General features: G+C 68.2%; 58 protein-coding genes, 4 tRNA genes and 1 pseudogene (2 of these 63 running past the window's edge). 30 read left to right on the top strand and 33 right to left on the bottom strand.

Annotated elements, in window-relative coordinates:
* Together P3H15_RS08275 and P3H15_RS08280 are read left to right on the top strand one after the other, a co-directional pair.
* Positions 1 to 357: the 3' portion of a MarR family winged helix-turn-helix transcriptional regulator gene (locus P3H15_RS08275; protein ID WP_072938420.1), read on the top strand. 126 nt of this gene lie to the left of the window's left edge; only the last 357 of its 483 coding nucleotides appear in the window; the start codon falls outside the window, past its left edge; its stop codon occupies positions 355 to 357.
* Between the two features lie 42 nt (positions 358 to 399).
* Positions 400 to 487 (top strand) — tRNA-Ser (locus tag P3H15_RS08280).
* A 52-nt stretch (positions 488 to 539) separates the two neighbouring features.
* Here the strand turns inward: P3H15_RS08280 and P3H15_RS08285 are convergent.
* The 3 genes and pseudogenes from P3H15_RS08285 to P3H15_RS08295 form a co-directional block, all read right to left on the bottom strand.
* On the bottom strand, positions 540 to 902 hold the full coding sequence (locus P3H15_RS08285) for a TfoX/Sxy family protein (protein ID WP_346348761.1): 363 nt from the start codon (positions 900 to 902) through the stop codon (positions 540 to 542).
* 3 nt (positions 903 to 905) lie between these two features.
* Complete coding sequence (locus P3H15_RS08290) at positions 906 to 1697, bottom strand: VOC family protein (protein ID WP_276136767.1); 792 nt, start codon at positions 1695 to 1697, stop codon at positions 906 to 908.
* Positions 1698 to 1724: 27 nt separating this feature from the next.
* Positions 1725 to 3022, bottom strand: a pseudogene (locus P3H15_RS08295) (TIGR03086 family metal-binding protein).
* A 95-nt stretch (positions 3023 to 3117) separates the two neighbouring features.
* Between P3H15_RS08295 and P3H15_RS08305 the strand changes: the two are divergent.
* Both P3H15_RS08305 and P3H15_RS08310 read left to right on the top strand, forming a co-directional pair.
* Positions 3118 to 3750: a maleylpyruvate isomerase family mycothiol-dependent enzyme gene (locus P3H15_RS08305; protein WP_276136770.1), complete on the top strand. Its 633-nt coding sequence runs from the start codon at positions 3118 to 3120 to the stop codon at positions 3748 to 3750.
* A gap of 154 nt (positions 3751 to 3904) precedes the next feature.
* Positions 3905 to 4906 carry an alpha/beta hydrolase family protein gene (locus P3H15_RS08310; protein WP_276136771.1) on the top strand — a complete coding sequence of 334 codons (1002 nt, stop codon included), beginning with the start codon at positions 3905 to 3907 and terminating at the stop codon, positions 4904 to 4906.
* 10 nt (positions 4907 to 4916) lie between these two features.
* On the opposite strand, the gene P3H15_RS08315 is transcribed toward P3H15_RS08310, so the two are convergent.
* Together P3H15_RS08315 and hisC are read right to left on the bottom strand one after the other, a co-directional pair.
* Positions 4917 to 6614 carry a bifunctional UDP-sugar hydrolase/5'-nucleotidase gene (locus P3H15_RS08315; protein WP_276136772.1) on the bottom strand — a complete coding sequence of 566 codons (1698 nt, stop codon included), beginning with the start codon at positions 6612 to 6614 and terminating at the stop codon, positions 4917 to 4919.
* An 89-nt stretch (positions 6615 to 6703) separates the two neighbouring features.
* Entirely contained in the window at positions 6704 to 7780 is a 1077-nt protein-coding gene (gene hisC / locus P3H15_RS08320) for a histidinol-phosphate transaminase (protein ID WP_276136773.1), read from the bottom strand.
* A gap of 61 nt (positions 7781 to 7841) precedes the next feature.
* Here hisC and P3H15_RS08325 point away from each other — a divergent pair, with 61 nt between their 5' ends.
* From P3H15_RS08325 to P3H15_RS08335, 3 genes are all read left to right on the top strand, one after another.
* A complete protein-coding gene (locus P3H15_RS08325; RefSeq protein WP_276136774.1) occupies positions 7842 to 8567 on the top strand; it encodes a dienelactone hydrolase family protein in 726 nt (241 codons plus the stop codon).
* A gap of 99 nt (positions 8568 to 8666) precedes the next feature.
* A tRNA-Ser gene (locus tag P3H15_RS08330) sits at positions 8667 to 8758 on the top strand.
* 45 nt (positions 8759 to 8803) lie between these two features.
* A tRNA-Arg gene (locus tag P3H15_RS08335) sits at positions 8804 to 8876 on the top strand.
* 54 nt (positions 8877 to 8930) lie between these two features.
* On the opposite strand, the gene P3H15_RS08340 is transcribed toward P3H15_RS08335, so the two are convergent.
* The gene (locus P3H15_RS08340) at positions 8931 to 9356 is read right to left on the bottom strand and encodes an ArsI/CadI family heavy metal resistance metalloenzyme (protein WP_276136775.1); all 426 of its coding nucleotides are present in this window, start codon (positions 9354 to 9356) and stop codon (positions 8931 to 8933) included.
* A gap of 93 nt (positions 9357 to 9449) precedes the next feature.
* On the opposite strand from P3H15_RS08340, the gene P3H15_RS08345 reads away from it, so the two are divergent.
* Entirely contained in the window at positions 9450 to 9809 is a 360-nt protein-coding gene (locus tag P3H15_RS08345; RefSeq protein WP_276136776.1) for an Rv2640c family ArsR-like transcriptional regulator, read from the top strand.
* A gap of 3 nt (positions 9810 to 9812) precedes the next feature.
* Here P3H15_RS08345 and P3H15_RS08350 read toward each other — a convergent pair whose 3' ends face one another.
* Entirely contained in the window at positions 9813 to 10286 is a 474-nt protein-coding gene (locus tag P3H15_RS08350) for a hypothetical protein (protein ID WP_276136777.1), read from the bottom strand.
* Between the two features lie 86 nt (positions 10287 to 10372).
* Entirely contained in the window at positions 10373 to 10738 is a 366-nt protein-coding gene (locus P3H15_RS08355; RefSeq protein WP_087561567.1) for a nuclear transport factor 2 family protein, read from the bottom strand.
* A gap of 101 nt (positions 10739 to 10839) precedes the next feature.
* Here P3H15_RS08355 and P3H15_RS08360 point away from each other — a divergent pair, with 101 nt between their 5' ends.
* A complete protein-coding gene (locus P3H15_RS08360) occupies positions 10840 to 11748 on the top strand; it encodes a LysR family transcriptional regulator (RefSeq protein WP_276136778.1) in 909 nt (302 codons plus the stop codon).
* A gap of 4 nt (positions 11749 to 11752) precedes the next feature.
* On the opposite strand, the gene P3H15_RS08365 is transcribed toward P3H15_RS08360, so the two are convergent.
* From P3H15_RS08365 to P3H15_RS08375, 3 genes are read right to left on the bottom strand one after another with little or no spacing between them, the layout of a single operon-like run.
* Positions 11753 to 12520, bottom strand: coding sequence for an SDR family oxidoreductase (locus P3H15_RS08365; protein WP_276136779.1), 768 nt, complete (start codon positions 12518 to 12520; stop codon positions 11753 to 11755).
* The gene (locus P3H15_RS08370) at positions 12517 to 13257 is read right to left on the bottom strand and encodes a fumarylacetoacetate hydrolase family protein (protein WP_276136780.1); all 741 of its coding nucleotides are present in this window, start codon (positions 13255 to 13257) and stop codon (positions 12517 to 12519) included. The genes P3H15_RS08365 and P3H15_RS08370 overlap by 4 nt, the downstream gene beginning before the upstream one ends.
* A complete protein-coding gene (locus P3H15_RS08375) occupies positions 13254 to 14699 on the bottom strand; it encodes an MFS transporter (RefSeq protein ID WP_276136781.1) in 1446 nt (481 codons plus the stop codon). Before P3H15_RS08375 ends, P3H15_RS08370 begins: the two co-directional genes overlap by 4 nt.
* Before the next feature lie 208 nt (positions 14700 to 14907).
* Between P3H15_RS08375 and P3H15_RS08380 the strand changes: the two genes are divergently transcribed.
* Positions 14908 to 15981 (top strand): D-2-hydroxyacid dehydrogenase, encoded by a 1074-nt coding sequence (locus tag P3H15_RS08380; protein WP_276136782.1) that lies wholly within the window; start codon positions 14908 to 14910, stop codon positions 15979 to 15981.
* A 50-nt stretch (positions 15982 to 16031) separates the two neighbouring features.
* Here the strand turns inward: P3H15_RS08380 and P3H15_RS08385 are convergent, their stop codons facing one another.
* Positions 16032 to 16382, bottom strand: a complete 351-nt coding sequence (locus tag P3H15_RS08385) for an SHOCT domain-containing protein (RefSeq protein ID WP_276136783.1) — start codon at positions 16380 to 16382, stop codon at positions 16032 to 16034.
* 28 nt (positions 16383 to 16410) lie between these two features.
* A complete protein-coding gene (locus P3H15_RS08390; RefSeq protein ID WP_072938371.1) occupies positions 16411 to 16839 on the bottom strand; it encodes a DUF6325 family protein in 429 nt (142 codons plus the stop codon).
* Positions 16840 to 17022: 183 nt separating this feature from the next.
* Between P3H15_RS08390 and P3H15_RS08395 the strand changes: the two genes are divergently transcribed.
* The 4 genes from P3H15_RS08395 (at position 17023) to P3H15_RS08410 (ending at position 22141) form a co-directional block, all read left to right on the top strand.
* Complete coding sequence (locus P3H15_RS08395; protein WP_276136784.1) at positions 17023 to 18267, top strand: cation:proton antiporter; 1245 nt, start codon at positions 17023 to 17025, stop codon at positions 18265 to 18267.
* The gene (locus tag P3H15_RS08400) at positions 18264 to 19832 is read left to right on the top strand and encodes an MFS transporter (protein WP_276136785.1); all 1569 of its coding nucleotides are present in this window, start codon (positions 18264 to 18266) and stop codon (positions 19830 to 19832) included. The genes P3H15_RS08395 and P3H15_RS08400 overlap by 4 nt, the downstream gene beginning before the upstream one ends.
* A 103-nt stretch (positions 19833 to 19935) precedes the next feature.
* On the top strand, positions 19936 to 21252 hold the full coding sequence (locus P3H15_RS08405; RefSeq protein ID WP_276136786.1) for a serine hydrolase: 1317 nt from the start codon (positions 19936 to 19938) through the stop codon (positions 21250 to 21252).
* 76 nt (positions 21253 to 21328) lie between these two features.
* Entirely contained in the window at positions 21329 to 22141 is an 813-nt protein-coding gene (locus P3H15_RS08410; protein WP_276136787.1) for an NAD(P)H-binding protein, read from the top strand.
* Here the strand turns inward: P3H15_RS08410 and P3H15_RS08415 are convergent.
* From P3H15_RS08415 to P3H15_RS08435, 5 genes are all read right to left on the bottom strand, one after another.
* Complete coding sequence (locus P3H15_RS08415) at positions 22125 to 22556, bottom strand: nitroreductase family deazaflavin-dependent oxidoreductase (protein WP_276136788.1); 432 nt, start codon at positions 22554 to 22556, stop codon at positions 22125 to 22127. The genes P3H15_RS08410 and P3H15_RS08415 overlap by 17 nt on opposite strands.
* A gap of 53 nt (positions 22557 to 22609) precedes the next feature.
* A complete protein-coding gene (locus tag P3H15_RS08420; RefSeq protein ID WP_276136789.1) occupies positions 22610 to 23266 on the bottom strand; it encodes a bifunctional 2-polyprenyl-6-hydroxyphenol methylase/3-demethylubiquinol 3-O-methyltransferase UbiG in 657 nt (218 codons plus the stop codon).
* Between the two features lie 61 nt (positions 23267 to 23327).
* Complete coding sequence (locus P3H15_RS08425) at positions 23328 to 23597, bottom strand: hypothetical protein (protein WP_072938482.1); 270 nt, start codon at positions 23595 to 23597, stop codon at positions 23328 to 23330.
* Positions 23598 to 23701: 104 nt separating this feature from the next.
* A complete protein-coding gene (locus P3H15_RS08430; RefSeq protein WP_276136790.1) occupies positions 23702 to 24103 on the bottom strand; it encodes a very short patch repair endonuclease in 402 nt (133 codons plus the stop codon).
* A gap of 16 nt (positions 24104 to 24119) precedes the next feature.
* Positions 24120 to 25265, bottom strand: a complete 1146-nt coding sequence (locus P3H15_RS08435; protein WP_124394273.1) for a DNA cytosine methyltransferase — start codon at positions 25263 to 25265, stop codon at positions 24120 to 24122.
* Between the two features lie 175 nt (positions 25266 to 25440).
* On the opposite strand from P3H15_RS08435, the gene P3H15_RS08440 reads away from it, so the two are divergent.
* The 3 genes from P3H15_RS08440 to P3H15_RS08450 are packed head-to-tail and all read left to right on the top strand — an operon-like array spanning position 25441 to position 28744.
* Complete coding sequence (locus P3H15_RS08440) at positions 25441 to 27021, top strand: sodium:proton antiporter (RefSeq protein ID WP_206014413.1); 1581 nt, start codon at positions 25441 to 25443, stop codon at positions 27019 to 27021.
* 41 nt (positions 27022 to 27062) lie between these two features.
* Positions 27063 to 28160, top strand: a complete 1098-nt coding sequence (locus tag P3H15_RS08445; RefSeq protein ID WP_276136833.1) for a hypothetical protein — start codon at positions 27063 to 27065, stop codon at positions 28158 to 28160.
* Positions 28157 to 28744: a putative glycolipid-binding domain-containing protein gene (locus P3H15_RS08450; protein ID WP_276136791.1), complete on the top strand. Its 588-nt coding sequence runs from the start codon at positions 28157 to 28159 to the stop codon at positions 28742 to 28744. The genes P3H15_RS08445 and P3H15_RS08450 overlap by 4 nt, the downstream gene beginning before the upstream one ends.
* 51 nt (positions 28745 to 28795) lie before the next feature.
* Here the strand turns inward: P3H15_RS08450 and P3H15_RS08455 are convergent, their stop codons facing one another.
* Positions 28796 to 29764 carry a prephenate dehydrogenase gene (locus P3H15_RS08455; RefSeq protein WP_276136792.1) on the bottom strand — a complete coding sequence of 323 codons (969 nt, stop codon included), beginning with the start codon at positions 29762 to 29764 and terminating at the stop codon, positions 28796 to 28798.
* Positions 29765 to 29813: 49 nt separating this feature from the next.
* Here P3H15_RS08455 and P3H15_RS08460 point away from each other — a divergent pair, with 49 nt between their 5' ends.
* The 5 genes from P3H15_RS08460 to P3H15_RS08480 all read left to right on the top strand — a co-directional run bounded on the left by P3H15_RS08460 (position 29814) and on the right by P3H15_RS08480 (position 32109).
* Entirely contained in the window at positions 29814 to 30353 is a 540-nt protein-coding gene (locus tag P3H15_RS08460) for a tRNA adenosine deaminase-associated protein (RefSeq protein WP_072938335.1), read from the top strand.
* Between the two features lie 11 nt (positions 30354 to 30364).
* A complete protein-coding gene (locus tag P3H15_RS08465; RefSeq protein WP_005561213.1) occupies positions 30365 to 30823 on the top strand; it encodes a nucleoside deaminase in 459 nt (152 codons plus the stop codon).
* 138 nt (positions 30824 to 30961) lie between these two features.
* Positions 30962 to 31153, top strand: a complete 192-nt coding sequence (locus tag P3H15_RS08470) for a CsbD family protein (RefSeq protein ID WP_276136793.1) — start codon at positions 30962 to 30964, stop codon at positions 31151 to 31153.
* Positions 31154 to 31209: 56 nt separating this feature from the next.
* Positions 31210 to 31300, top strand: a tRNA-Ser gene (locus P3H15_RS08475).
* A 125-nt stretch (positions 31301 to 31425) separates the two neighbouring features.
* Positions 31426 to 32109 carry a YceI family protein gene (locus P3H15_RS08480; RefSeq protein WP_276136794.1) on the top strand — a complete coding sequence of 228 codons (684 nt, stop codon included), beginning with the start codon at positions 31426 to 31428 and terminating at the stop codon, positions 32107 to 32109.
* Here the strand turns inward: P3H15_RS08480 and P3H15_RS08485 are convergent.
* Positions 32041 to 33009, bottom strand: a complete 969-nt coding sequence (locus tag P3H15_RS08485; RefSeq protein WP_276136834.1) for a sterol desaturase family protein — start codon at positions 33007 to 33009, stop codon at positions 32041 to 32043. The genes P3H15_RS08480 and P3H15_RS08485 overlap by 69 nt on opposite strands.
* 108 nt (positions 33010 to 33117) lie before the next feature.
* Here P3H15_RS08485 and P3H15_RS08490 point away from each other — a divergent pair, with 108 nt between their 5' ends.
* A complete protein-coding gene (locus tag P3H15_RS08490; RefSeq protein WP_160096231.1) occupies positions 33118 to 33615 on the top strand; it encodes an Rrf2 family transcriptional regulator in 498 nt (165 codons plus the stop codon).
* Here P3H15_RS08490 and P3H15_RS08495 read toward each other — a convergent pair.
* The 5 genes from P3H15_RS08495 to P3H15_RS08515 form a co-directional block, all read right to left on the bottom strand.
* On the bottom strand, positions 33581 to 34333 hold the full coding sequence (locus P3H15_RS08495) for an IclR family transcriptional regulator (RefSeq protein WP_072938327.1): 753 nt from the start codon (positions 34331 to 34333) through the stop codon (positions 33581 to 33583). The genes P3H15_RS08490 and P3H15_RS08495 overlap by 35 nt on opposite strands.
* A 15-nt stretch (positions 34334 to 34348) precedes the next feature.
* Positions 34349 to 35308, bottom strand: coding sequence for a PDR/VanB family oxidoreductase (locus P3H15_RS08500; RefSeq protein WP_276136795.1), 960 nt, complete (start codon positions 35306 to 35308; stop codon positions 34349 to 34351).
* A 19-nt stretch (positions 35309 to 35327) separates the two neighbouring features.
* Positions 35328 to 35543 (bottom strand): hypothetical protein, encoded by a 216-nt coding sequence (locus tag P3H15_RS08505; RefSeq protein WP_276136796.1) that lies wholly within the window; start codon positions 35541 to 35543, stop codon positions 35328 to 35330.
* 18 nt (positions 35544 to 35561) lie between these two features.
* On the bottom strand, positions 35562 to 36632 hold the full coding sequence (locus P3H15_RS08510; protein ID WP_276136797.1) for an aromatic ring-hydroxylating dioxygenase subunit alpha: 1071 nt from the start codon (positions 36630 to 36632) through the stop codon (positions 35562 to 35564).
* A gap of 136 nt (positions 36633 to 36768) precedes the next feature.
* Positions 36769 to 37584 (bottom strand): class I SAM-dependent methyltransferase, encoded by an 816-nt coding sequence (locus P3H15_RS08515; RefSeq protein ID WP_276136798.1) that lies wholly within the window; start codon positions 37582 to 37584, stop codon positions 36769 to 36771.
* Positions 37585 to 37705: 121 nt separating this feature from the next.
* Here P3H15_RS08515 and P3H15_RS08520 point away from each other — a divergent pair, with 121 nt between their 5' ends.
* The 4 genes from P3H15_RS08520 (at position 37706) to P3H15_RS08535 (ending at position 44509) form a co-directional block, all read left to right on the top strand.
* Complete coding sequence (locus tag P3H15_RS08520) at positions 37706 to 38308, top strand: TetR/AcrR family transcriptional regulator (protein WP_276136799.1); 603 nt, start codon at positions 37706 to 37708, stop codon at positions 38306 to 38308.
* 50 nt (positions 38309 to 38358) lie between these two features.
* On the top strand, positions 38359 to 40710 hold the full coding sequence (locus tag P3H15_RS08525) for an MMPL family transporter (protein ID WP_276136800.1): 2352 nt from the start codon (positions 38359 to 38361) through the stop codon (positions 40708 to 40710).
* Positions 40711 to 40829: 119 nt separating this feature from the next.
* Positions 40830 to 42563 carry an ABC transporter ATP-binding protein gene (locus P3H15_RS08530; RefSeq protein ID WP_276136801.1) on the top strand — a complete coding sequence of 578 codons (1734 nt, stop codon included), beginning with the start codon at positions 40830 to 40832 and terminating at the stop codon, positions 42561 to 42563.
* Positions 42560 to 44509 carry an ABC transporter ATP-binding protein gene (locus tag P3H15_RS08535; protein WP_276136802.1) on the top strand — a complete coding sequence of 650 codons (1950 nt, stop codon included), beginning with the start codon at positions 42560 to 42562 and terminating at the stop codon, positions 44507 to 44509. The genes P3H15_RS08530 and P3H15_RS08535 overlap by 4 nt, the downstream gene beginning before the upstream one ends.
* Before the next feature lie 42 nt (positions 44510 to 44551).
* Here P3H15_RS08535 and P3H15_RS08540 read toward each other — a convergent pair whose 3' ends face one another.
* Together P3H15_RS08540 and P3H15_RS08545 are read right to left on the bottom strand one after the other, a co-directional pair.
* Entirely contained in the window at positions 44552 to 45793 is a 1242-nt protein-coding gene (locus P3H15_RS08540; RefSeq protein WP_276136803.1) for a hypothetical protein, read from the bottom strand.
* Between the two features lie 5 nt (positions 45794 to 45798).
* Complete coding sequence (locus P3H15_RS08545; protein WP_276136804.1) at positions 45799 to 47682, bottom strand: sulfatase-like hydrolase/transferase; 1884 nt, start codon at positions 47680 to 47682, stop codon at positions 45799 to 45801.
* 106 nt (positions 47683 to 47788) lie between these two features.
* Here P3H15_RS08545 and tgt point away from each other — a divergent pair, with 106 nt between their 5' ends.
* Entirely contained in the window at positions 47789 to 49033 is a 1245-nt protein-coding gene (gene tgt / locus P3H15_RS08550; protein WP_276136805.1) for a tRNA guanosine(34) transglycosylase Tgt, read from the top strand.
* A 43-nt stretch (positions 49034 to 49076) separates the two neighbouring features.
* Here the strand turns inward: tgt and P3H15_RS08555 are convergent, their stop codons facing one another.
* The 3 genes from P3H15_RS08555 to P3H15_RS08565 form a co-directional block, all read right to left on the bottom strand.
* Positions 49077 to 49805, bottom strand: a complete 729-nt coding sequence (locus P3H15_RS08555; protein WP_276136806.1) for a queuosine precursor transporter — start codon at positions 49803 to 49805, stop codon at positions 49077 to 49079.
* A 116-nt stretch (positions 49806 to 49921) separates the two neighbouring features.
* Complete coding sequence (locus P3H15_RS08560; RefSeq protein WP_276136807.1) at positions 49922 to 50572, bottom strand: RDD family protein; 651 nt, start codon at positions 50570 to 50572, stop codon at positions 49922 to 49924.
* A 144-nt stretch (positions 50573 to 50716) separates the two neighbouring features.
* A complete protein-coding gene (locus P3H15_RS08565) occupies positions 50717 to 51721 on the bottom strand; it encodes a hypothetical protein (RefSeq protein WP_276136808.1) in 1005 nt (334 codons plus the stop codon).
* Between the two features lie 207 nt (positions 51722 to 51928).
* On the opposite strand from P3H15_RS08565, the gene P3H15_RS08570 reads away from it, so the two are divergent.
* On the top strand, positions 51929 to 52492 hold the full coding sequence (locus P3H15_RS08570; RefSeq protein WP_276136835.1) for a DUF4190 domain-containing protein: 564 nt from the start codon (positions 51929 to 51931) through the stop codon (positions 52490 to 52492).
* On the opposite strand, the gene gluQRS is transcribed toward P3H15_RS08570, so the two are convergent.
* From gluQRS to P3H15_RS08585, 3 genes are all read right to left on the bottom strand, one after another.
* Positions 52461 to 53417, bottom strand: coding sequence for a tRNA glutamyl-Q(34) synthetase GluQRS (gluQRS, locus tag P3H15_RS08575; RefSeq protein ID WP_276136809.1), 957 nt, complete (start codon positions 53415 to 53417; stop codon positions 52461 to 52463). The two genes, P3H15_RS08570 and gluQRS, sit on opposite strands and share 32 nt — an antisense overlap.
* Positions 53418 to 53429: 12 nt before the next feature.
* Complete coding sequence (locus P3H15_RS08580) at positions 53430 to 54041, bottom strand: TetR/AcrR family transcriptional regulator (RefSeq protein ID WP_276136810.1); 612 nt, start codon at positions 54039 to 54041, stop codon at positions 53430 to 53432.
* A gap of 79 nt (positions 54042 to 54120) precedes the next feature.
* Positions 54121 to 54699 carry a dihydrofolate reductase family protein gene (locus P3H15_RS08585; RefSeq protein ID WP_276136811.1) on the bottom strand — a complete coding sequence of 193 codons (579 nt, stop codon included), beginning with the start codon at positions 54697 to 54699 and terminating at the stop codon, positions 54121 to 54123.
* 83 nt (positions 54700 to 54782) lie between these two features.
* Here P3H15_RS08585 and P3H15_RS08590 point away from each other — a divergent pair, with 83 nt between their 5' ends.
* A protein-coding gene (locus P3H15_RS08590) for a TetR/AcrR family transcriptional regulator (RefSeq protein ID WP_276136812.1) crosses the window boundary here: on the top strand, positions 54783 to 54854 show its 5' portion. Its footprint extends 588 nt past the window's final position; 72 of the gene's 660 nt are visible here — the first part of the coding sequence; the start codon lies at positions 54783 to 54785; its stop codon lies beyond the right edge, outside the window.

Consider the following 54854-nt stretch of genomic DNA (forward strand, 5'->3'; position numbering starts at 1 on the left):
GAGAAGCACGACCTCTCCCTCGCGGACTACCGGATTCTGGTGCTGTTGTCCGAGTCGCCGGACGGCTCGCTGCGCATGAGCGATCTCGCGGACGGCGTCCTCTCCTCCCGCAGCCGCCTCACTCACCAGATCCGGCGGATGGAATCGCAGGGCATGGTCACCCGCGACACCTGCCTCGAGGACGGCCGCGGGGTGCTCGCCGTCATCACCGACGAAGGTCGCGCCCGGCTCGCCGACGCGGCCCCCACCCATGTGGCCGGGGTGCGCAGCAACCTCGTCGATCTGCTCACCAAGTCTCAGCTCAAGGTTCTCGCCGAGGTGTTCGAACGCGTCGACAAGGCCATCGGCGACCGCTGACCGGTTGCCCGATGCCGCCTCCGTACCGATAAGATCGCCCACGGAAGCGTGGCAGAGCGGCCGAATGCACTCGCCTTGAAAGCGAGCGTCGTGAAAGCGACCGGGGGTTCAAATCCCTCCGCTTCCGCCAATGACCGGCAGCCCCGACCTGGTTTCGCTCCAGGTCGGGGCTGCAGTCGTTTCTACTTCTTCCGCGGCTTCGGCTGCTTCGGCGGCAGTTCGGCGATCTCGGCGAGCGCGCGTTCGATCCACGGCGTGGCGAGGTCCGGAGTGTCCCGCCACCGGTCGGGCAGGGCCAGGTACTCGCGCATCGGCTTCTCACCCGGACCGAAACCGCCGACGCCGTCGGTGGACGCCAGTTCGTTCTTTGCCTGCTCGGTGAGGAGCCGCACCCCGACGCTCGGCCCGAGCAACCCGGCGAACATGTTGCCGTTGACGAACGCGCCCAGGTTGCCGAACATCGGCTTCACCTCGACGCCGGGGGTGTCGGGGATCAGTGAGCGGAAGAACTGCTTGTCCTCCTCGGAGGGTGTGGGCATCTTCACGGTCTACTGATCCTGCCGTTCCTCCGGCGTCATGATGCTGAACGTCGCGCCCTGCGGGTCGGCGACACCGGCGATGCGGCCGACTGTGGGGATGTCCATCGCTTCTTCGACGATCGTGCCGCCGAGTTCGACGACCTTGGCGGCGCTCGCGTCGACGTTCTCGACGGCGAAATACACGCGCCAGTGATTCGGTGTGCCGGGCGTCATCGGCTGACCGCAGCCACCGACCTGATCCTCGCCCACCTCCAGCAGGTGGTACGTGTACTCCGGCCCCATCGACATCGTCGAGGAGGTGATCCCGAAGACGGTGTCGTAGAACGCGAGCGCCTTGTCGACGTCGCCGGTGTTGAGTTCGTTCCACAGGCACGCGCCCGGGTCGCCGACGAGCGAGGCGCCGATGTGCCTCTTCGCCTGCCACAATCCGACGGCCGCCCCGGTGGGGTCGGTGACGAAGGACATGCGGCCTGCGTCCGAGATGTCGAACGCCGGCATCAGCACCTGGCCGCCGGCGCCGGGGACCTTCGCGACCGTCGCGTCGACGTCGTCGACCGCGATGTACGTGTTCCAGTTCGCCGGCGCCCCAGCCTTCGCCGCGTCGGGCGGCAGCGGCGCGATGGCGGCGACGTTCTCGCCGCGCACGGTGGCCATCGAGTAGACGGGGCCCTCGGGCATCGGCCGGTCGTCGTACTCCCACCCGAGCAGTTCCGAGTAGAACTTCTTGGCCGCGTCCTGATCGCTGGTTTGCAGGTCTACCCAGCTCGGTGTTCCCTGGGCGTATTCCGACTTGATGGGCATGACTGGACCTTTCCGTGTGTAGGGGTGTCAGGCCGCCGGGACGGGGTGGCGGCCGGTGTAGGCGATGAGCCGGGTCACCGCGTTGCTGGTGTGCGGGGCGGGTACGGGGTCGTCGAACCCGACGGCCTTCCTGCCTTCGGGCGAGATGATCTTGTGTGCCAACGCCAGCACATATTCGGCGAGTGGCTCGGAAACGGCCACGTCGCCATCGGTCGCGGCCGCGAAATCCCAGGCGTGGACCAGGAATTCGATCGACAGGATCCCCGCCGCGACGGTTGCGGGAGCGTTGTTCGGCCCGAGCGTCACGGTGCCGTCGAGGCCGCGATTGCGCCACGCCTCCAGCGCGGGCTGGGCGAGGTCGGCGATTCTGGCCTCGACGGGTTTGCCGGGGTCGTCGTCGAATGTCGCGCCCGCCGCGCCGCCGAGGGCGGTGATCGAACCGGCCAGATGATCGGCGAGTTGCGCGACGGTGAACTCGGTGCACGGCGTCTGCCTGGACATGTCCTCGGCCGTGACGCCACGCAGGACGCGTTGCACGACAGCCAATGTCGCCTCGGCGCTGGACAGTTCGTCGAGTGGGTCCGGTGCGGCCGCCCAGTCGTCGGGCCCGGCGTCGTTCGTCTGCGCGGCGGCGACGAGCCGGTCGAGGTAATGGTTCCAGCCTTCCGCGTGGCGGGCGGCCTGTTCGTCGTTCAGCCCGTCGTGCACGAGGCGCACCTCGGTGCCGCCGGCGGTCGGGGTGAGAGTGACCGTCACGGTGGACGATCCCGGTGGGAGTTCGTCGTCGCCTTCCCAGCCCCACCCGAACACCACCCGCCTGCCGGGCACGACCTCCCGGAACGTGCCCGCCGCCGAGTGCCCGGGAACGACGGTCCACCGGTACTCGCCGCCGGCCTGCAGGTCGACGCGGGCCGCGACGGTCTGCCACCGCCGCAAGCGGTCCGGTCTGGTGACGAGATCGAACGTGGCGTCGGGGTCCAGCGGGACGACGACGGTTTTGTCGAATGGCATCAGCTGTCTCCTTTGGGTCCTGCTTCGTCGGTGGCGTCCGCGACGAGGCGGTCGAGTTCGTCGATCCAGAAGGAGTCGAACAACATGCGGAGCTGTGCGAGTCCCTGAGGATCGAGCCGGTAGTACCTGAAGCGTCCGTCCTTGCGCGCGGTGACCAGCCCGGCCTCGGTGAGCACCCGGAGATGTTGCGAGATCGCAGACCGGCTCGCGGGGAAGTGTGCGGCGAGGTTGTTGACGGTCTGCTCACCTGCGGTCAGCAGTTGCATGAGGCGTCTCCGGGTGGGCTCAGCTGCGACTTCCAACTGATCGAGCACGATTAATACGTTAGTCGTGACTAACGCGTTGTGCAATGGGTCTCGCCGCCGACGTCCCGAGGTGGGAGAATTCTTGGCGACGAGGGAGTGAAAAAATGACAACGTCAAGCCCCTGGCCCACGATTCACCAAGAACGCCGCGCCCTGGTGGACGACCTCGAACCGCTGACCGACACTCAGTGGTCGACGCCGTCGCTCTGCGAGCGGTGGACAGTGCGGGACGTGTTCGCGCACATGACGGCGACGGAGAAGATGACGCCGCCGAAGTTCGTCGGAAAGCTCGTCGGGTCGGGATTCCGGATCAACACCATGTTCGAGAAGGACATCGCGCACGAAGAGGAAGGAACACCGGCGGAGGCGCTCGACGAGTTCCGGGCGCACATGGCCGACTCCACCCACCCACCGGGCCCGATCGACGCCATGCTGGGCGAGATGATCGTCCACGGCGAGGACATCCGCCGGCCGCTCGGCATCGCGCACGAGTACCCGATGGACGCCGTCGTCCGCGTCGCCGACTTCTACAAGAATTCGAACCTGCTGATCGGGTCGAAATCGCGGGTCGCCGGGTTGACGCTGCGGGCCACCGACACCGACTGGACCACCGGATCGGGACCCGAGGTCTCCGGCCCGATGCTGGCGCTCGTGCTGGCGATGACGGGTCGGCGCGCCGCGCTCGACGAACTCAGCGGAGACGGTCTGGACCAGTTGAAGTCGGCCTTGCCCAAGTAACGGCGCGCAATCCGCAGCCGTGTGAACCGTGGTGACTACAACGTGATCACGGCGGAGCACACAGCTGTCGCAAACCCTCTAAGCTCTTGTTGACCGGACGCATTTTGTACTGTGCAATCGGGGTCCACACAGTCCGGGGAAGAGGGTTTACTTTATGCGTCGCGAAGCAATGGCTGCTGTCGGTCTGGCAGTGTCACTGACCCTTCTGGGGCCGGCGTTCACTGCTGTGGCCGATCCGGCGCCCGCTCCGGTCGCGCCCCCGGGCAACGGTGTCGCGAGCGTCGACAAGATCGTCCCGCTCACCGATACCCGCAGCGCCGTCTTCGTCAATTCCCCCGCCATGGGCCGCGTCGTGCAGGTCCAGGTCCTGCACCCGGCCGGTGGCGGCTCGCGGCCGTCGTTGTATCTGCTCGACGGCGTCAGCGCCGGCGCCGAGTCGGACTTCCGGGAAAGCACGTGGACGCAGAAGACGGACGTCGTCCAGTTCTTCGCCGACAAGAAGGTCAACGTGGTGCTCCCGGTGGGCGGCACCGCCAGTTACTACACCGACTGGCTGCAGCCCGACCCCACGCTGGGAATCAACAAGTGGGAGACGTTCCTGGCCAACGAACTCCCGCCCATCATCGACAAGAACTTCAGCGGCAACGGCGTCAACGCCGTCGCGGGTGTGTCGATGGGTGCGATGGGCGCCGCCAACCTCGTCACCAGGCACCCGCAGCTCTACCGCGGTCTGGCGGCCTACAGCGGATGCCTCGACAACTCGAACCCCAGCTCGCGTGACTCGGTCCGCGGCACGGTGGCGTTCAAGGGCGGAAACCCGGCCAACATGTGGGGCCCCGACACCGATCCCGCCTGGACCGCTCACGATCCGTCGGTGAACGCCGAAGCGCTGCGCGGCAAGCAGATCTACATCTCCACCGGCAACGGGCTTCCCGGACCGTACGAGATCACCGGAGACATCGCATCGACCATCGCGGTGGGCGGTCCCCTCGAGGCGGCGGCGAATCTCTGCACGCAGACGTTCCAGCAGCGCCTGACCCAGCTCGCGATCCCGGCGACGTTCACCTACCGCAACTTCGGAACGCATTCGTGGCCGTACTGGCAGGACGAACTGCGCACGTCGTGGCCGGTCCTGAAGAGCGCGCTCGGCGTCTGACCGGGCGTTCCTAACCGACCACGGTGATCCGGTCGGTGTTCGGCGGCGTGACCGGTGAATTCGTTCCCAGATACGTCGTGAAGGCGTCGAGGTCGCAGCCCGCGTGCACCGCCTCGGTGCGGGTGCGGAAGGCGTCGAAGCCGTCGCCGCCGTCGGCGAGGAACTTGTTGACCGCCACCCGGTAGGAGACGGCGGGGTCGACCGCCTCGCCGTTCACCCGGAGGTCCGAGATGCGTTCGCCGGCGATCGCCGAGCGATTCAGGGTGTACGTCAGCGAACGAGACGGCGCCAGGATCCGTTCCGTGACCGTGCCGTCGCCGCGGGGCTGGAACTGCTGCTCCAGGGCGGCCTTCAGCACCGCGCCGGTGACGGTCAGGACCTCGAGGGTGTTGCCGAACGGTTGAGCGGCGTACGTCTGCCCGTAGGTGACGGCGCCGTCGGCGCCCCGCAGCAGGTCTTCGCGAAGCCCGCCGGGGTTGGTGAGCGCCACCTGGGCGCCGTGCCCGGACCCGGCGGACAGCTGAGCGTCGGCGACGGCGTTCCCGAGGGTCGATTCACCGCTGCGGGTCGCGTCGCGGGTGAGATCGCCGGACAGCGACGCCACCCGCGCCGCACCGACCCGGGAGGCCTGGGCGGCAGCGCTGTCGGCGAGCGCCTGGATGTCGGGGTCGGGCGGGATGTCGTGGGTGACCACCTGATTGAACGCGGACGCGCGGTCGCGCAGGACGTCGCGGGTGGTGCGGTCGATCGACACGTCGACCACGGAGATGATGCGGCCGTGGGACGCGCCCTGCATCATCACGCGCGGGTTCCCCATCGGGTCGGGAAACGAGCAGTTGTACTGCTGGTGGCTGTCGGCCGTGAAGATGACGTCGACCTTCGGGGACGCCCGCATTGCGAGGTCGCGTGCCGGTCCCGGCGTCACCTCGCACGAGTTGGGGCCGTTGTCGGCGACGGGTTCGGCTCCCCTGTGCATCAGCAGCACGATGGCCCGCACGCCGAAGAAGTCGAGGAGATCCGCGGTCCGGTCGATCGCCGCGAGCTCGTCCGTGAAGCGCAGTCCGCCCACGCCCTCCGGTGTCACCATCGTGGCGGTGTCGGCGGGCATGGTCGCGATGACCCCGACCGGGATGCCTTCCACGTAGTCGACGGTGAACGGCAGTGTCGCGGGCGCGCCGTCGTCGAACTCCATGTTCGCGGCGAGGAGTGGGAAGTCCGCGCCCGCGAACGTGTTTCCGAACCGGCAGCCGTCGACGGGATGGCAGCCGCCGGTCTGCATCCGCCGGAACTCCGCGTACCCCTCGTCGAGCTCGTGATTGCCGATCGCGGACGCGTCGACGCCCATTCGGTCGAGCAGCTGCACGGTCGGTTCGTCGTGGAACATCGCGGATTCGAGCGCCGACGACCCCCAGTTGTCGCCCACCGAATACAGCAGCGAACGGGTGGCCTGCCCGCGCAGCTGGGCGACGTAGGCGGCCAGGTAGGCGGCGCCGCCGGCCGGGACCAGCGAACCGTCGGCGTGCTTGACCTGGCTGCGGACGCCGGGCGGCGGTTGGAGACTGCCGTGGAGGTCGTTGAAGGCGAGGAGCCGGACGGAGACCGCCGAATCCTGGGCCTGCGCCGTCGGCCCCGACGTCACCGAGATCGCGAGCGTCGTCGCCAGTCCGGCCGCCAGCACGGCGGTGCGGATCGCGGCGCGGCGACGCATGTGCGGTCTCCCTTCGGCAAAACCTCACTGAGTCTGCCAACAAGGAGTGACGGGCGTTGTACCCGTGGGTAACGGTTACATCTCGAGCGTTACGCCCGGACCGCGACGTTCGCGATCGAGCGCGCCTCGGTGCTCGTCGCGAACGCCAGGAACGCATCGTTCTCCGCGGGATCGCCGATCGTGATCCGCACCCCGTCGTCGCCGTACGGGCGCAGCAGAACACCGGCCTCGGCGCTGGCCGCACCGAACGCTCCGGAACGGGTGCCCAGCGGGAGGTAGACGAAGTTGGCGGCGGATTCGGGTACCTCGTACCCGGCGGCGAGGAGGGCGTCGCGCACCCGGTTCCGCTCGGCGACGACGCCGTCCGTGCGTGCCAGCAGTTCGCCGGACGCGGCCAGCGACGCGATGGCGGCGGCCTGCGCGACGGCATTGACCGCGAACGCGATGTGCACCTTGCTCAGCGCGGTGACGACCGCCGGATCGGCGACCGCGTACCCCACGCGGATGCCGGCCAGGCCGTACGCCTTGGAGAACGTGCGCAGCACCACCACGTTGGGGCGTCCGCGGAACAGGGCGACGCCGTCGGCGTCGGACCGGTTGTACTCGAAGTAGGCCTCGTCGAGGGCCACGAGGACGTCGGCGGGAACGGCGTCGAGGAACCGCTCGAGTTCGGCCTTCGTCAGCGCGTTGCCGGTGGGGTTGTTCGGGTTGCAGACGAAGATCAGCCGGGTGCGGTCGGTGATCGCGGCCAGCATCGCATCGAGGTCGTGCCCGTGGTCGGCGGTGAGGGGAACCTTGACGGGCGTCGCTCCGCCGACCTGGGTGACCACGGGATAGGCCTCGAAGGAGCGCCACGCGAAGATGACCTCGTCGCCGTCGTTGCACGTGGCCTGCACCAATTCCTGGCACAGACTCACCGAACCGCACCCCGCGGCGATGTTCTCCGTGGCCACCCCGAGGTGGTCGGCGAGGGCCGCGATCAGGGCGACGTGACCGTTGTCCGGGTACCGGTTCGCGTTGGCGGCGGCGTCCGCGATGGCGTCCCGCACGCTCGGCAGCGGGCCCAGCGTGGTCTCGTTGCTCGCCAGCTTGATCGCGCCCGGAAAGCTCTTGCCGGGGATGTAGGCCGGGATCGTGTCGAGGTCTGCCCTGGTTCGCGGAGTCACCAGGCGATTATGCGCCTCCCGATCCACTGCGCCGACGCCTCCTTCGTGCCAAGGTAGGGACATGTCGGGATTCTTCAGGGACAGTGCGGCCCTGCGGACGTCCGGAGACGCGCCCGTAGACCCGCAGAGTCGCGTTCCGCTCACCGCGGTGGAACCGGACGGTCCGGCGCGGGGCGGGATCGTGATCTTGCACGAATCGCGCACGTTCAGCGACGCTCTCCTCGATCTCATGCGTTCGCTCGCGATGGAGGGGTGGGTGACGGTAGCGCCGCACCTCTTCCACCGGGAACCGGCGACCAGCGACGTCGAGGTGTTCGGCGACGCCCTGTTCGCCGACTTCGACGCCACCTTCGACTGGCTGATCGCGCGGGGGATCTACGCCGACTGCGTGGGGGTGCTCGGTTTCGACGACGCCGGGACCGCCGCCCTGCTCGTCGCCACGACGCGTCCCGTCGGCGCCGCCGTGAGTGTCGCCGCCCGTGGGATCGTCGAACCGCTGTCGGAGGACGCGCCCGCGCTGGTGCACGCGGCGCCCGGGCTGAAGGCGCCGTGGCTCGGTCTGTACGGGGAGGACGATCCGTCGACGCCGCCGGATCAGGTCGAGATGCTGCGCGACGCCACCGCCAAATCCGACGTCGCGGGGCTCGTCGTGAGTTACGCCGGTCTCGCGCACCGGGCCGACGAACCGCCGCAGGTGCCCGACGGCCGGGACGACGACCCGGGCGCTCAGGCCATCGTCGACGCGCAGCGGCGGATCTTCGACTGGTTCGACGTCAACCTGCGTTAGAGCGGCCATTCCTGCGCGCTGACCAGCCGTTTTGCCTTTGTGGTGGAAAGGTGTGTAATCTTTCGCACCGGCGGTCCGAAGGGATCGGAACCACCCCAGGGAGGCGTGCCAGAGCGGCCGAATGGGACTCACTGCTAATGAGTTGTCCCTTTTACGAGGGACCGGAGGTTCAAATCCTCTCGCCTCCGCCACACCGGGCCTAGTCGGCCGGTGAGAGTTGAACAACTGAAGAACATGCGCCCGTAGCTCAACGGATAGAGCACTTGACTACGGATCAAGAGGTTAGGGGTTCGAATCCCTTCGGGCGCACAAAGAGACCCCGTCGACTGCAGTGATGCAGGTGGCGGGGTTTCCCTTTGTCGGCTAGCAGCAGGTGGCCCCCTCGGCATCGGGGTCGAGGTGCCGAGGGCTCGTCCCGAACGTGTCGGAGTCGGCGAGCACGGTGTAGACCTCCCACTTCTCGCCGGCCGGGCCGGTGACCCACACCTTGTCCTGGGTGGCGAAGCAGCAGGTGGTGCCGAGCTCCTCGTCGGTGAAGAGGCCTTCCCCGGTCAGCCGTGCGATTTCCTCGTGCACCCGGGCGCTCGATTCGACCTCGACGCCGAGGTGGTTGATGGTGCCGCCCTCGCCGGGGTTCTCCAACAGCACCAGCTTGAGGGGCGGCTGCGCGATGGCGAAGTTCGCGTACCCCGGCTTCAGTTTCGCCGGTGGTGTATCGAACAGTTTCGAGTAGAACGTGACTGCTTCCTCCAGATTGTCGACATTGAGGGCTAGTTGGGCGCGGGACATGACAACCTCCACCTGTGTGACATATGTCGAATTGCTTGCCCTCTTAGAATCCCACCTTTTTGACATATGTCAAGAACCTGGGAGGATGGATTCATGCCCAAGACGTTGCCGGTCGTGGATGTCTCCGCGCCGATCTGCTGCGCGCCCGTCTCGGCCGCCCCGATGACCGACGAGGCCGCCCTGCACCTCGCGCTGCGCCTCAAGGCCCTGGCCGACCCGGTCCGCATCAAGCTGATGTCGATCCTGCTGACCGCGAGCGAGGGCGAGGTGTGCACGTGCGATCTCGCGACCGGCGTGGGGCTGTCCGAATCGACCGTCAGTCACCACCTCGGCCAGCTCAAGAAGGCCGGAATGGTCCAGCCTGTCCGTCGCGGCATGAACGTCTTCTACAGCGCTCGGCCGGATGCCCTCGACGCACTGCGGGTCGTCCTCGACCCCCACTGCTGCACCTGACGGTCACGACGTTCGCGTGCTCGATTCGAGGCCGATGGTAGTGGTCGTCGAACCGAGTCCGATCCTCGGCCAGCCGGCGGTGACCGAGATGAAACCCGACGCCGGGATCGCGTCGAGCCAGTAGTGCGGCTCGGTCCGGTACTCCGGCGGCCCGCTCCCGCACGGCTTCGACGCCGCCGCCGGATGGTAGGGGTCGGCTTCACCCTCGATGTCGTCGACGCGCGCCCGCACCGACAGATAGGACCACCGCGTCGAGGGATCGCCGGGGTCGGACAGTGGGCGGGTCTCGTACTGCGCCAGCTCGGCGGGCCTGCCCGTGGCGGTCAGGGCCATCCGGAGCTGGAGTCCGTCCGCGAACGCCACGACCTCGAACAGCTCGAGCGTGAGGTCGTCTTCGGCCGCGAGGATCAGGGGGCCGTGCACCCGGTGTCCTCCGGTGGTGGGTGGTGCTACTGCCGGCCAACGCGGTCTGCGCATGACCTTTATGATCCCACCGATCCGAATGCAGATGCAATGGTGGACAACGAAGTTCATGCCGTGTAGAGGCCGGCGCAGACCCGGTCTCAGCTGGTGGGCGGGACGAACTCCGGCTGGTCGAGGAGCCGGAGCCAGGTTCCGTCCGGCTGCCTGCGGACGACCTGCGCCCGCGCGCCGGATCCGTCCTTCGGCGGCGTGGACGTGAGCGCGATGTCGTCACTGATCAGGGTGGGGAGCGGTGTCTCCGGTTCGAAGTGCGGCGCGTTCGCGAGCACCGACTCCCACAGCTTCCGGATGGCGGCCCGGCCGACCGTCCGGCTGCCGGGCGGGTACGCCATGACGGCGTTCTCCTCGTACAGGGCGGCGACTCCGGCCGCGTCTCCGGCGTTGCTGCGCTCGACGAACAGCCGGGTGAGGTCTTCGGGGTTCTGGGCCTTCTCGTAGTCGGTCACCGGGAATCCTTTCGTGGGTGAACTGCTGTCCCTTTCCAGGGTGGTGCCCCCGCAACCGGAAGTCCAACAGATAGTTATGCTCAATACTAGAATCATTGGTTATGGAACTGAGGCAGCTGGAGTACTTCGTCGCAGTCGCCGAGGAAGCGAACTTCACCCGCGCCGCGGAACGCGTCCACATCAGCCAGTCGGGGATCAGCGCACAGATCCGGCAGCTCGAGAATGATCTCGGCGCCACGCTGATCGACCGGTCCAGCAGGACGGCGACGCTCACGGCGGCGGGGGAGGCAGCGCTGATGCACGCCCGCGCGGCACTCGCCTCGGCCGACGCGATGCGGCAGGCCGTCGACGACGTGAACCAGCTGATCCGGGGCAGGCTCGTCGTCGGGATGGTCACCGCGTGCACGATCAAACCGCTGTTCGACGCGCTGTCCGCGTTCCACCTCGCGCACCCCGGGATCGAGATCACGCTGACGGAGGACAGCTCCGACCGCCTCGTCGAACGCGTCCGCGCCGGTGCGATCGATCTCGCTCTCGTCGCCACCTCGACCGCCCCGCCGGAAGGGCTGGACGCCTTCCCGATCATCAGCGAAGGGCTGGTCGCCGCGGTGTCGCCGGACCACCCGCTGGCGGGGCAGTCGCGAGTCGCGCTGGCCGAACTCGGCGACCATGCGATCGTATGTATGCCGACCGGAACGGGCATCCGGACGGTGTTCGACGAGGCGTGTGCGGCCGCCGGCCTCCGCCCCGACATCGCCCTGCAGGCGAGTGCGCCCGACGCCGTCGCCGACCTCGCGATCCGCGGGCTGGGGGTCGCGATCCTCAGCGAGTCGATGGCCACGGACTACCGGGGCCGGCTGACGGCGGTCGCCCTCGACGGCGTCGACATCCCGGCCGTGCTCGCGCTGGTCTGGAAGAGCCTCGGAGGTCCCGCGCTCCGCGAACTCGTCCGGCACACCCGCCGCTCCTTCGGGGACGTGCAGACCGAACCCGCCGGCGCCGGGCGGTGACTCCTCACACCACCGACGTCATCCCGCCGTCGACGAAGATCACCTGACCGTTGACGTACCGGGAGGCATCCGACGCCAGCCACACCGCCGGACCCACGAGGTCGTCCGGGGTGCCCCACCGGCCTGCCGGCGCCCGGCCACGGAGCCAGGTGTCGAACTGCGTGTCGTCGACGAGGGCCTGCGTCATCTCGGTGTGGATGTAGCCGGGCGCGAGGCCGTTGATCTGCAGCCCGGATCGTGCCCACTCCGCCGTCATCGCGCGGGTCAGATTCCGCAGCCCGCCCTTCGCGGCGGTGTACGGCGCGATGGTGGGCCGGGCCAGGTCGCTCTGCACCGAGCAGACGTTGACGATCTTCCCGCTCCCACGGCCGATCTGGAACCGGGCGACCGCGCGCCCGACGAGGAAGGCGCTGGTGAGGTCGGTCGTGAGTACCCTGTTCCAGTCCTCGAGCGTGACGTCGAGGAGGGGCTGGCGGTGTTGCAGGGCAGCGTTGTTCACCAGGATCTCGATCGGCCCGACCTCCGACTCGATCCGCTCGACGGCGTCGGTTACCCGCTCGGGATCCGTGACGTCGAACGCGTACGCGTGGACACGGGTGTCGCCGAATTCCTCGCCGAGATGTGCGCGTGCCTGCGCGAGGCGCTCGGCCGACACCCCATTGAGGACGATCGTGGCGCCCGCCCCGGCCAGGCCCCGCGCGAGGGCGTAGCCGATTCCCCGGCTCGAACCGGTGACCAGGGCGATGCGCCCGGACAGATCGAAGAGGTTCACAGCGCACGCACCGGATTGCTCAGTGTGCCGATTCCGTCGAGCGTGATCTCGGCGCGGTCACCCGGTTCGACCGGGCCGGACGTGAACGGGCACCCCGTGAGCACGACGTCTCCCGGTCCCAGCGTCAGATACCGGGTGAGGTGGACCAGTTGCTCGGATACGTTCCAGGCCAGCTGCTCCGTGGACGCCTCCGCCACGGTCACGCCGTTGACGCGCACCGCGATCGGCACGTCGCCGGGGTCGAGGTCCGTTTCGATCCACGGACCCAGCGGGGTGAAGCCGTCGCCGTGTTTCGCCTGGGTGAGCTTGTCGTCGAGCGCGATCTGCTCCACGGCGGTGACGTCGTTGCCGATCGCGTAGCCGAGGATCGCGGACGGAACGTCCTCGGGGCGCAGGTTGCGGCACGTGCGCCGGATGACGACGGCCAGTTCGCCCTCCACCACGACCTTCCCCAGCCGTTCGTCGACGAAGATCGGATGTTCGGGGCCGATCACCGTGCGCGCCGACTTCATGAACGCCTGCAACGGGAGGTTGCGATCGCCGGGTGCGCCGTTGTGCGCCATCCCGAGCAGGACCCGCGGTTCGGAAGGCGCGAGCAGGCGCGCCCCGTCGACGGCGTGTGCGGGTCCGGTGAACGTCACGGTGTCCGCGAACGGGTCGGCGACCTCGTGCCAGCGACCGTCCCGCAGGCACACCGGCCGCGGTCCCGAATCGGTCGCGATGCGGGCCAGCCTCATGCGCCGACCCGATCCTTGGACGGGGCAACGGCATCCGGTCCGTGCACCGGATCGGCCATCGCATCCCACGCGAGCCCGAGGTCGCGGCCACGGGTTTCGGGTGTCACGAACGTCGTGGCGAACGTGATGACGCTGAGGACCAGCACGTAGATCGCGAGCGGCACCCACGAGTTGTTCATCAGCGACAGCAGCAGGGCGCCGACGAAGGGTGCGATGCCGCCGGCGAGGATCGCGCTCGTCTCCCGGGCGACCGCGACGCCGATGTAGCGGTGACGGTTTCCGAACAGCTCCGGCAGGGCGGCGCACTGCGCGCCGAGCATCACGTTGACGCCGATCCCGTAGCTGACGGCGAGGGTCGCGACCACGAGGTAGGGGTTGCCGAGCGAGAGCAGCCACCACGACGGGACGGCGAGGACGAGTTGCAGCGCCGCACCGAACCGGTACACCCGCATCCGGCCGAAGCGGTCCGACAGCGCGCCCGAGAACGGGATGACGAGCATGCCGATGGCGGCGCCGCACGCGATGGCGAGTGGTCCGATCGACTTGCTGACGCCCACCACCGTCGTCACGTAGCTGATGCCGAGGGTCTGGAAGATGTACGAGCCGCCGTTCTCGGCCATCCGCAGGCCGATGCCGCGGAGCACACTGGGCATCGAACTGCCGATCAGTTCCCGGAACGGGCTCTCGCTGATCTGGTCCTGCTTTTCCAGCTTGATGAACGTGGGGCTCTCCTGCATGCGGAGCCGGATGAACACGGCGACCGCGATGAGGAAGACGGACGCCAGGAACGGCACCCGCCACACCCAGGCGAGGAGCAGTTCACGATCGATCTGACCGAGGATCGCGAAGACCCCGGACGCCATCAGGGTGCCCACCATGATTCCGACGAACGGGAGTGCGGAGAAGAATCCGCGTCGCGGGGTGGGCGAGTACTCCGCCATCAGTGTGGTGGCACCGGCCTGTTCGGCGCCGGCGCCGAAGCCCTGCAGCAGTCGCAGCGCGACCAGCAGGATCGGCGCCCAGATGCCCACCTGGGCGCCGGTGGGCAGCACGCCGATCAGGGTGCTCGCACCGCCCATGATCGCGATCGTGATCATCAGGACGGCCTTGCGCCCGAGGCGGTCGCCGAGGGCGCCGAAGAACAGACCGCCGAGGGGGCGGGCCAGGAATCCGACGGCGTACGTGCCGAAACTGGCCATCAGCGCGGCCGACGCGCCCATCGCGGGGAAGAACAGCTCACCGAAGATCAGCGCCGACGCCAGGCCGTACAGGGCGAAGTCGTAGTACTCGAGTGCGCTGCCGATGGAACTGGCGAGCGTCGCGCGTTTGAGGTTCGCGGCGTAGTCCGGGTCGTCGGAGGCGCGCACCGGTCGGGTCGATCCACTGCTGCCTTCCGGCAGTGTCGAGTCTGCGCCTACTCGAATCTTCGATTCTGGGGACATCTTCTGCTCCGTTGCGGACGGGACCACGTTCATCGCGGTCACAAACAGGTCGGTGCAGTGACCCAGGTCACTGGCATGGCGAGGACCCTACCGCGCAGAGCGTTATTTGTCATACGTAATCGAAAGTGTTGACTGAATCACATTATTAGTGCAGAGTTTTTATTCTGAACATATGGCCAGAGCTGGTCTCGTACCGAAGGAATCCGCAGTGAGTGCACACGACTCGAAGCCACACGACGGGCGACTCCGCGTAGTCGCCGCGACCCCCGTCAGCGAGGAACTCATCGATCTCGTCACCCGGGCGGAGCCGCGCATCGACTTCGTCCGCGAGCAGGATCTGCTGCCGCCCTCCCGATTCCCGGGCGATCACTCCGGCGACCCGTCGTTCACCCGGACCGCGGAGCAGCAGAAGGCCTTCGACGACCTGGTCGATTCGGCGCAGGCCCTGTACGGCGTGCCCGACGAGACTCCCCCGGCACTGACGAGAACGGCGCGGGTCAACCCCGGCCTCCGCTGGGTGCACACGATGCCGGCCGGCGGCGGGGCCCAGGTGAAGGCGGCCGGACTCACCGACGAGCAACTCGCCCGCATCGCGTTCAGTACCTCCGCCGGCGTGCACGCGGAACCGCTCGCCGAGTTCGCGGTCTTCGGGTTGCTGGCCGGTGCCAAGACCCTCCCGCGGCTACTCGCCCAGCAGCGCGACAAGGCGTGGAGCGGCCGGTGGGCCATGGGAACCGTGTCCGGGCAGCGCATCGTCATCGTCGGACTGGGCAGCATCGGCCGGGCGACGGCACTGAAGCTGAAGGCCCTCGGCGCGACCGTCGTGGGAACGAGCAGGCGCGACACCGCGGTCGAGGGGGTCGACGAGATCGTGCACCCCGACCGGCTGGCCGACGTGGTCGGCGACGCGGACGGCATCGTCGTGACGCTTCCCGGAACCAGCGCCACCGAAGGCCTCGTCAGCGCAAAGGTATTCGGCGCCGTCAAGCCCGGTGTGACGGTGGTGAGCGTCGGCCGGGGCAGCGTCGTCGACGAGGTCGCCATGACCGCGGCCATCGAGGACGGGCGGGTCGGCTTCGCCGCGCTCGACGTGTTCGCGTCCGAGCCGCTGGCATCGGACAGCCCGCTGTGGACGCATCCGAACGTGCTGGTCAGCCCACACACCGCGGCGTTGAATCCCGCGGAGGACCGCCTCATCGCGGAACTGTTCGCGCGCAACGCCACCCGGTTCCTCGACGGCGAGGAACTGATCAACCGCGTCGACACCGTCGAGTTCTACTGACGATCCGGAGCCGCGACGGCGCGTCCGGCGGGCGGGTCGTCGCGGCCCCGTCAGGACCCGAGTAGTTTCGCCTTCGCCGCCGCGAACTCCGCGTCCGTGAGCACGCCGGCCTCCTTCAGGCGGGCGAGTTCCTGGAGACGGGACACCAAGTCGTCGCCGCCCGCGGGTGCCGGTGGCGGCGGAGGTGCTTGCTGGGCGTACTGCTGTTGCGCTGCTTGCTGTTCCGCATACTGCTGTTGCGCCGCCTCGTCGATCCGGGCCTGCTGCTCCGCCTCCTTGTCGGCGGCGCGGCGGTTCATCGCGTTCGATGTCGCCCGCGCGGTGCCGGTGATGACCGCTGTCCGGGCCACCGTGCCGAGCAGTCCGGGACGTCCCATGCGGCGTGGACCCCTGAAAACCATGTCGTTGCTCCGTTTCCGTTCGTGACCGTCAGACCGCGGCGGCGATGGCCGCCTCGACCACCTCGCGCGGGATGTGCAGGTGGAGAGCCACCTCGCCGCCGGCGTGGCGGGACGCGGCCGCGAGCTTGCGCGCCCACGTCTGCTCGTACACGATCGCCACCGCCGACGTGCCCGGCTCCAGTGATTCGCGCACCACTTCGAGGTCCTCGTCGCTGATCAGCGCCTTGGCTTCGAGGGAGAGGGCGGCGAGTCCGATGCTGTCGAGGTCCTCGTCCACCTCCACCTGGCGCAGCGTGCCGTCGGTTCCCTTGGAGACGAACACGAGATCGAGGATGGTGACCACGCCCTGTGCGACCACCTCGCGGAACGTGTCGATCACCGCGGGATCGGCCCGCTCACCCGGAAAGGTGAGGAACAGGAACGCGACCGGACCGACATCTTCAGCTGAAATCGACATCTTCTCTCCCTGCGCTGAGGTGCCCTGGTGTCGATGATCGCCACCGGCCGGTGGGTGCGCATCATCCGCGACGGGTGATTCCGCGCGCCGCCGTTCATCCCTGACGGATGATGCCCCGGGGTCCGGGTTCTGTGAGGCTCGAGCCCAGTGCCGTTGCCGGGTGGTTCGAGAGACGGGTGATGCATGCCTTCCGTGGGAGCCTCGCTTTTCTGGATCGTGGCCTGCGCCGTGATCGCCCCGCTGCTCGCCGGGCTGTTCCCCCGCAAGCTGGTGCCCGAGGTCGTGCTGCTGCTCGTCGCCGGGATCATCGTCGGCCCGCACGTCTTCGACCTCGCGGTCGCAGGCAGCGAGATCGACCTGCTGCGCGAACTGGGGCTGGGACTGCTGTTCCTGCTGGCCGGCTACGAGATCGACACGGCCGAGATCACCGGTCGCGGCGGCAGGCGGGCGCTGTTGACGTGGCTGATCTCGCTGGCGCTGGCGTTCACGGTGGTATCGCTGCTGAGCCTGGCCCACGTGGTCGACGCGGGCACGGCAGTGGCCATCGCCATGACGTCGACCGCGCTCGGCACGCTCCTGCCGATCCTCCGGGACGCGGGCGGACTCGACACCCGGCTGGGCCGGACGATCCTCAATCACGGCGCGTTCGGCGAACTCGGACCCGTCGTCGCGATGGCGGTCCTGCTCGGGTCCCGGGGGTCGGTGGCGTCGATCGTGGTCCTCGGGCTGTTCACGGCCGCGGCGGTGCTGGTCGCGTTCATTCCCGCCCGCGTGCGGCGGGAGGGCTCCCGGATCACCGCGATCATCCGGTCGGGGTCGGAGACGACGTCGCAGACCACGGTCCGGCTGACGATGCTGCTCCTCGTCGCACTCACCGTGCTCGCGGCGGAGTTCGGCCTCGACACCATCCTCGGAGCATTCGCGGCGGGATTCATCCTGCGGCGCGCCACCCCCGAAGGCGACGAAACGCTCGAAACCAAACTCGACGGCCTCGCGTTCGGTTTCCTGATCCCGATCTTCTTCGTGACGTCGGGCATGGCCATCGACGTCGCCGCGGTGGCGTCCGAACCCGGCGTCCTGATCGCGTTCGTACTGCTGATCCTGCTGGTGCGGTCGGGACCGGTCTACGTCGCCGGGAGATTCGACCGGGGCGCCGACGGCACGGACCCACCCTTCACCGTCCGCGAACGCACCCAGCTGGCGCTGTACGCGGGAACCGGTCTGCCGCTGATCGTCGCCGTCACGGGAGTGGCCGTCGACTCGGGCGACATGACGTCCGCCAACGCCTCCGTGCTCGTCGCGGCGGGTGCGATCACCGTCCTCCTCTTCCCGCTCGCGGCATCGTTGCTCGCGTCGACGCCCGAACCGGTGGCCGACTCGACCGGCCCGGGCGCACGAGGAGACCAGAACCCCGGGAGCAGACCGTGACTCGAACCGAATCGACGCAGGCGCCGGCCCGGGCCACACTGACCCTCGCGACCCTCATCCTCGTCGCCGCCGTCGCCAACCTGAACCTGTCCGTCGCGAACGTCGCGCTCCCCGACATCGGCCGCGCATTCGACGCGAGTCAGACGCAGCTGAACCTCATCGCCGTGGCCTACTCCCTCGGGCTGGCCGCGTCGGTCCTCTACCTCGGGGCGCTCGGCGACCGATACGGGCGCAAGCAGATGCTGGTGCTCGGCATGGCGCTGTCGCTGCCGGCGTCGGCGATCGCGGGTTTCGCCGGGAACTTCGAAATACTCTTTCTCGCACGAGTTCTCGGCGGCGTCTCCGCCGGGCTCGCGTTCCCCACCACCCTCGCGATCATCACCGCGCTGTGGTCGGGACCGCCGCGCACCAAGGCGATCGCACTGTGGTCGGCTCTCGGGGGCGCGATCTCCTCGCTCGGACCGATCGTGTCGGGGGCGCTCCTCGAGCAGTTCCATTGGGGCTCGGTGTTCCTCGTGACCCTTCCGCTCGCCGGTCTCGCCCTCGTCAGCGCCATCCTGTGGGTGCCCGCCCACGTCAACGAAACGACCGATCCCGTCGACAATCTCGGCGGCATCATCTCCGTCGTCTTCATCGCCGCCCTCATCCTCGCGATCAATTTCGCGCCCGTGGACGGCTCCGGGGCACTCGCCGTCGGTCTCGGCCTGATCGCGCTCGCCGCGGGTGCCGCGTTCTTCCTGCAGCAACGGCGGGCGGCGCACCCACTGTTCGACCTGCACGTCGCCGCCCGCCCGACGTTCTGGGTGGCCGCTGTCGGCGGGGTGATCGTGTTCGGCGCCTTGATGGGAGCGATGTTCATCGGGCAGCAGTTCCTCCAGAACGTGCTCGAGTACTCCACGCTCGCCGCCGGATCCGCGATCATCCCGGCCGCCGTCGCGATGGTCGTCGTCGCACCCCGCTCCGCGAAACTCATCGAATCGCACGGCTCCCGGTTCACCCTGCTCCTGGGATACCTGTTCGTCGTCCTCGGACTGGTCGTCGCGCTGGTGTGGTGGGACGAGAACGCGACGTACTGGTGGGTGGCACTGGCCTACGCGTTCGTCGGCATCGGGGTCGGGTTCGCGGGAACCCCGGCGTCGCGGTCGCTGACCGGTTCGGTGCCGGTGTCGCGGGCGGGCATGGCGTCGGGCACGTCCGACCTGCAACGCGACCTCGGTGGCGCGATCATGCAGTCGATCCTCGGCGCGGTGCTCACCGCCGGTTACGCGAAGTCGCTGTCCGCCACGATCGCCTCGTCGCCGGATGCCGGCCAGATCAACGCGGAAACCCAAGCGGCGCTCACGAAGTCGTACTCCAGCGCCGAGGTGCTCGCGGAACGCTATCCGCAGTACGCCGAGCAGATCATCGCGGCCGCCCGCAGCGCCTTCCTGGACGGCGACGACCGCGCGTACCTCGCCGCGATCCTGGTGGTGTGCGCCGGGGCGCTGGTGGTGTTCTTCTTCTTCCCCCGCCGCGACGCGGAGAAGCGGCTGCTGGCCGAATACGCGACCGAGAGTGCGCAGTAGGGCGAACGTACCGTCGGTCGCCTCGGAAGCGCCGAAAGGTACATTCGCCCGGCGGTCGCGGGGTAAATTCCCGAGGGGGGCACCTCGACGACGGGACCGCACGATGACAGCTCAGGTCGTGACCAAGACGAATCGGCGACGGGGCCTCGCGGCGGTCGCGGCAGCATTGCTGCTGGTGGTGACGGCGGCGTGCTCCGATGACTCCTCCTCCACGGGCACGTCCGCGACCTCGACGACGACGCAGGCGGGATCGCCGGGTGCCGAGGCGGGCGCCGCCCAGATCGACCCCGGTGTCGCGGACCGACTCGACGAGGCGATCGAGAAGACGATGTCGATGGCGGCGATTCCCGGCGCGATCGTCGGCGTGTGGGGGCCGGACGGTGACTACGTGAAGGCGTTCGGCGTCGCCGACAAGTCGACGGGCGCGCCGATGGAAACCGACTTCTATCACCGGATCGGCAGTGTGACAAAGACGTTCACGGTCACGGCGCTGCTGCAGCTGGTCGACGAAGACAAGGTGGCCCTCGACGACCCGATCTCGAAATACGTGGAGGGCGTGCCTGCGGGTGACCAGATCACGCTGCGCCAGCTCGCCCGGATGCAAAGTGGGCTGCCCAACTACACGGCAAACAAGGACTTCCAGCAGGCGTTGCTCTCCGACCCGATGCGGGCATTCACGCCGCAAGAACTGCTGGGTTACGCGTTCACGCAGCCCGCGTCCTTCCCACCCGGTCAGGGTTTCGAGTATTCGAACACGAACACGGTCCTGCTGGGGCTCGTCGTCGAGAAGGTCAGCGGAATACCGCTCCCGGAGTACGTCTCGCAGAAGATTCTCCAGCCGCTGAAGATGGCGGACACCAGTTTCCCGACCACCAACGCGTTCCCCGAACCGCACGCGCAGGGCTACACCGAGCAGACCCTGGACGAGAAGGAAGCCGTCGCCACCGACTGGAATCCGTCCTGGGGGTGGGCGGCTGGCGCCATGATCTCCACCCTCGACGACCTGCGCATCTGGGCGCCCGCGCTGGCCACCGGAACACTGCTGCAGCCGGCCACGCAGGCGCAGCGGCTCGAGACGGTGACCGCGCCGGGTCTGGCATCCGATGTCGGCTACGGTCTGGGCATCTTCGACATCGCGGGCTGGATCGGGCACAACGGCAGCCTCCCCGGCTACCAGACGGTGTGCATGTACCTTCCCGAGAAGGAGACCACGGTCGCGATCATGCTCAACACCGACGTCGCCTACGAGGACAGCGAACCGAGCACGGCGCTGGCGGGAGCCGTCACCGAGATCATCTCGCCCGAACACGTCTACCGGCTCAGGCCCGGGGTGCAGAATCCGGACGCGTCGTCCCCCGCCACGCCCACACCGTCGGAGACCCCGGCGCCGTCCACGACCACCGCCCCGCCGACCAGCTGACCCCGACGTGAGTGGCAAAGCGTGCCCGGGCACACTTTGCCACTCACGTGCCCGGGCGCGGTAGTAGCGTGCAGACATGACGATTCTCGTGACGGGGGCAACCGGGAACATCGGCCGAATGCTCGTCGACCACCTGCTCGCACGGGGTGCGACGGACGTCCGGGCCCTCACGAATCATCCTGACAGGGCGCAACTTCCGGACACGGTCACCGTTGTCGAGGGATACCTCCGCAGACTCGACAGCCTGCCCGCGGCGTTCGACGGCGTCGATTCCCTCTACCTCGCACCGACTCCCGACACCGCCCCGGACGCGCTGCGCCTGGCGAAGCAGGCCGGAGTCCGGCACATCGTCGACCTCTCCGGCCCGCACGACGGCCATTGGGGCGACGTCGCACGCGCCGTCGAGGCGTCCGGCATCGAATGGACCCATCTGTGGCCCGGCGAGTTCATGGAGAACGCGGGAATCCTGGCACCACAGATCGCCGCCGGCGACACCGTCCGTGAGCCGTACCCGACCGCGGCGAACGCGCCGATCGCCATGGACGACATCGCGGAGGTCGCGGCCGTGGCACTCCTCGACGACGGGCACGTCGGCCAGTCGTACGAACTGACCGGTCCCGAGACGATCACCCGCGCCGACCTCGTCCGGGTACTGGGCGCCGCCCTCGGCCGGAACCTCGAGTACCGGCAGGTGCCGCTGGACGAGGCCGTGGACGTCTTGACACCGGCGATGGGGGAGTACGCCCGCTGGTACCTGGACGGGATGGCGAGCCTGGTCGACCACCCTCAGCAGGCGAACCGCCTCGTCGAGCAACTCACCGGACGCCCGGCGACGACGTTCGCGCAGTGGGCGTCGGCGCACGCCGCCGAGTTCAGCGGTTCGGGGTGAGCGCGATGACCGGAATCGGGCGGTCCGTCTTCTTCTGATAGTCGCGGTACCGGCCGTGGTTGATCTCGTTCATCTTCGCCCACATCCGGTCGTAATCCGGTTCGCCCGGAAGCACTTTCCGCGCCGCCACGGTGATGTGGTCGCGGCCCACCTGGATCTCGCAGGTCGGGGCGGCCAGCACGTTGTGCATCCACGCCGGCGCCGTCGGCGCACCGCCCTTCGACGCGACCACCAGATAACTCGCGCCGTCGCGGCCGTAGGTCAACGCCGAGGTGCGCGGCTGCCCGGACTTCCGGCCGACGCTGCGCAGCAGCAGGGTCGGCATCCCGAACAACAACCGATGCCCCACCCAGCCGCCGCTGTGTTCGTAGACGAACTGGTGCAGCTGAAGGGCTTTCACGAACAGGTCGGCCACGGCGTCCTCGTCTCGGCATCGGAAGAGATCGTGCCCAACAGGGTAGACCGTCGTCAGGCCCGGCGAACCGCGTGCAGAACGGTGTCGTGAATCGTGACGGGCCGACCGTCGGGGTCGAGCGCCTCACGGGACGGGACCGCCGACACGAGAATCTCCCATTCCGCGGGGTCCAGCACCGCCGCGACCTGTTCCGGGGTGAACAGCATGTCGGGAACATTGGGCCGCCCGACGGACGTCTCCAGATCGGACGGATGGTGTCCGACGACGAGCAGGCGCCCGCCGGGGCGGACCGCTCCTGCCAGGCGCCGGTGCAGGGACTCGCGGGCGGGTCCGGGCAGATGCATGAAATGCGCCGACACCAGGTCGAATCGGCGGGCAGGCGGCTCCCAGGACACAATGTCGGCCTGTTCCCACGTCGTCCGGTCCGCGATGTCGGAACCGGCCTCGGCGGCCCGTGCGGCGGCGCGTTCCAATGCCACCGTGGACACGTCCACTCCGGTGACGTTCCATCCGCGGGTAGCCAGCCAGATCGCGTCGGCACCCTCGCCGCTGCCGACGTCGAGGGCGCTGCCGGGGGTGACGTCCGCGATCTGCTCGACGAGGCGCGGGTTGGGGTTGCCGCTCCACACCGCGGTGGTCGAACGGTAGCGCTCGTCCCAGAACTCCTGGCTGAGGAAATCGGTCGTGTCCGGTGTGTGCTCGTGGGTCATGCCCCCACTGTGCCGCGCGGAGCCGTCCAACCGGGAATTCCGTTGCCGGAACGGCAAGCGATTACGGGCTGGAGAACGTGTAGATCCGGCAACCGCTCATGTTCGCGGCCGACACGACGCCGTCGGCGCGCGCGAAGTCGCCCTTGGCGGCGAGATTGTTGGCGAGGGCGGCCTGGTCCTCGCAGAAGCCCTGATCCGCAGGGTTGGCCGGGGGATTGCTGATGTACGTGTCGCCGGGGGCAGCCACCGCATAGGCCCCCGGACCGACGAGTGGGACGGCCGCTGCTGCAATCGCAATGGAGGCCGCCGCGACGATACGGCGGATCATCATGCGCCTCCGAATGTGGTTCGAACGGTTGCTGATGACACCATCCTGCACCGATCCGGCGTCGGCGACCAGACCCCCAAGGGGTGGGAAGTCCAACACCGTCACGGTCAGCGACGCAGCGCGGCCTGCACCCGGTCCGCGGCGGCCACCGGATTCTCGTGCTCCCAGATCCGCACCACCGTCCACCCGGCGTCGGTGAGCGTCGAGTCGGTGTCCCGGTCGCGGGTGACGTTTCCGGCGAGTTTCTCGGCCCACCACTGCGCGTTGTTCTTCGGGAACGTGGCGTGCTGCGGGCAGCTGTGCCAGAAACACCCGTCCACGTACACGGCCACCTTGCGTCGCGGAAACACCAGGTCGGCGCGCCGCCGGACACCCTTCATCGGCGCCCGGTCCACGTAGTACCGGGCCCCGCGCCGGTGCAGTTCGCGGCGCAACGCGAGTTCGGGTGCCGTGTCGCGCCGCCGTTGCGCCCGCATCCGGGCGCTGGTCGCGGGGTCGGTGGCCGGCATCAGCAGGTCCGTCCGGCTACGCGGCGGCCTCGGGGAAGCCGCCCATGCGGTCGAGGTGGCTCTCGACGTCGTCGATGAAACCGGGCACGAAACGCAGATTGCCCATCCGGGCCCGTTTCAGGAACCCGGCGGTCGCGCGCGCCGACAGCAGCCGGGTGTCCTCGAGGAATCCACTGAGATCCTCGTACGGCTCCTGCACCGGCCACGTAGACGTGTGCACACGGAAGGCCTGACGGTTGCTGCCCCACGCCGCGACCGGCCACGCGTCGCCGGGCTTCATCGGCGTCTCGATGCCCCGCTCGTATTCGGCCGGCTCGAGCAGCCGCCGCCCGACCCACGACGCCATCCGCACACTCACCGCGTTGCCGACGAGCTTCCACCGATGACTGTTCCGCAGACCGGGGACCAGCGCGGCGGGCGCCGTCCAGTCGGGGTCGAAGCCCTGCAGCCGTTCGGCGTCCACGAGGCCCGGGGTGACGATCTCGCCCGACGGCAGTCGCACGGCGGGCGGGCTCGCGATCCCGACGGACGAACCGCCCTTGAGGGTGGGCACCGCGTTGACCGCCCACCCGAGGCCGCGGGTGCCCTCGGTCCAGTAGAAACCGCACGGGAAGTCGGTCGGGTCGTCGACGGGGCGTTCCCCGGCGTCCTCACCGAACAGGACCGCGCGGGGATCCTCGGTCCGGGAGGCGAGCATCAGGACCCGCTGCCGGCGCTGGGGGAGTCCGAAGGCGCGCGCGTCGACCACCCGGTACGCCCACGTGTAGCCGAGGTCCTCGAGGGCGTCCGTGATGTGCCTCATAGCGGCCCCGCGACCCAGCTGCAGCATGAACGGCACGTTCTCGATGAGGAGCCAGCGCGGGCCCTTCTTCCGCTTCACCAACCGGAACACTTCGTCGACGAGACCGGAGCGTGCACCGGTGATGCCTGCGGTCCGGCCGGCCTGGGAGAGGTCCTGGCAGGGGAATCCGGCGGCCACGAGTTCGATGTCCTGGGGGAGGGAACGCAGCTTGGTGACGTCGGAATGCACTGGGACGTCCGTGAATCGGGTACGCAGAACCGCCTGGGCGCCCGGGTCGATCTCGCAGAGCAGTTCGGTGTTCCAGCCGTGCTCTCTCAGACCCAACTCGAGCCCGCCGATACCGGCGAACAGGCCCACCATGCTCCCGGTTGACGTCACGGCACCCTTCCTCACGAACCAGTCACCCGAGAACGTTACTCGAGATCTGTGGCCGCTTTGACCAACGACCCGTGAGTACTTATTAACCTCGGGCGGTTAACAAGTACTCACGGGTGGCGCAGCCACACATGATAACGAGCCGAGGAGGCGTCCCAGCGTGGATCAGTTGATCGTGGTGATCGGGCTCATGCTCGTCACAGTCCTGATCGTCGGACTCGGTGACCGATTCCACGCGCCCTGGCCGGTGCTGCTCACGATCGTCACCGCAGGCGCCGCGTTCGTACCCGGCATTCCGCACGTCGAACTCGAACCCGAACTGATCCTGCCGCTGTTCCTGCCGCCGCTGCTGTGGGCGCTGGCCCGCCGGACGTCGTGGGCGATGTTCGTCGACCGCTGGAAGACCATCGTCGTCCACTCCGTCGGCCTCGTCATCGTCACGACGGCCGCGGTCGCGTGGACGGCCTGGGCGCTGGTGCCCGGCATCACCCTGGCCGCCGCCATCGCGATCGGCGCGATGACAGCCCCACCCGACCCGGTGGCGGTCGAGGCCGTCGCCGAACCCGTCGGGATTCCGCGCCGACTCGTCGGAGTCCTGCAGACGGAGGGCCTGTTCAACGACGCCGCCGCGCTGGTCGCGTTCCAGGCGGCGCTCGCCGCGACGATCGCCGGCGAGGACCTGCACTTCGGGTTCGAGGTGCTGCACTTCCTGTACACCGCGGTGGCCGCGGTGCTGATCGGTCTGGCGTCCGGGTGGGTGGGTTCGTGGCTGGTGGTGCGGATCGTGGACGTCCCCGGTCGCAGCGGGCTGACCCTGGTCATCCCGTTCGTCGTGTACTTGCTGGCCGAGGAGATCCACGCGTCCGGCGTCATCGCCGTGGTGGTCGCCGCGGTGCAGATGAGCGCCGCCGACTCCGAGGTGGACGCCGAGGACCGCCTGGCCAGTGCCTCCTTCTGGCACGTTGCCGAACTGCTGGTCACCGGTATCGCGTTCGGTCTGATGGGACTCGAATTCCGCCAGATCGTCGACGACGCCGGCAGCGACCTGTGGACGATGGTGTGGCACGGCGTCGTCATCGGGGTGGTGCTGGTGGTGGTCCGCGCGCTGTGGATGGGGGTCACCTGGCTGTACATCCGCGGTTACGAGGACAACGCGTCGTCCGCGCCCCGCACGCCCGCCGAAGCCGTGGTCATGACGTGGTGCGGGATGCGCGGACTCGTCACCCTGGCGTTGGCGCTGAGTTTGCCGGTCGACGACTTCCCGTGGCGGTCCGAAGCCGTCGTCATCGCGGCCGTCGTGCTGGTGATGAGCATGGTCATTCCCGGATTCACGCTGCCGTGGCTGGTGAAGGCGCTCGGTGTCGCCGGGGTCGCGGACGCGGAGGACGCCGAGGAGCGGGCGCTGGTCGAGCGGGCCCGGCACGCGGCTCTCGAGGTCGTGACGTCCGCGCCCACCACGCTGCCGCCCGAATCGGTGGCCCGGCTCAAGGCCCTCTACGACCGCCTCGAGGAGGACTCCGCACCCGGCATCCACTCGCCCGAATACTCGCAGCGCATCGAACAACTCAAGACCCGCCGCGACGAACTGCGGGCGCTGCAGCGCGGGGCGCTGACCGCGGCGCAGGCCGAAGTGCTCCGGGCCCGCAACGAAAAGGGGCAGGACCCGCACGTCGTCGACCGCGTACTCGAGCGTCTGGACCGCCTGTCCTCGGCGAGCAACACGCAGACTTTCCACCACTGAGAGTCCTAGACTTCCTGTAGGTGGGAACACAGGGAGGCGGCATGATCTCGGGTTTCCGGAACCGGTCGCACCTCGTGCGTGACGCCCAGGGCAGCGGCCTCGTCGAAGCGTTCGTCATCATCGGGATCTGCACGATCCTGCTCACCCGCGCCTACCTCCACCTCACCGGTTATCCGCAGGTCGGGGGATCGTCGCTGCACATTGCGCACGTCCTGTGGGGCGGACTCGGCATGGTCGTGGCGCTCGTGACCGTGTTCTCGTTCCTCGGATTGAAACCGCGGGTCCTGGGTGTCGTGATCGGCGGCATCGGATTCGGGCTGTTCCTCGACGAGATCGGCAAGTTCGTCACCAAGACCAACGACTACTTCTACCGGCCGTCCGTCGCGATCATGTACGTGGTGATCGTCGTGTTGCTGCTGGTCAACCGGTCGCTGCACGACGTGCGCCCGCCGACCCCGACGGAGGACGTCGCCAACGCCGCCGCCATCGCGCTCGGCGGACTGGACCGCGGGCTGGACCGCGCCCGCCGGGAACAGGCGCTGGCACAGCTGCGCCGGGCGGCCGCCGCCGGGGCGGACGAGGCGACACTGACGTCGGTGCGGGATCTGCTCGACCACTGCCCGGATCGGAACGGCCGGACCGTGCCGACGGCCAGGGAGCTGGCCCGCCGCGCGACGCCCGCCTTCGCGAAGGGCCCCGGCATGCTCTGGACCGCGGCCGTGCTCCTCACCCTGTTCTCCACCCTGGGACTGTTCAGCGCCTTGATCACCCTCGGCGAGGACCTCCGCGGCGACGAGGGAACCGACATCGCGACGATCGGTCAGCTCACCGGATCCGCGATCGCGTTCGTCCTGTGCTGGTCGGCCGTCGTGCGACTGCGGAACGGCAAATTGTGGCCGCTGCAGTTCCTGCGGGCGGCAGCACTGGTCACGGTGCTCCTCACCGAGGTGTTCGATTTCGTCGCACAGGAATTCGGGGCACTGCTGAACGTCGCGGTCGGACTCGGCGCCCTCGTCGTCTTCTCTTCGCGCATCGCGGTCACGGAACGAGCCCGGGCGCTGACTCTCGACAACTCTGCTGCAACGAAACTCGGCCCGTTGCCACCCCGGGAGCCGTCGTCGCTTACCGTAGACAGGTGAGCATCCAAGCCTCCGGTGCCTCGACCTGGCCCGCAGTACTGACGTGGCGGGCGGACAACGCACCCCGAATGGAATCGGTGCGCGTCCAGCTGGCCGGCGACCGCATCAAGGCCGCAGGCCGGATCATCGGCGGCGAGTGCCCCGAGCATCCCGCGTTCAGCGCGTCCTACGACCTCGTCACCGACGAGAGCGGCGTCACCCGCCGGCTGTCGCTGCGGACGTCCGTCGCGGCCGGTGAGCGGCAGATGTCGATCAGCCGGGACGAAGAGGGCACGTGGATGGTGGAGCACGGCGCCAACCACCAGCGGTCCACGTTCGAGGGAGCCCTCGACGTCGACATGGTGCTCAGCCCCTTCTTCAACGCCCTGCCCATCCGGCGGTACGGACTGCACCTCGGGTCCGAGGACATCGAGGTCCCCGTCGTCTACGTGAACCTCCTGGACCTGCGGGTCGAGGGCGCGATCCTCACCTACAGCAGCGGTCCGGACGGCATCCACGTCCTGTCGCCGGTGTCGAGTTCCTCGGTGACGGTCGACCGGGACGGGTTCATCATCGACTACCCGGGGCTGGCGGAACGGATCTAGGCGGCGGAGCCGCCCGTGCGCGGTTAACGAGTCCCTGCACTCGTCGGGCACTCACAGGCGGCGGAGCCGCCCCCCGCGCCGGCCGGCGTCACGCATCTCCTCGATCCAGCCTTCGTGGCCGGGAACGATGCCGGTGATCTCCCAGGTCTCCTGGTTGTCGTACGTCAGGCGCGCGCCGTGACCGTCTTCGACGAGCGCCGCGGTGGACGTCTGCTCCGCCAGTTCGGTCCGGGCGTCCTGCAGCAGCGTCAGCGCCTCGTCCAGTGCGATCAGCAGGGCGTCCCGGTTGCCTTCGCACATGGCCCGGACGAGTCCGGGCGCGCTGCCCGCCACCCGGGTGCCGTCGCGGAACGAGCCGGCCGCCAGGCCCAGCGCCAGCGGTCCGCCGCGGGCACCGGTGATCGCGAGGGTCTCGGCGAGCAGGTGCGGCAGGTGTGAGATGCGCGCGACCGCCCGGTCGTGTTCGGCGGACTCGGCGGGCACGACGACGGAACCGCAGTCCAACGCGAGTTGCGCGACCTGCGTCCAGATGCCGGGGTCGACGCCGTCGTCGGTGCCGACCACCCACACGGCCTCCCGGAACAGGTCGGGGCTGCCGACGCTCCACCCGGACGCCGACGTTCCCGCCATCGGATGCCCGCCCACGTAGCGCTCGGCGAGTCCCTGCCGGGCCGCGGCCGCCGCGACCTCGGCCTTGACGCTGACGACGTCGGTGATCGGGCAGTTCGGGGCGTACAGGGCGATCGCGGTGAGCGTGGCGGCGACGGCGGGCACCGGGACTGCGATCACGATCAGCGCGGATTCGGCGGATGCACGCTGCAGCACCGCGACCAGATCGGTGTCGGCGTCGAATCCGTCCGCGCGGGCGGCGTCGACGGACGGTGCGGACCGGTTGTGACCCCACGCTTCGCGCCCCGCACGCACTGCCGCACGCAGCAGCGAACCGCCGATCAATCCCAGGCCGAGCACGCACACCGGAGGTGTGGAAGGGGTTTCAGACACCCGAACAGGTTGGCACATTCGACGGCGGACTTCATTTACCGGCACCCAGCGGGCTACCGTTGCGCTCATGGGTGCACAGCGCGCGGAAAACAACAGCGCCTCCACGGATCGGGCAGAGGATCTGGAGGGCTTCGGTGTCGCAGTAGTACACGAGGACGGCCGGTGGAAGGTGAAGGCCCTCACGTCGGCTGCTCTGACCAGTCTGAGCGTCGCGGAGGAGGAGCTTCGGGCCCTCCGTAGCGCGGGCGCGTTCTTCGGTCTGCTGGACGTGGACGACGAGTTCTTCATCGTGCTCCGTCCGGCGCCGTCGGGAACGCGTCTGCTGCTGTCCGACGCCACCGCCGCCATCGACTACGACATCGCCGCCGACGTCCTCGAGGCGCTCAACGTCGAGGTCCCGGACATCGATCCGGACGACCTCGACGACATCGAGCCGTGGGAGGAGGGCGACCTGTCGCTGCTCGCCGACCTCGGGCTGCCCGAACCCGTTCTGGCGGTCATCACGTCCGAGACGGATCTGTACCCCGACGAGCAGCTCGGGATGATCGCGCAGCGGCTCGGGTTCACCACGGAGCTGACCGGGGTCCTCGACAAGCTTCCCCGGTAGTCCTGTACGCCGTGACTCTTCAGGACGACGAGCGGATGATCCGCGCGGCGATCGAGGCGGCCCGCGCCGCCACCGACGCCGACGTGCCCGTGGGTGCGGTGGTGTTCGACGCGGACGGCGTCGAGGTGTCGCGGGCGGTGAACTCGCGCGAGGCGATGTCGGATCCGACGGCCCACGCGGAGATCATCGCGTTGCGGGCCGCGGCGCGGGTGTACGGAGACGGGTGGCGCCTCGAGGGGGCGACGCTCGCGGTGACGCTGGAGCCGTGCACGATGTGCGCGGGCGCGCTGGTGCTGGCCCGGATCTCCCGGGTCGTGTTCGGGGCGTGGGAGCCGAAGACCGGTGCCGTCGGCTCGCTGTGGGATGTGGTCCGCGATCGGCGTCTCACACACCGCCCGCAGGTCAGGGGCGGCGTTCTCGAGGACGAGTGCGCCGGCATCCTCGAAGACTTCTTCCGTGAGCGGCGCTGACCGGTTTCAAACTCTTTCGTGGGGTACTCGACACATTGTGGCCGGGTCCACATGACCCGTGCTTCTCTGGAGAGAGGCGCTGACGAGGCGCCGCCGGACCCGTCACCGGGTTCGAAATCGGATTCACGGAGGTATCTCGTGGGAATCGCAGACAAAGCTTCGAACAAGGCGGAAGACCTCAAGGGCCAGGCGAAGGAAGCCGCGGGCAAAGCGACCGGCGACCCGGACCTGCGCGACGAGGGCAAGGCCGACCAGGCTTCCTCGGCGGTGAAGGATGCCGGCGAGAAGGTCAAGGACGCCGCGAAGAACCTCAAGGACAAGCTCACGTAAGGCGGCTTCACCTGGCGATTTCGGGCTCGGGCGCCACATCCGGTAAAGTCACCGGCGGTGGCGTGTCCGAGCGGCCTAAGGAGCACGCCTCGAAAGCGTGTGACGGGTAACCCCCGTCCGAGGGTTCAAATCCCTCCGCCACCGCCAAAGCTCCCCACCTGCGCACGCAGGTGGGGAGCTTTTTTTGTGTATCGGTCCCGTGACGCTCGTTCACAGCACTTTCGCAGGTCGTTCCGGGTGACAGCCCTTGAAGCTGCAACTAGCCTGAGTTCATGAAAAAGCTGTGGTGGTTGGTCGGCGCAGTGGTCGTTGTCGTACTCGCTCTCCTGGTGGGTCCGTGGTTCTACGGCCAATTCATCGCAGAGGACGACGCACCGGCGGCGTCGGTGTCGACCGAGGGCGCGGAGGCGGCCACCGGATCGGTCGACGGGCAGTGGACCGTCACACCCGGGCAGGGCTCCAACGAGACGGCGGCCGGGTACACCGTCCACGAGATCCTCAACGGCGCCAGTGTCACCGTGGTCGGGTCGACCGGCGACGTGACCGGCAACGCGACCGTCGAGGGCGAGAAACTCACCGCCGGCGACGTGACTGTGCAGGTGGCGACGATCGCGACCGATCAGTCCCGGCGCGACAACCAGTTCCGCGGCAACGTGATGGACACCGCGACGTTCCCGACGGCCACGTTCACGCTCGACTCCCCGGTCGATCTGTCCGGGCTGCCCGCGGACGGTTCCGTGGGTACGGTGTCCGCGCAGGGCACGCTGACGCTGAAGGGTCAGTCGCGTCCGGTGACCGTCGACGTCGACGTGCTGCGCTCCGGCGACGACCTCATCGCGTCGGGCAGCATCCCGGTCACCTGGACGGACTTCGGTGTGACGCCGCCGTCACTGGGTTTCGTGACCGTGGACGGCAACGGCACGGTCGACTTCCTGGTCAGCTTTGCCCGTGCCTGACGGCGTCCAGCCGGGCGGGCCGAACACGTAGCCGAGCTTGTCGCGCCGCGACGACGCCCGGCGCCAGTCCCGGCCGATGGCGGCGTACTCGTGGGTCTGCAGCTTCCAGATGTTGTAGGTGCCCACCGGTGTGGTGAGTCCGTAGGTGGGGCGGTGCGTTTCGGGTTGAAACGTGCCGAACATCCGGTCCCACACGATGAGGATCCCGGCGTAGTTCCGGTCGAGGTACTCGGGGTCGCAGCCGTGGTGGACGCGATGGTGCGACGGGGTGTTGAACACGAATTCGATCGGGCGGGGCAACTTGTCGATGCGCTCGGTGTGGACCCAGAATTGGTACACGAGGTTCACGGAGAATCCGATGAACACCATCCACGGCGGAATGCCGATCAGCGGCAACGGAATCCACATCAGGATCTCGGCGCTGTTGTTCCACTTCTGGCGGAGTGCGGTGGAGAAGTTGAAGTATTCGCTCGAATGGTGCGCCTGGTGGGTGGCCCAGATCAGGCGGATGCGGTGCGACATCCGGTGATACGTGTAGAACAGAACGTCGACGCCGAGGATGAGGATCACCCACGTGTACCAGGCGTCGGCGGGCAGGTGCCACGGCGCGAGGTACACCCAGATCGCGGAGTACCCGATCAGGGCCAGCACCTTCCAGAACGTCGTCGTCAGGATGGACACGGCACCCATCGAGATGCTCGCCCGGGCGTCGCGGCGCTCGTAGCCGCCGCGGACCGGGCGGGACCGTCCGTCGGGGTCGACGGCGGCGTCCTCCAGGTGCCGGGCCGCGAACCATTCGAGGGCGAGGAACAGCACGAACGCGGGGATGGCCAGCGTCACCGGCTCGTGCAGGGGCGTCAGCAGCGCCGAATTCCATGCCGACGTCACGGTCTCCCACATGCTGCTTTCCTCCATGCCAGACGATCGTCCAGTTCAATGTACCCCGGAGTGACACGCATCACTAAGGGTGAGTTGCCGGTTTTCATACTTGGATGGTAGGAATTCGGTGTGCACATCACCGCAAAGGTGGACTACGCCGTGCGGACGCTGATCGAACTCGCCGCGGCCGGGCCGTCCCCGTCCAAGGCCGAGTTCCTGGCACAGTCGCAGACGATTCCGCACAAGTTCCTCGAGGCCGTGCTCGCCGACCTCCGCCGCGGCGGACTGGTCAACAGCCGGCGCGGACCCGACGGCGGCTACTGGCTGGCGCGGCCCGCCGAGGACATCACGATCGCCGACGTGATCCGGACCGTCGAGGGTCCGCTGGCGTCGGTACGCGGGGAACGCCCCGAGGACGTCGACTACGCCGGACCGGCCGCGAAACTGCAGGACGTGTGGATCGCGGTGCGGGTGAACCTGCGGGCCGTGCTCGAGAACGTGAGCCTCGCGGACGTGGCGAACGGGCAACTGCCGGGATTCCTCACCACGTTGACGTCCGACCCCGGGGCCTGGGAGCGTCGCACCCGGCCGGCTACGTCGGTTGACGAGGGCGCAGCGCGCGGCTGATCGTCCGGCCTGCCGCGCGTACCAGTGGGACCAGCGCGTTGAGCGACGCCCCCTCCGCCGACACCACCAGCGACACGGCCGCGACCGCCGTTCCGGGACGTTCGAAGATAGGGGCCGCGACGGAGACGGCGTCCATGGTCACCTGACGATCACTGATCGCGACCTCGGATCGGCGGATCTCGGCGAGCGTGCGCCGCAGGACGACGGGGTCGGTGACGGTCCGTTCGGTGAACTTCTCGATCGGCCCGGCCAGCACCTGCTCCTGCACGTCGGTCGGCATGTACGCGAGCAGGGCCAGCCCGATGCCGGACGCCGTCAGCGGGAACCGGCCGCCGACGCGGGTCTGGACGGGCACCGCCTTCTGTCCGGCGATGCGTTCGACGAACACGACCTCGGTGCCCTCGGCGATGCCGAGCTGCACGTTCTCCCGCGTGATCTGCGACAGGTCCTCCATCACCGGCATCGCCAGTTCGCGGAGCATCGTGCCGCGCGGGGCGAGCGACGCGATCTCCCACAGTTTCAGCCCGACGGTGAAGCGACCGCTGCTGTCACGTTCGAGGGCGCCCCATTCGATGAGGTCGCTGGTCAGCCGGTGCACCGTGCTCAGTGGGTACCCGGACTTGCGCGACAGGTCGCTGAGGGTCAGCCGCGGCGACGCGGGGGTGAACAGTTCGAGGAGCCGCAACGAGCGAATGGTCACCGAACCGGTGATCGCCATTGCTCGGTCTCCGTCTCACAGTTCCAGCGTCAGGCGTGGACAGCTCGCACGCGAGACGCAGATCATCATGGTGTCGCCCTCGGCCTGCTCGTCCGCTGTGAGCAGGGAATCCCGGTGATCGACAGTACCGCTGAGCACGGTCGTCTCGCAGGTTCCGCACGTTCCCTCCTCGCAGGACGACAGCACCTGGACGCCTGCCGCGGTGACGGCCTGCAGGATCGACTGCTCGGGCGGCACGGTGACGGTCTTGCCGCTCAGCGTCAGCTCCACCTCGAACCCCTCGCCCCGGACCGGCTTCTCGAGGTCCTTGGCCGCGAACCGCTCGAGGTGCAGCGCGCCGGACGGCCAGCTGTCGCAGTGAGCGGTGACGGCGTCGAGCAGCGGCGCTGGCCCGCAGCAGTAGACGAGGGTGTTCTCCCGGACGTCGGCGAGCAGCCCCGGGAGGTCGATGAGCCCGTGCTCGTCCTGGGGGTGGATCACCACCCGGTCGCCGAACCGCTCGGCGAGGACGTCGGCGAACGCCATCGAACTGCGGCTGCGTCCGCCGTAGACGAGGGTCCAGTCGGCGCCCGCGTTGTCCGCGGCGTGCGCCATCGTGAGGATCGGGGTGATCCCGATGCCGCCGGCGACGAACACGTACCGCGGTGACGGCTCGAGCGCGAAGTGGTTGCGCGGACCCCGGACCGTGACGCGGTCGCCCTCGCTCAGCTTGTCGTGCACGAACTGCGAACCGCCGCGGCCCATCGCCTCTCGCAGCACGGCAACACGCCAGGTGCCGGTGTCGGCCGGGTCGCCGCACAGCGAGTACTGGCGGGTGAGCTCGGGTGTCAGGATCAGGTCGACGTGCGCACCCGGCGTCCACGCGGGCAGGTCGGCTCCGGACGGGTCGCGGAACTCCAGTACGACGACGCCGTCGGCGCCGAGCGTCCGGGTGGTCAGCTCCAGTTCGAGCACGGGTTCGGGCGGGTTGGGCATGGCGGTCTCTTCCGGGAGGTCAGACGGGAACGGGAACGGAGTCCGGCGCGGCGGGCAGCGGCACGGCGGGCACCGGCGGGTCGGCGGGGTGGTGGCCGTCGGGGCAGGCGAGCAACCACTCCCACAGGGCGGCGGGTTCCTCGGCCACGTGGCGCGCGCCGCAGTGGCACTCGCCCTCGAGCAGGTCCGAACCCGGCAGCCACACGATGCGCATCACGCGGGTCCCGCGGAGCATCCTCGTCGGTTCCACCGGTCAGCCCGCCGCGGCGGCGACGGCCTGCGACGCGCCGGCCAGCTTCTTCAGGAGGCGGCGGGCGCCGAGTCCGCCGGCGTCGATGTTGATCGACAACTCCTGGTAGCCGTCCTTCTCGGTGTCGAGCGCCTGCTGCAGGATGTTCAGCGCCACGACGTCCTGCATGACGACGGTGCGGTTGTTCTCGGCCAGGAACGTCGTGACGGCGTCGTCGCCGATCGCGAAGTCGCGGGCCACGGCCCAGAAGTCGAGGGTGGAGTTCTCGGTCGACGGGGTGATCGCGTAGACGATCTCGCTGTGGAACGCGTGCGGGTCGGAGCCGTCGTCGCCGGGCAGCGGTGCGCCGACCGGGGCGATGCGGCTGTGCAGCAGGTACAGGCACGGCGGCGTGTACTCGATGTCCTGCCAGCGGGTGATGCGACCCTCGATGCCGGTGGACTCGGAGTAGAAGGGCGGGCACTCGGCGTCGTCCATGTGCCGGGACACGTAGATGACGTTCCGGTCCTCGTCGATCTCCGTGGTGATCGGGGTTTCCGCCACCTCGGGGGTGCCGATGTAGCCGCCGTGCAGGTACGTCTCGTGGGAGAGATCCATCAGGTTGTCGACGAGCAGGCCGTAGTTGCAGTCGATCGGTTCCATGCCGGACACGACGGTGTAGTCGGGGGAGTCCATCCACGGTGCGCGGGGGATGCGGGTGGGATCGCCCTGCTCGGGGTTGTCCGGGTCGGCGATCCACACCCACACGAACGAGTCCTGCTCGACCACCTGGTACGAGCGCAGCCGGGCGGTGCGGGGAACGCGGGCCTGGCCGGGCACGAACACGCAGCCGCCGTCGCTGCCGTAGGTGAATCCGTGATAGCCGCAGACCACGGAGTCGCCGTCGAGCCGGCTCGGCGCCTCGGACAGTGGGTAGCGGCGGTGCACGCAGCGGTCGCTCATCGCGACGGCCTCGCCGGCCTCGGTGCGCCAGAACAGGATCGGCTCCTCGCAGATGGTGCGCGAGAACAGTTCGCGTCCGACCTCGCGGCCGTAGGCTGCGACGTACCACTGGTTGCGGGCGATCGTGGACATGGGTGCCTCCGGAATATGCTGGGCTGCTGCGTGATTGGTGACGCCGGACTCGAAGAGGCGGCAGCGTCGTCCCCACCACTGTGCGGCACCGGAGGTGATCCACCACACTCGGTTTCCGAATGTCGGAAGGATTTCGTCAGGGCTTGCGAACGAGATACGCGAACATCGTCACCGACATGTGGAAGTCGCCGGTGCGGGCAGCGGCGGTCAACTGGTCCAGCAGGTCGTCGCGCTGCGCGGCGGTAATCGCTCCCTCGGCGATCGCGGCGGCGGTCATCATCTGGACGAGGGGGCCGGTCACATCCGCCGGATCCTGGATCAACGCCTCCGAGCCGACGTCCTCGACGACGAGTCCGGCGGCGGTGAGCTGACCCGGGAGCAGTCGCCCGGAGTGCGGGTTGGCGGTGTGCGCCAGCATCACGTCCATGATCTTCTGCAGGACCAGGGGATCGCCGGGGTGCATGATCGCCGTGCCCCAGTCGCTGTCGACGATCATGCCGCGCCCACCGGGCCGCAGGACTCGGACCACTTCCGCCACCGCGCGGTCCGGTTCGCTCAGGTGCTGGAAGACCCGCTCGCTGCGCACGACGTCGAGGCGGTTGTCGGGGAACGGCAGCGAGTACGCGTCGCCGATGACGAACTGCGCGGTCGAGCCCTCCTGCTCGGTCCGCTCCCGGGCGAGGAGGGCCATGCCGGGGTTGGGATCGAGTCCGATCGCCCGGCCCGACGCGGTGACCGCGGCCGCGAGTGCTCGGGTCTCCGATCCGGTGCCCGAGCCGATGTCGAGGGCGCTCTCGCCCGGCCGCACGTGCAGGGCGGCGAACGACCACTCGCGCAGTCGCCGGATTCCCGGGCGCGCGGCCTGGACGTCGAGAACGGACGCGAGTTGGTCCAGGGCGGCGCGGTCGATCTCGTCCGCCCGGAACGACAGCGGCGCCGTCGGATCGGACATGGGTCCACCGTAACGCCGCGGTGATCCCCGACACAGTGCTGCGCGGACTGTGGGCAAGAACATGAAAATTGCGCTGGCACGCAAATTTGCAGAGCTCTGCAAGTTCTGTACCCTCGGAGTAGTGATTTCGGAAATCGGACTGCGGGACCGCAAGAAGGCCGCCACCCGCGCAGCCCTCAGCGGCGCCGCCGCACGCCTGGCCCGCGCGCTGGGCATCGAATGCGTCACCGCCGACGCCATCGCGTCCGAGGCGGGGGTCTCGACTCGGACGTTCCACAACTACTTCTCCAGCAAGGAAGAGGCCGTCCTCGCGCACTTCGAGCAGTCCGTCCACGACTGGGTGGACCTGCTCCGTGCCCGCCCCGAGGACGAGCCGATCTGGGATTCCGTCGAGCACGTGGTGGTCCAGATCGTCACCGATCCCGCGAAACCGCTCGAAGAGACCGCGGTGATGATGGAACTCGTCGAGACCAGCCCCGCGCTGCTCGCGAAGAAACTCGAAGTGCACCTGCGCGTCACCCGCCTGGTCGGTGAGGTGATCGCCGAACGCACGGGCACGAACATCGACACCGACCTCTACCCCAACCTGCTGCACCTGGCGGTCGGATCGGCGTGCAAGGCGTCGCTCGATCTGTGGATGAGCGGCAAGTCCGGCGCCAGTGGGCCGGAAGAACTCGTCCGCGACGCCATTCGTCAACTCCGTCAGGGCATCCCGCAGCCGTAATCGGCTGCCCCGAACCACCCTTCTTTCCACCGACTCAGAAGGAGTCTCTCGTGGCCACCTATCTCTATCGGATCGGCAGATTCGCCTACCGGCGAAAAGGCGCGGTCCTCAGCGTCTGGTTGGTGATCCTGGTGCTCATGGGCGTCGGGGCGGCAACGCTGTCCGGGCCCACCAAGGACTCGTTCTCCATCCCGGGCACCCCCGCGCAGCAGGCGCAGGACCTGATGGCCGAACGCTTCCCCGAGGCCGCGGGCAGCGACCCGATGAACGCCGTCAGCGCGCGCTACGTATTCGCCGCACCCGAGGGCCAGACGCTCGAGAGCGAGCAGAGTCAGCAGGCGATGGACGCGGTACTCGCCAAGGTGCGCGGCATCGAACAGGTCCAGGACGCCGCCAAGGTCGATCCCGCCACCGCCTCGGGCGCCGACGCCGCGAAGGCACTGGTCAACCCCGTCACCGCGAACGATCAGCTCGTCGAGATGGCGAAGTCGACGGCCGCGGACAAGGGAATCAGCGAAGCGGACGGCGTCGCGAACGCGCAGGCGCTGTCACCGCTGAACGCCGACAAGACCGTCGGCTACGTCGAGGTGCCGTTCACGGGCGGCATGGGCGACGTCGATCAGGCCCTGCGCGACCAGATCTCGGCCGCCGCCGACGCCGGCCGCAACGCCGGACTGACCGTCGAGATCAGCGGGTCCGCCGCCAACGAAGCCGAGCCGCCCGGCGGCTCCACCGAACTCGTCGGCATCGGCGTGGCCGCGGTCGTGCTGGCGCTGACGTTCGGTTCTCTGGTGGCCGCGGGTCTGCCGTTGATCACCGCGATCATCGGCATCATGATCGGCAGCCTCGGTATCACCGTCGCTACCGGGTTCACCGACCTCAGCTCGATGACACCCACGCTGGCCATCATGATCGGCCTCGCGGTCGCCATCGACTACTCGCTGTTCATCGTGTCCCGGTTCCGGCACGAGCTCACCCTCACGGACGACCGCTCGGAAGCCGCCGGACGTGCCGTCGGCACCGCTGGCTCCGCCGTGGTGTTCGCCGGTCTCACCGTCATCATCGCGCTGATCGCGCTGCGCGTCGTCGGGATCCCGTTCCTCTCCGACATGGGTGCGGCCGCCGCGTTCACGGTGTTCATCGCCGTCTCGATCGCCCTGACGCTCCTGCCCGCGATCCTCGGGCTGTTCGGGAAGAAGGCGTTCGCAGGCAAGATCCCGTTCCTCAGCAGTCGTGACCTCGAGGACGACGAGGGCAAGCCGAGCCTCGCCCTGCGGTACATCAGCGCCGTGGTCCGCAGGCCCGCGATTCCGCTGATCGCCGGCGTCGTGGTGCTCGGGGCGCTCGCCATCCCCGCGACCGGCCTGAGCCTGGCCCTGCCCGGCGAGGGCACCGGCGACCCCGCCACCAGCTCCCGGCAGGCCTACGACCTCGTGAGCGAGGGCTTCGGCCCCGGCAAGAACGGCCCGCTGCTCGTCGTCGTCGACGCCAAGGACGTCACCACCGGCACACCGTCGGAGGCGTTCGGTGAGGTCGTGAAGACCATCAGGGCACAGGACGACGTGTCGAACGCGCAGGTCGTCGGTGTCAACAGGGCCGGCGACACCGCGCAGATCCTGGTCACGCCGAGCAGCGCCCCCAGCGATCCGGCCACGATGGACCTGGTGAGCAATATCCGCGGGGCGGAGGCGGACCTGCACGACTCGATCGGCGTCAACTACGGCGTCACCGGACAGACCGCGCTCGAAGGCGACGTGTCCGACACGCTGCAGGACGCGCTGATCCCGTACCTCGCGGTGGTCGTGGGCCTGGCCTTCCTCCTGCTGCTGCTCGTGTTCCGCTCGCTGCTCGTGCCGCTGACCGCCACCCTCGGCTTCCTCCTCAGCGTCGCGGCCACGTTCGGTGCCACCGTCGCGGTGTTCCAGGAAGGCTGGGGCGGCATCATCTCCAACCCGCAGCCGATCGTCAGCTTCATGCCGATCTTCCTGATCGGTGTCGTGTTCGGACTCGCGATGGACTACCAGGTGTTCCTGGTGACCCGGATGCGGGAGGAATACGTGCACGGCGCGACCGCGAAGCAGGCCGTCACCGTCGGCTTCAACCACGGTGCCCGGGTGGTCAGCGCCGCCGCGGTCATCATGATCTCGGTGTTCGCGGCCTTCATCGCCGAGCCGAACTCGTTCATCAAGTCGATCGGCTTCGCCCTCGCGGCCGCCGTGTTCTTCGACGCCTTCATCGTGCGCATGGTGATCATCCCGTCGGTGATGGCACTGCTCGGCGACAAGGCGTGGTGGCTGCCGAAGTGGCTGGACAAGATCCTGCCCAACGTCGACATCGAGGGCGAGAAGCTGAAGAAGGTGCTGCACGATGCGGATAGGCGCTTCGCGCCCGTGAGTGGTTGAGGAGTCTCTGGACTCGTCAACCCCTCACAAGACCGCAGGCCCGAAAATCCGCGGGCCTGCGGTCGTTTCTGTTGGTAACCTTCGGACATAATGATGACCCGCCAGGATCGCTGCTGCCCATGTTGAATGCCCTGCTCACCACGTACCTCCGCCCGTACAAGCGGGAGCTCACGGCGGTCGTCCTGTTCCAGCTCGTCGCGACCGCGGCAGCGCTGTACCTGCCCAGCCTGAACGCCGATCTCATCGACAACGGTGTCACCAAGGGCGACACGGCGTACATCCTGTCGACGGGCGTCATGATGCTGCTCGTCACGGTCGTGCAGATCATCTGCTCGATCGGTTCGGTGTACTTCGGTGCCCGTGCCGCAATGGGTTTCGGACGCGACGTGCGCCGCGCCGTCATGCATCAGGTGGGGAGTTTCTCGTCCCGGGAGTTCGGCCGTTTCGGTGCGCCGTCGCTGATCACCCGCAACACCAACGACGTGCAACAGGTGCAGATGCTCGTCGTGATGAGCTGCACGATCCTCGTGATGGCCCCGATCATGTGCGTCGGCGGCGTCGTGATGTCGATCCGGGAGGACGCCGGGCTCGCCTGGATCCTGGCGGTCACCGTGCCGGTGCTCGCGCTGTCCATGGGTTTCGTGATCTCGCGGATGGTGCCCGCGTTCCGGGAGATGCAGACCCGCATCGACGGGGTCAACCGGGTGCTCCGCGAGCAGATCACCGGCATCCGCGTGGTGCGGGCGTTCGTCCGCGAGCGCTCCGAGATGCAGCGGTTCGGCGACGCCAACGAGCAGCTCACCCAGACCGCCCTGCGGGTCGGCAGGCTGACGGCGGTGATGTTCCCGCTCGTGATGGTGATCGCGAACGTCACCAGCGTCGCCGTCATCTGGTTCGGCGGTCACGAAATCAACAGCGGCACCATGCAGGTCGGCTCGCTGACCGCGATGCTCAGCTACATCATGCAGATCCTGATGTCGGTGATGATGGCCTCGTTCATCGCGATGATGGCCCCCCGCGCCACCGTCTGCGCCGAACGCATCGGCGAGGTGCTCGGCACGGACTCCACCGTCGTGCCTCCGGTCGATCCGGTCACCGTGCTGCAGAACCCCGGGGTGGTGGAACTGCGCGACGCCCAGTTCAAGTTCCCCGGCGCCGACGAGCCCGTCTTGCGCGACATCAGTTTCCGCGCCGAACCCGGCAAGACCACCGCGATCATCGGCGGCACCGGCTCCGGTAAGACGACGCTGCTGTCGCTGATCCCGCGCCTCATCGACGCCACGTCGGGCGCGGTCGCCGTGTCCGACACGGATGTGCGCCGCATCGACCTGGACGTGCTGCGGGCCGGCATCGGACTCGTCCCGCAGCGGCCCTACCTGTTCTCGGGCACCGTCGCCACCAACCTGCGGTACGGCAAACCCGACGCCACCGACGAGGAACTGTGGCGGGCGCTGGAGATCGCGCAGGCCGCCGATTTCGTGCGCGCCATGCCCGAGGGACTCGACACCCCGGTCGCGCAGGGCGGCACGACCGTCTCCGGCGGTCAGCGGCAGCGGCTCGCCATCGCGCGGGCGCTGGTGCGTCGTCCGTCGATCTATCTGTTCGACGACTCGTTCTCCGCCCTCGACCTCAGCACCGACGCCCGGCTGCGTGCCGCACTCAAACCCGAGACCTCGGACGCGTGCGTCATCGTCGTCGCCCAGCGCGTTTCGACGATCGTGGAGGCCGAGCAGATCGTGGTGCTCGAGGACGGCGCGGTGGTCGGAATCGGAACCCACGACGAACTGCTCGAGACGTGTCCGTGTTACGTCGAGATCGTCGAATCCCAACGATCGGTCCAGGAAGCACTATGAGCGATCGCGCAACCACCACCACCGCCGAAAGGCCCGTCGGCCCGCGTATTCCGGGACCGGTCGCGCCGGGAGCCCCGGGCTCCAAGCCGCACGAGCTGTGGCCGTCCACCAAGCGGCTGCTGCGTCGGCTGCGTCCCCACCGCATCGCCGTCGGCATCGTTTTCCTCGTCGCCGCCGTGTCGGTGGTTCTCACGTCGATCGCGCCGCGCATGCTCGGCCAGGGCACGAACCTGATCTTCGACGGCATCATCGGCGCCCAGTTGCCCGCCGGAATGTCGAAGGAGCAAGCCGTCGCCGCGCTGCGGGCCGACGGTCAGAACACGTTCGCCGACATGGTGTCCGGCATGGCCGTCGTGCCCGGGGTCGGGATCGACTTCACCGCACTCGGCCGGGTGCTGGCGATCGTGCTGGCCCTGTACCTGGGGTCGTCGGTATTCATGTGGCTGTCGGGTTTCCTGCTGAACATCGTCGTGCAGGGTGTCGTGAAGAACCTGCGCGCCGAAGTCGAGCGGAAGATCCACCGACTTCCGCTGCGGTACTTCGACTCCCACTCCCGCGGCGACCTGCTCAGCCGGGTCACCAACGACATCGACAACGTCTCGCAGTCGCTGCAGCAGACGATGAGCCAGCTGATCGTGTCGGCGATGACGGTGATCGGCATCCTCGTGATGATGATCGTCATCTCGCCGCTCCTCGCGCTGATCGCCGTGCTGACGGTGCCGCTGTCGATCCTGGTGACCGCGCAGATCGCGAAACGATCCAAGACGCACTTCGTGTCGCAGTGGAAGTCGACCGGCGAACTGAACTCGCACGTGGAAGAGGCGTACACGGGCCACGAACTGGTCACCGTGTTCGGCCGCGGCCGTGAGGTGGAGGCCCGGTTCGAGGAGCAGAACGAGGCGCTCTACCAGGCCAGCTACCGGGCCCAGTTCATCTCGGGCCTGATCATGCCCGCGATCATGTTCCTCGGAAACCTCAACTTCGTGGCCATCGCGGTACTCGGTGGCATGCGGGTGGCGTCCGGCACCATGAGCCTCGGCGACGTGCAGGCCTTCATCCAGTACTCGCGCCAGTTCACCCAGCCCCTCACCCAGATCGGGGCCATGGTCAACCTCATGCAGTCGGGTGTGGCGTCCGCCGAGCGGGTGTTCGCCATCCTCGACGAGGGCGAGGAAGACCCGGACCCGGCCGACGCACCCAACCCGGCCGAGGTCTCGGGCCGGGTGGAGTTCTCGGACGTCTCGTTCGGCTACACACCGGAGAAGCCGCTGATCGAGAACCTGTCGCTGGTCGCCGAACCCGGCCAGATGGTCGCCATCGTCGGACCCACCGGCGCAGGCAAGACCACCCTCGTCAATCTCATCCTGCGGTTCTACGAACTCGACGGCGGCCGGATCCTCCTCGACGGCGTCGACATCGCCGCAATGTCGCGCGACGACCTGCGGTCCCGCATCGGCATGGTGCTGCAGGACGCGTGGCTGTTCGGCGGCACCATCCGCGACAACATCGCGTACGGACGCCCCGACGCCACCGAGGACGAGATCCAGGCGGCCGCGCGGATCAGCTACGTCGACCGGTTCGTCCACTCGCTGCCCGACGGCTACGACACCGTCATCGACGAAGAGGGCAGCAACATCAGCGCCGGTGAGAAGCAGCTGATCACCATCGCCCGCGCGTTCATCTCGCAACCGTCGATCCTGATCCTCGACGAGGCGACCAGTTCCGTCGACACCCGCACCGAACTGCTCGTGCAGCACGCGACGGCGGTCCTGCGCAGCGATCGCACGAGTTTCGTGATCGCACACCGCCTGTCGACGATCCGCGACGCCGACCTCATCGTCGTCATGGAGGACGGTCGCATCGTCGAGCAGGGCAGCCACGAAGACCTGCTCCTCACCCGCGGCGCGTACTACCGCCTGTACAACAGCCAGTTCGTCAGTGCGTAAACGCCCGTGAGTACTTATTAACCACGGGCGGTTAACAAGTACTCACAGGCACGCAGTGCTTCCCCCGGCCTCGAAGGTGGCGGTGTCGCAGTAGGCGGAGCGCGGGTAGTACGGACCCATCGTGGTGGCGGGGTCGGTGTGATTGTTCTGCGACGCCTGCACCGACTGCGGGTAGAAGGCGTCGGACGGCAGCATGTACCGCAGGAAGAGCACCTTCTTCGCGACGTCGGTGGAGCCCCAGGGGATGACGGTGACGGTCGGGTCGGATGCGGCGCGGGCGGGGACGTCCTGCGGTGCGGCGACGACGTACGTGTAGTTGCCGTCGCCGTCGGTGCGGGTCTGGAAGTCGGCGGCGCACGCGACGACCGGGTACGGCGTCAGCTGGTCGTTCTGGCACATCGACCAGTACCGCAGCTGGCGGCCGGGTGCGGTGACGGGTTGTCCCGCACGGGTGTCGGGGAAGGTGGGTGCCCGGCCCTGCACGACGACGATGCGTCCGGGCTGATACGTCAGGCCCGCTCCGACGTATTTGTTGTCGCCGTTGGGGAACAGGCCCGACGTGCTGGCGGGGTTCACGAACGTCGCCTCGGGAACGTTGCCGGGGAACGCGCCGGAGGCGGCGCCGGCGATGATCTGATCGAATCCCGCCTCCGCGACCTGCCCGAGCGGGCCGTTGTCGTAGGCGGAGGGGTCGAATTCGGATCCGCACGTCGGCACCGGCGACGTTCGACCGCCGGACGTCAGCGTCACGTCGGGCAGTGGGACGCCGCCCGACGGTGATGCCGGATCGTCGGGCACGTACACCCGGATGATGAGGAAGCCGACGGGTACCGACTGCGCGCCGGCCCCGGTGGGGAGGGCCTGAATCTGGTTGCGCGCGTGATCGGCCGGACCGGTCACGACCGTCGCGTGCCAGCGCTTCTGCGCGGGAGGCAAGGAACCGGCTGAGGCGTCGGTGAACGGGTTGCCGCTGCCCGGGTCGGGCCCGATCTGGTTGTCGCGCAACGTGTCGACGGTGTCGAAGTTGGTTCCGTACGTGTTGAGTGAGAAGTAGCGGGCTGCCGGGTAGGTGCCGCTCAGTTCGATGGTGTCGCCGGACGCCAACGCGTAGGGCAGAACCCAGTACGTCGCGTTGGCATCGGGGAACGCGACATTCAGCACCGTCGAGTTGGACATGAACTGCCACGCGCACTGCGCCGTCGGCGGCGGTGTCGCGGAGGCGAGGGAGGCCCCGCCCGACCACATCAGCAGAACCAGCACGGCGGCAACGATTTTCCCGGCCATGTCCGTCAGAACACCTCCCCGAAGGCGGTCAACTTGTCGATGCCCTCGCGGTCGATCTGGCCGGGGGTGTACCGGTTGATCACCTGGATGTAGGTGAGGTACCGGGCCATCGCATCCGCGCTCTGCTGAGCGAACGCCGGGGGCAGCGGCGCGGCGAGCTGAGTCGGCAGATACTGGGTCATCAGCTGGGCGGCCATCGCGGGGCCGCGCGGATCGTGATCGAAGGTGTTGTCGAGTTCCGCCCGACCGCGTTCGGTGGCGTAGTCGTAGAACTCGTACTGGAACGACGCCGGGTCGACGTAGGCGGTGGGCCCCAACCACTTCGAGTACACCGCGACTTTCGCCTCGGGGGTGCGCAGCACGTAGATGTGGGTGGGGGAGTTGTTCCAGTTGATCCCCTGCGGTGCGTGCTCGTTGGTGGCGAGGAGGACGTGGTCGCGTCCTGCTGCGGCGTTGCTCCGCAGCAGCGGCAGGAGGTCGACGCGCTCGGCGTACGTCGCGAACAGGTCCCCGGACATCCAGTTCCGGTCGCCGTGGCCGAGCGTCGCGAGGAGTGGCACCACGTCGACGCTCGACGTGAGCTGCCCGCGCGGGGTGTCGGTGTCGCCGGTGAACCGCCCGGTCGGGTCGGCGACGATCAGCGGGATGTGGAATGCCTCGTCGTAGGCGGTGGACAGCTTGCCGGCGACGAAGCCGTGCGCCCCGGCGTATTCGCCGTGATCCGACGTCATGACGAAGACGGTGTTCGCCGCGACGTCCTCCGGCAGCGAGTTGATCACCGTGCCGATGTGGTGATCGACCATCGACAGCACGTTGGTGTAACTGTCGAGTGCCCGTTCCCAGTACGTGTACGGCGCGAACGCGATGTGCCGGTCGGGGTCGGTTCCCTGACCGTACGGCTGGAGGTAGTAGTTCGACAGGTTCTGGACGTCGTCGGTGACGCCGCCCCACACCAGCGCCTGGAACTCCCGCGCGAACACCTGGGTGCTCGGTTTCGACTGCAGCGCCTTCTCGGGTTCCCAGTTGGGCGGCACGGACGGGTAGCCCAGCCGCGGCGGGTCGCTCTCGCCGGTGGTCACCGACCACGTCCGGGCGGGGCTGAGCGGGGGAACGTTGTTCGCGTACAGCGACTGATAGCGTTCCGCTTCCGTTCCGGCCCAGAAGAACTGCTGGTCGTGCGGGTTGACGAAGCTCGCCGTGAGGCAGAACGGGCCGTCGGAGGGTTTGCGCGTCGACAACCACGCCGCGGCCTGGTCGGCGATGTGCCCGTCGAATTCGAAACCCTCACCGTTCAATCCGATGATGTCGGGCATCGTCAGCCCGTCGAACCCGTACTCCTCGAGGTACCCGGGGGCGAGCCCCGAATCCTCGTCCGGCGACGGCGACAGATGCCACTTCCCGACATACGGCGTGACGTACCCCGCCTGTCGCAGCAGTTTGCCGTACGTCGGGAACTCCCGTCCCATCGCCGGGGACGGGACGGGTGACGCCCGATTACCGGTCCGGGTCTGCAGCATCCAGTTCTGCAGCGGATACAGCCCGGTGACGAAACACGCGCGGCCGGGGCTGCACGCCACTCCGGCCGTGTAGTGCTGCGTGAACTTCACCCCGGGCGCCCACAACTTGTAGAGGTTGGGCATGAACCGCTGCAGGAACTGGTCCGGAGTGGTGATACCGGCCGGAAAGACCTGGGGAAACCGCATCTCGTCGACGACGATGAACACGATGTTGGGCTGCACGTAACTATTCGGCTGGCGGCGCAGCGGTTGCTCCGACGCGTCCGCCCGACGGTCGAAGAGACCCGACATCACGGTCACCCCGCCCGCGACCGCGGCACCCGAGAGAAACGTTCGCCTGTCGATCCGATGGCCGGTCTTCTCGTCGCTCATGGCGGTTCCTCCGGTCGAAGGGATGGGATCGTCTCACTCTCTGTACCCACTTTCGAACGAAGTAGTGATGTTTAGCCGGAAATGTCGCGCGTGATTGGATACACCCGTGAATGCCGTAGTCCCGACCCCGCCCGATCCGTTCTTCACTGTCGGCACCCGACTCGACGGACAGCTCGGCCGAACCGGAACCATTCACACCCCGCACGGCGACATCGCGACGCCGTCGTTCGTGGCCGTCGGCACCAAGGCCACCGTCAAGGCGGTGCTGCCGGAGAGCATGAAGGAACTGGGCGCGCAGTCGCTGCTCGCGAACGCGTACCACCTGTACCTGCAGCCGGGCCCGGACATCGTGGACGAGGCCGGTGGGCTCGGCAAATTCATGAACTGGGACGGCCCGACGTTCACCGACAGTGGTGGATTCCAGGTGATGTCGCTGGGCGTCGGGTTCAAGAAGGTCCTCGCGATGGAAGCGGTCGGGGTGCGCTCCGACGACGTCATCGCGAAGGGCAAGGAACGCCTCGCGACCGTCGACGACGACGGCGTCACGTTCAAATCGCACCTGGACGGGTCGCGGCACCGGTTCACCCCCGAGGTGTCGATGCAGATCCAGCATCAGCTGGGCGCCGACATCATGTTCGCGTTCGACGAGCTCACGACGCTGCTGAACACCCGCGGTTACCAGGAGCAGTCGGTGGAACGGACGCAGGCGTGGGCGGTGCGCTGCATCACCGAGCACGAGAAGCTCACCGCCGAACGCTCACACCGCCCATACCAGGCGCTGTTCGGGGTGGTCCAGGGCGCGCAGTACGAGGACCTGCGGCGGCAGGCGTGCCGGGGGCTGGAGTCGATCACGGGGGAGAGCGGACGCGGCTTCGACGGGTACGGCATCGGCGGGGCGCTGGAGAAGCAGAACCTGGGCACCATCGTCCGCTGGTGCAACGAGGAGCTGCCCGAGCACAAGCCGCGGCACATGCTCGGCATCAGTGAGCCGGACGACGTCTTCGTGGCCATCGAGAACGGGGCCGACACGTTCGACTGCGTGAACCCGTCGCGGGTCGCGCGCAACGCCGCGATCTACCACCCGGACGGCCGGTTCAACATCAACACCAGCCGCTTCCGGCGTGATTTCACCCCGATCGACGAGGCCTGCGACTGCTACACGTGCGCGCACTACACCAGCGCCTACATCCACCACCTGTTCAAGGCGAAGGAAATGCTGGCGTCCACGTTGTGCACGATTCACAACGAACGCTTCACGGTGCGGTTGGTCGATCAGATCCGCGCCAGCATCGAGGGCGGCTACTTCGACGAGTTCAAGGCCGACACGCTGGGCCGCTTCTACCGCAGGTGAGTGGGAAAGAGTCCCCGGGGACTCTTTCCCACTCACGTGGGGGTCAGAGCTGGTAGGTGGGTTCGCGCTTCTTCACGTAGGCGATGACGCGGTACGTGATCGGCATGACCAGCACCTCCACCAGGGTCTTCCACAGGAATCCGACGATCACGTAGTTGACGAAATCGCTCCACGTGCTGATGCCGATCGCGCCGGCGGCGATGGAGCAGAAGATCAGGGTGTCGGCGAACTCACCGACGATGGTGGAGCCGATGAGCCGCGCCCACAGGTGCTTCTCCTTGGTCCGCTCCTTGATCAGGACCAGCGTCACCGAGTTCAGCATCTGCCCGACGAAGTACCCGGCCAGCCCGGCGAGCAGCAGTCGCGGGTAGACGCCGACGACGGACCGCAGGGCCTCCTGGTTCTCGTAGAAGTCGGCGGACGGCAGTTCGATGAGCAGCCAGAAGCAGAACGCGGCCAGGATCAGGGCACCGAAGCCCAGGTAGATCGCGCGTCGCGTCGACTTGAACCCGTACACCTCGCTGAGCACGTCGCCGAGGATGTAGGCCAGCGGGAACAGGAAGAAACCGCCGTCGGTGATGACCGGCAGGATCTGCAGCGGGCCGATCGTGAGCGACGAGTCGGCGAAGAATGCGACGCCTTTCGTCGCGCAGATATTCGAGATCAGCAGCGTCGCCGTGAAGAGGGCGACGAACGTGGGGTAGTACCCCCGGCTGACGTGCGCGAACGTCGCGTGGTCGCCGGGCTTGGTCTGCTGATCTGAGGCTGTCACGCCGCAATCCAAGCACCTGCACGGGGAGAGGCGCGAATCAGGAACGGGTGAACGTACCTTTTGTCCGATCTGAGGCGTCGAACGGTACGTTCACCCGCGCGATGGGCCGTGCCGGGCTAACCCTGGACGACGCGCGTGCCGCCTGCCAGCACGTCGTGCTTGCCCTGCTTGGTGGGGCTGCCGTTGATCGTCACGGCGATGACGATCGCCGCGACGAAACCGACCAGTCCGAACAGGAACCCGAGGAACGGGAACCCGCCGAGCGCGGCGAGGACGTAGAAGCCGTTTCTGGTCAGCGACTGCTGCTGGGTGGGCAGTCCGCCGTTCGGGCCCTCGACGCGCAGACCCAGAACCTGCTTGCCGACGGTCTGGCCCCGCGTCGTCTCGAGGAACACGAAGTAGCCGACGGCGGCGGCCGCGGTGAGGATCGCGCCCAGGGCACTGCCCAGGAAGGTGCCCAGTACCAGCGAGATGACGATGGTGACCACGGCCGTCGGAATGCCGACGATCAGGCCGTCGATCACCCGCGCGCCCAGGCGGGGAAGGAGTTCGCCAGGCCGGGACGGGTTGAATCCGAAGTCGGGCTGCGCGATCGGCTGGGTCCCGAACTGTGCAGAGTCGAACTGCTGCGCCGAATCGAACTGCGGCGGTGCGCCGAACTGCTGCCCGTACTGCTGCTGCCCCGCCCCGTTGTAGTGCGGTTGCCCGTACTGCTGCCCGCCGAACGGTTGCTGTCCCTGGTTGGGATCGAATCCGCCAGTAGTCATGTGTTCCCCCTCGAATCGTCTCGGATGACGCCTGAGCACCTTACGCAAGGGGTGGGAGTGACTCGAGTGACGGGAGTAGCAAAACGGGTGAGCGCGCTTCCTGCCCGAGGGGCGGGAGCACGCTCACCCGTGGGGAGCGAACGGTCAGGCCGCGACGTAACGGCCGGTGAGCACGCGGTACGCGTAGGTCGACGCGATGATCGTGATCGGGATCGAGACGAGAAGTCCGACGCCGCAGAGGAGTGCACCGACGATGTTGATGCCGACGAGGGCGAGGGCCAGCAGCAGCACCGGGCCGACGTTCTGTGAGATCACGCGGAAGCTCGACTTGATGCCGGTGATCGCGTCCTCGTTCTGATCGATGACGAACTGCAGCGTCCACCAGGTCAGGAAGATCACGACGAGACCCGGGATGATGAGCAGGACGAAACCGATGGTGGTGGCCACACCGATGATCACGCTGGCGATGATGATCGCCCCGACGTTGGTGAACTGGAAGAACGAACCGAACGCCGGCTTGTTCCCGTCCACCTCGTGCAGTGCGCCCCGCACGAGGGCCGCGTTGATCAGGTAGCCGACGATGGTGGTGACGATCGTGCCGATGATGCGCCACACCGAGAACGCCGCACTCATGTCGGACGACGTGCTGAAGCCGCCGAAGACGAGGTTCAGCACCACCTGGATGACGGCGGCGATCAGCAGGATGCCGATCCAGATGAGCGCGTTGTCCTTGAACTTGTTCCAGCCGTAGCCGATCGCGTCACCCACCGAGAACTGTCCCGGCGTCTGCCCCGGGGCGCCGTAGTCCGACATCGGCGGTGGCGGCGGATATCCGCCGGGCGGCGGTCCCTGCGGAGGGGGCGGGTAATTTCCCTGCGGCGGCGGGTAATTACCGCCGGGCGGGGGTCCTTGCGGCGGCGGGTAATTACCGGGGGGCGGCGGGTAGTTTCCACCGGGGGGAGGGGGATAGTTTCCGCCGGGAGGCGGTGGCGGATATCCGCCGGGCGGCGGTCCCTGCGGCGGCGGCGGGTAATTCCCCGGGGGTGGCGGATATCCGCCGGGCGGTGGTGGAGGATTGCCCCGCGGAGGGTATCCGCCCTGGTCACCGCCTTCGGGTTTGTCGTTAGGGTCGTATCCACCAGTCGTCATGTGATCCCCTCAGCAAGAGTTGAATGCTCGCGCGTGACAGTGCGAATAAACACTACGTGGACAATCCTTTACCCGCCTCCCTTTGGTCTGCTTCTTCTCCTGCGGTTTTGATGCTTTACGCTGGTTATCGTGACTAATTCTGGGGGATCGGACGATTCGAATCCGTACAACGGGCAGACACCACCCACTTACGGTGAGGTTCCGCCCTTGCCGCGCGACGGCTACGGGGTCGACGAATCCGGTTATCCCACCTATTCGGCGCCCACCGAGAAGTACCCCGACTATCAGCAGCCGGGCGCGTACGGGACGTCTCCGAATCCGTATGCCGCGCCGAATCAATACGGCGGCGACCAGTACGGGGCCCCCAGCCAGCAGCAGTACGGGACGCCCAACCCGTACGCCGCCCCGAATCAGTACGGCGCACCCAATCAGTACGGCGCACCCAATCAGTACGGGGCGGCGGGCCAATACGGTGGCCCCGCCCCGCAGTACGGCGCCCCGAACCCATACGGCGCGCCCTACCCGCAGTCGCGCGGGACGAACGGTCTCGCGATCGCGTCGCTGATCACGTCGATCGTCGGCGGTTGCTTCTACGGTGTCGGCTCCATTGTCGGCATCATCCTCGGCATCGTGGCGCTGGGCCAGATCAAGCAGTCCGGTCAGGAGGGCCGTGGGCTCGCGATCGCCGGGATCGCCATCGGCGGCGCCTACGTCGTCGGGTGGATCCTGTTCTTCGTGATCATGCTGATCGCGGCGGCGTCGGGGGCCTGACCACCCACGGTTCGCGGTGCAGGCGGGCCGGGTCGAATCGGGCGAGGAGGGTCCCGAGTTCCACGACCTCGCCCGGTTCGGCGAGCCCGAGCGACGCCGCCAGCACCCCGAGGACGTCGCTCGGTGTGCGTCCCAACGCTTTCTGGTCGGTGAGGGTGACGGCGCCGTCACGTTTCGCGAGCCGTTTGCCGTCCTCGTTGAGGGCGAGCGCCACGTGTGCGTACGCGGGGGCGGTGAGCCCGAGCAGTCCCGCGAGGTACGCCTGGCGGGGCGCCGACGAGAGCAGGTCGTCGCCCCGCACCACCTGATCGATCCCCTGGGCGGCGTCGTCGACGACCACCGCAAGGTTGTAGGCGGGTGTTCCGTCGCCGCGCCGCAGCACGAGGTCGTCGACCATTCCGGAGTAGCTTCCGTGCAGGACGTCGTCGATGGTGAACGACGTGACGTCGGCGCGCAGACGCAGGGCCGGTGGTCGCCCGCCGGCGAGCCGGTCGGCACGCTCGTCCGGTGTCAGGTTGCGGCAGGTTCCCGGGTAGGCGCCCTGGGGTGCGTGCGGGGCCGACGCCGCCTTCAGGATTTCTCTTCTCGTGCAGAAGCACTCGTACGTGAGGCCGGCGGCGTGGAGTTCGGCGATGGCGGCGTCGTACCGCGGCAGTCGGTGCGACTGCGACACGACGTCGCCGTCCCAGTCGAGACCGAGTTCCGCGAGGTCGGCCAGTTGCCGGTCCCGGGCGCCGTCGCGGACGCGGTCCAGGTCTTCGACGCGCAGGAGAAATCGCCGGCCGGTGGACCGGGCGAACAGCCATGCCAGCACGGCCGTCCGCAGGTTGCCGAGGTGCAGGTCGCCGGAGGGGCTGGGCGCGAACCGTCCCGCGCCCTCCGCGTGACGGGGCAGCGGTTCACTCTGACGAGACGGATGTGGCATCGGGCCGAGGGGTCAGCTGGCCAGTTCGATCGACGACGACGGCACGACGTCGGCGCCTTGCAGAGTCATGCCGATCTGGACGTTCAGGGCGTGCTCGAGGTATTCGGCCGGGTACAGGTCCGGACTGCCGATCGCCTCGAGGGCGAGGCCGTCGACGGTGGCGAGGAGAAGCGCCGCACGGGTTTCCGCTTCCGGGGTGCCGATCCCGATGAGCACCGCGGACAGTCCGGTGCGGATGGTGAACAGGGTCGTGCGCCGGATCTCGGCGAGCGACGGGGAGGTGGCCGCCCGCACGGCGAATGCCGCCCTGACGTGCGCTTCCCGCGACCGTGACTCGTCGAGGGGGAGTAACTGCGACATCGCGGCGAACAGGTCCTCGGCGGGGTCGCCGTCGCGGTCGATCTCCGCCAGGCGGGTGAGCAGTGTGTCGACGAGGGTGCGCAGCGCGAACGCGAACATCTCGTCCTTCGTGGAGAAGTGGTGCTGCACGGCGCCGATGGACACACCCGCCCTCTTGGCGACCTCGCGCACGCTGGCGCCCTCGAGGCCCGACTCGGCCGCGACGTCGAACAGGGCCGCAGCCAGGTGTTCGGGGCTGGTGGAGGAGTACCGGCGTTCACGCATGCCTCGAACATTACTTACGTATTGAATCAATACATGCGTCAGATGCCCGTGTCGCCTCGAGTGGCGGGTGTGAGTCCGGTTATCGGCGGACGTACGTCAGGAAGATCATCCCGCTCTCGAATGCGCGGGTCGAGGTCAGCCGGAACCGCTGGGGGTCGAATTCGCCGTCGAACAGCGGAATGCCGGTGCCGATCGCCACGGGGTTGAGCTTGATCCGGAGTTCGTCGACCTCGGGTTGCACCGCGGCGGCCAGCTTCCCGCCGCCGCACAGCCAGATGTCCTGACCGTCCTCCTTCTTGAGTTCGCGCACCTTCTCGATCGGATCACCCGAGACGATCTGAACGTCCGGGTGGGGCGACTCGGTGATCGTCGTCGAGAACACGTACTGCCGCAGATGCGCGTACGGGCTGGTCGCGCCGAGGTCGAGGCCGGGCTGGTAGGTGGCGCGGCCCATGAGCAGGGTGTCGAAATGCCGGTTGGGGGCATCGATTCCCATCGCTGCCCGCACATGGGTGGGGACCGTTTCGGGGTACTCGGCGATCATCGCGGGCATGTGATCACCCTCGAGCTCGAAGACGGTGCCGCTGGGGTCCGAACCGTCGGCGCCGGCGATGAATCCGTCGATGGTGGTGGCGACGTAGTAGACGAGTTTTCGCATGTGAGTCCTCCCGCGGTCGGTAACTACTCCATTTGTAGTACTATGACTGCAGTGGTTGCAAGCTCTTTTTTCGAGGAGTGTCGATGGCGCAGAATCCGGAACGACGTGCAGCACTCGTGAACGCTGCGATCGAAGTGCTTGCGCGAGAGGGTGCG

It is taken from the genome of Rhodococcus sp. T2V, assembly GCF_029269925.1.
GTDB classification, from domain to species: domain Bacteria; phylum Actinomycetota; class Actinomycetes; order Mycobacteriales; family Mycobacteriaceae; genus Rhodococcus_F; species Rhodococcus_F koreensis.

Coding starts and splice junctions, on each gene's coding strand:
- P3H15_RS08290 (WP_276136767.1), bottom strand. CDS start 1,697: ATGCCCATCAAGTCGGAATACGCCCAGGGAACACCGAGCTGGGTAGAC.
- P3H15_RS08305 (WP_276136770.1), top strand. CDS start 3,118: ATGACAACGTCAAGCCCCTGGCCCACGATTCACCAAGAACGCCGCGCC.
- P3H15_RS08310 (WP_276136771.1), top strand. CDS start 3,905: ATGCGTCGCGAAGCAATGGCTGCTGTCGGTCTGGCAGTGTCACTGACC.
- P3H15_RS08315 (WP_276136772.1), bottom strand. CDS start 6,614: ATGCGTCGCCGCGCCGCGATCCGCACCGCCGTGCTGGCGGCCGGACTG.
- P3H15_RS08325 (WP_276136774.1), top strand. CDS start 7,842: ATGTCGGGATTCTTCAGGGACAGTGCGGCCCTGCGGACGTCCGGAGAC.
- P3H15_RS08340 (WP_276136775.1), bottom strand. CDS start 9,356: ATGTCCCGCGCCCAACTAGCCCTCAATGTCGACAATCTGGAGGAAGCA.
- P3H15_RS08345 (WP_276136776.1), top strand. CDS start 9,450: ATGCCCAAGACGTTGCCGGTCGTGGATGTCTCCGCGCCGATCTGCTGC.
- P3H15_RS08350 (WP_276136777.1), bottom strand. CDS start 10,286: ATGCGCAGACCGCGTTGGCCGGCAGTAGCACCACCCACCACCGGAGGA.
- P3H15_RS08360 (WP_276136778.1), top strand. CDS start 10,840: ATGGAACTGAGGCAGCTGGAGTACTTCGTCGCAGTCGCCGAGGAAGCG.
- P3H15_RS08370 (WP_276136780.1), bottom strand. CDS start 13,257: ATGAGGCTGGCCCGCATCGCGACCGATTCGGGACCGCGGCCGGTGTGC.
- P3H15_RS08375 (WP_276136781.1), bottom strand. CDS start 14,699: ATGTCCCCAGAATCGAAGATTCGAGTAGGCGCAGACTCGACACTGCCG.
- P3H15_RS08385 (WP_276136783.1), bottom strand. CDS start 16,382: ATGGTTTTCAGGGGTCCACGCCGCATGGGACGTCCCGGACTGCTCGGC.
- P3H15_RS08390 (WP_072938371.1), bottom strand. CDS start 16,839: ATGTCGATTTCAGCTGAAGATGTCGGTCCGGTCGCGTTCCTGTTCCTC.
- P3H15_RS08395 (WP_276136784.1), top strand. CDS start 17,023: ATGCCTTCCGTGGGAGCCTCGCTTTTCTGGATCGTGGCCTGCGCCGTG.
- P3H15_RS08405 (WP_276136786.1), top strand. CDS start 19,936: ATGACAGCTCAGGTCGTGACCAAGACGAATCGGCGACGGGGCCTCGCG.
- P3H15_RS08410 (WP_276136787.1), top strand. CDS start 21,329: ATGACGATTCTCGTGACGGGGGCAACCGGGAACATCGGCCGAATGCTC.
- P3H15_RS08420 (WP_276136789.1), bottom strand. CDS start 23,266: ATGACCCACGAGCACACACCGGACACGACCGATTTCCTCAGCCAGGAG.
- P3H15_RS08425 (WP_072938482.1), bottom strand. CDS start 23,597: ATGATGATCCGCCGTATCGTCGCGGCGGCCTCCATTGCGATTGCAGCA.
- P3H15_RS08430 (WP_276136790.1), bottom strand. CDS start 24,103: ATGCCGGCCACCGACCCCGCGACCAGCGCCCGGATGCGGGCGCAACGG.
- P3H15_RS08435 (WP_124394273.1), bottom strand. CDS start 25,265: ATGGTGGGCCTGTTCGCCGGTATCGGCGGGCTCGAGTTGGGTCTGAGA.
- P3H15_RS08445 (WP_276136833.1), top strand. CDS start 27,063: ATGATCTCGGGTTTCCGGAACCGGTCGCACCTCGTGCGTGACGCCCAG.
- P3H15_RS08455 (WP_276136792.1), bottom strand. CDS start 29,764: ATGTGCCAACCTGTTCGGGTGTCTGAAACCCCTTCCACACCTCCGGTG.
- P3H15_RS08460 (WP_072938335.1), top strand. CDS start 29,814: ATGGGTGCACAGCGCGCGGAAAACAACAGCGCCTCCACGGATCGGGCA.
- P3H15_RS08480 (WP_276136794.1), top strand. CDS start 31,426: ATGAAAAAGCTGTGGTGGTTGGTCGGCGCAGTGGTCGTTGTCGTACTC.
- P3H15_RS08485 (WP_276136834.1), bottom strand. CDS start 33,009: ATGTGGGAGACCGTGACGTCGGCATGGAATTCGGCGCTGCTGACGCCC.
- P3H15_RS08495 (WP_072938327.1), bottom strand. CDS start 34,333: ATGGCGATCACCGGTTCGGTGACCATTCGCTCGTTGCGGCTCCTCGAA.
- P3H15_RS08500 (WP_276136795.1), bottom strand. CDS start 35,308: ATGCCCAACCCGCCCGAACCCGTGCTCGAACTGGAGCTGACCACCCGG.
- P3H15_RS08505 (WP_276136796.1), bottom strand. CDS start 35,543: ATGCTCCGCGGGACCCGCGTGATGCGCATCGTGTGGCTGCCGGGTTCG.
- P3H15_RS08510 (WP_276136797.1), bottom strand. CDS start 36,632: ATGTCCACGATCGCCCGCAACCAGTGGTACGTCGCAGCCTACGGCCGC.
- P3H15_RS08515 (WP_276136798.1), bottom strand. CDS start 37,584: ATGTCCGATCCGACGGCGCCGCTGTCGTTCCGGGCGGACGAGATCGAC.
- P3H15_RS08530 (WP_276136801.1), top strand. CDS start 40,830: ATGTTGAATGCCCTGCTCACCACGTACCTCCGCCCGTACAAGCGGGAG.
- P3H15_RS08535 (WP_276136802.1), top strand. CDS start 42,560: ATGAGCGATCGCGCAACCACCACCACCGCCGAAAGGCCCGTCGGCCCG.
- P3H15_RS08540 (WP_276136803.1), bottom strand. CDS start 45,793: ATGGCCGGGAAAATCGTTGCCGCCGTGCTGGTTCTGCTGATGTGGTCG.
- P3H15_RS08545 (WP_276136804.1), bottom strand. CDS start 47,682: ATGAGCGACGAGAAGACCGGCCATCGGATCGACAGGCGAACGTTTCTC.
- P3H15_RS08560 (WP_276136807.1), bottom strand. CDS start 50,572: ATGACTACTGGCGGATTCGATCCCAACCAGGGACAGCAACCGTTCGGC.
- P3H15_RS08565 (WP_276136808.1), bottom strand. CDS start 51,721: ATGACGACTGGTGGATACGACCCTAACGACAAACCCGAAGGCGGTGAC.
- gluQRS (WP_276136809.1), bottom strand. CDS start 53,417: ATGCCACATCCGTCTCGTCAGAGTGAACCGCTGCCCCGTCACGCGGAG.
- P3H15_RS08580 (WP_276136810.1), bottom strand. CDS start 54,041: ATGCGTGAACGCCGGTACTCCTCCACCAGCCCCGAACACCTGGCTGCG.
- P3H15_RS08585 (WP_276136811.1), bottom strand. CDS start 54,699: ATGCGAAAACTCGTCTACTACGTCGCCACCACCATCGACGGATTCATC.